Source organism: Pseudomonas sp. PS02290, from assembly GCF_029960075.1.
GTDB lineage: Bacteria > Pseudomonadota > Gammaproteobacteria > Pseudomonadales > Pseudomonadaceae > Aquipseudomonas.
Map to the genome: position 1 here is coordinate 1 of NZ_JASCOY010000022.1, position 57671 is coordinate 57671.

51 protein-coding genes (1 of these 51 running past the window's edge) are annotated in these 57671 nt (G+C 59.9%); 26 read left to right on the top strand and 25 right to left on the bottom strand.

The genetic code is table 11. The features are described from left to right. Window positions 1-207 precede the first annotated feature (207 nt). Entirely contained in the window at window positions 208-1701 is a 1494-nt protein-coding gene (locus QMX88_RS12415) for a CoA-acylating methylmalonate-semialdehyde dehydrogenase (protein WP_282369651.1), read from the bottom strand. 67 nt (window positions 1702-1768) lie between these two features. Next, window positions 1769-3115, bottom strand: a complete 1347-nt coding sequence (locus QMX88_RS12420; RefSeq protein WP_282369652.1) for an aspartate aminotransferase family protein — start codon at window positions 3113-3115, stop codon at window positions 1769-1771. 144 nt (window positions 3116-3259) lie between these two features. Here QMX88_RS12420 and QMX88_RS12425 point away from each other — a divergent pair, with 144 nt between their 5' ends. The 6 genes from QMX88_RS12425 (at window position 3260) to QMX88_RS12450 (ending at window position 9928) form a co-directional block, all read left to right on the top strand. Beyond that, window positions 3260-4180, top strand: coding sequence for a LysR family transcriptional regulator (locus tag QMX88_RS12425; protein WP_192173238.1), 921 nt, complete (start codon window positions 3260-3262; stop codon window positions 4178-4180). A gap of 174 nt (window positions 4181-4354) precedes the next feature. Continuing rightward, window positions 4355-5749 (top strand): uracil-xanthine permease family protein, encoded by a 1395-nt coding sequence (locus tag QMX88_RS12430; protein ID WP_282369657.1) that lies wholly within the window; start codon window positions 4355-4357, stop codon window positions 5747-5749. Window positions 5750-5833: 84 nt separating this feature from the next. Beyond that, window positions 5834-6493, top strand: a complete 660-nt coding sequence (locus tag QMX88_RS12435; RefSeq protein ID WP_192173240.1) for a TetR/AcrR family transcriptional regulator — start codon at window positions 5834-5836, stop codon at window positions 6491-6493. Window positions 6494-6526: 33 nt separating this feature from the next. After that, window positions 6527-7114: an IMPACT family protein gene (locus QMX88_RS12440; protein WP_282369660.1), complete on the top strand. Its 588-nt coding sequence runs from the start codon at window positions 6527-6529 to the stop codon at window positions 7112-7114. Window positions 7115-7715: 601 nt separating this feature from the next. Continuing rightward, entirely contained in the window at window positions 7716-8402 is a 687-nt protein-coding gene (locus QMX88_RS12445; protein WP_282369661.1) for an SDR family oxidoreductase, read from the top strand. 170 nt (window positions 8403-8572) lie between these two features. Further along, the gene (locus tag QMX88_RS12450) at window positions 8573-9928 is read left to right on the top strand and encodes an 8-oxoguanine deaminase (protein WP_282369662.1); all 1356 of its coding nucleotides are present in this window, start codon (window positions 8573-8575) and stop codon (window positions 9926-9928) included. A 68-nt stretch (window positions 9929-9996) separates the two neighbouring features. On the opposite strand, the gene QMX88_RS12455 is transcribed toward QMX88_RS12450, so the two are convergent. After that, on the bottom strand, window positions 9997-11088 hold the full coding sequence (locus tag QMX88_RS12455) for a calcium:proton antiporter (RefSeq protein ID WP_282369664.1): 1092 nt from the start codon (window positions 11086-11088) through the stop codon (window positions 9997-9999). A 328-nt stretch (window positions 11089-11416) separates the two neighbouring features. Between QMX88_RS12455 and QMX88_RS12460 the strand changes: the two genes are divergently transcribed. Next, a complete protein-coding gene (locus QMX88_RS12460; RefSeq protein WP_282369667.1) occupies window positions 11417-12370 on the top strand; it encodes an adenosine deaminase in 954 nt (317 codons plus the stop codon). Between the two features lie 71 nt (window positions 12371-12441). On the opposite strand, the gene QMX88_RS12465 is transcribed toward QMX88_RS12460, so the two are convergent. Both QMX88_RS12465 and QMX88_RS12470 read right to left on the bottom strand, forming a co-directional pair. Further along, on the bottom strand, window positions 12442-13134 hold the full coding sequence (locus QMX88_RS12465) for an ArsR/SmtB family transcription factor (protein WP_192173246.1): 693 nt from the start codon (window positions 13132-13134) through the stop codon (window positions 12442-12444). A gap of 724 nt (window positions 13135-13858) precedes the next feature. Then, window positions 13859-15067 (bottom strand): Bcr/CflA family multidrug efflux MFS transporter, encoded by a 1209-nt coding sequence (locus QMX88_RS12470; RefSeq protein ID WP_282369668.1) that lies wholly within the window; start codon window positions 15065-15067, stop codon window positions 13859-13861. A 227-nt stretch (window positions 15068-15294) separates the two neighbouring features. Here QMX88_RS12470 and QMX88_RS12475 point away from each other — a divergent pair, with 227 nt between their 5' ends. Together QMX88_RS12475 and QMX88_RS12480 are read left to right on the top strand one after the other, a co-directional pair. Continuing rightward, a complete protein-coding gene (locus tag QMX88_RS12475) occupies window positions 15295-15654 on the top strand; it encodes a hypothetical protein (RefSeq protein ID WP_282369669.1) in 360 nt (119 codons plus the stop codon). Window positions 15655-15739: 85 nt separating this feature from the next. Continuing rightward, window positions 15740-16234, top strand: a complete 495-nt coding sequence (locus tag QMX88_RS12480; RefSeq protein ID WP_282369671.1) for a GreA/GreB family elongation factor — start codon at window positions 15740-15742, stop codon at window positions 16232-16234. A 74-nt stretch (window positions 16235-16308) separates the two neighbouring features. Here the strand turns inward: QMX88_RS12480 and ettA are convergent, their stop codons facing one another. Further along, the gene (gene ettA, locus QMX88_RS12485; RefSeq protein WP_192173249.1) at window positions 16309-17973 is read right to left on the bottom strand and encodes an energy-dependent translational throttle protein EttA; all 1665 of its coding nucleotides are present in this window, start codon (window positions 17971-17973) and stop codon (window positions 16309-16311) included. Window positions 17974-18387: 414 nt separating this feature from the next. Between ettA and QMX88_RS12490 the strand changes: the two genes are divergently transcribed. Together QMX88_RS12490 and glyA are read left to right on the top strand one after the other, a co-directional pair. After that, window positions 18388-22209: a sensor domain-containing protein gene (locus QMX88_RS12490; protein WP_442969451.1), complete on the top strand. Its 3822-nt coding sequence runs from the start codon at window positions 18388-18390 to the stop codon at window positions 22207-22209. A gap of 248 nt (window positions 22210-22457) precedes the next feature. Then, window positions 22458-23711 carry a serine hydroxymethyltransferase gene (gene glyA, locus QMX88_RS12495; protein ID WP_192173251.1) on the top strand — a complete coding sequence of 418 codons (1254 nt, stop codon included), beginning with the start codon at window positions 22458-22460 and terminating at the stop codon, window positions 23709-23711. Between the two features lie 149 nt (window positions 23712-23860). Here glyA and QMX88_RS12500 read toward each other — a convergent pair whose 3' ends face one another. From QMX88_RS12500 to QMX88_RS12520, 5 genes are all read right to left on the bottom strand, one after another. Next, window positions 23861-24247, bottom strand: coding sequence for a hypothetical protein (locus QMX88_RS12500; RefSeq protein ID WP_192173252.1), 387 nt, complete (start codon window positions 24245-24247; stop codon window positions 23861-23863). Beyond that, window positions 24235-25185 carry a hypothetical protein gene (locus QMX88_RS12505; RefSeq protein WP_282369678.1) on the bottom strand — a complete coding sequence of 317 codons (951 nt, stop codon included), beginning with the start codon at window positions 25183-25185 and terminating at the stop codon, window positions 24235-24237. The genes QMX88_RS12500 and QMX88_RS12505 overlap by 13 nt, the downstream gene beginning before the upstream one ends. A 153-nt stretch (window positions 25186-25338) precedes the next feature. After that, the gene (gene yjiA / locus QMX88_RS12510) at window positions 25339-26310 is read right to left on the bottom strand and encodes a GTPase (RefSeq protein ID WP_282369681.1); all 972 of its coding nucleotides are present in this window, start codon (window positions 26308-26310) and stop codon (window positions 25339-25341) included. A gap of 131 nt (window positions 26311-26441) precedes the next feature. After that, entirely contained in the window at window positions 26442-26639 is a 198-nt protein-coding gene (locus QMX88_RS12515; RefSeq protein WP_065987541.1) for a YbdD/YjiX family protein, read from the bottom strand. A 26-nt stretch (window positions 26640-26665) separates the two neighbouring features. Next, window positions 26666-28735, bottom strand: coding sequence for a carbon starvation CstA family protein (locus QMX88_RS12520; protein WP_192173254.1), 2070 nt, complete (start codon window positions 28733-28735; stop codon window positions 26666-26668). Window positions 28736-28888: 153 nt separating this feature from the next. Between QMX88_RS12520 and QMX88_RS12525 the strand changes: the two genes are divergently transcribed. After that, on the top strand, window positions 28889-29257 hold the full coding sequence (locus tag QMX88_RS12525) for a PilZ domain-containing protein (RefSeq protein ID WP_282369687.1): 369 nt from the start codon (window positions 28889-28891) through the stop codon (window positions 29255-29257). Window positions 29258-29269: 12 nt separating this feature from the next. Here the strand turns inward: QMX88_RS12525 and radA are convergent, their stop codons facing one another. Next, entirely contained in the window at window positions 29270-30637 is a 1368-nt protein-coding gene (gene radA / locus QMX88_RS12530) for a DNA repair protein RadA (RefSeq protein WP_074888638.1), read from the bottom strand. A 199-nt stretch (window positions 30638-30836) separates the two neighbouring features. On the opposite strand from radA, the gene mscL reads away from it, so the two are divergent. Beyond that, window positions 30837-31286: a large-conductance mechanosensitive channel protein MscL gene (gene mscL, locus QMX88_RS12535; protein WP_192173257.1), complete on the top strand. Its 450-nt coding sequence runs from the start codon at window positions 30837-30839 to the stop codon at window positions 31284-31286. A gap of 139 nt (window positions 31287-31425) precedes the next feature. On the opposite strand, the gene QMX88_RS12540 is transcribed toward mscL, so the two are convergent. Further along, complete coding sequence (locus QMX88_RS12540) at window positions 31426-32202, bottom strand: ferredoxin--NADP reductase (RefSeq protein WP_192173258.1); 777 nt, start codon at window positions 32200-32202, stop codon at window positions 31426-31428. A gap of 319 nt (window positions 32203-32521) precedes the next feature. Between QMX88_RS12540 and QMX88_RS12545 the strand changes: the two genes are divergently transcribed. Further along, window positions 32522-32770 carry a helix-turn-helix transcriptional regulator gene (locus QMX88_RS12545; protein ID WP_192173259.1) on the top strand — a complete coding sequence of 83 codons (249 nt, stop codon included), beginning with the start codon at window positions 32522-32524 and terminating at the stop codon, window positions 32768-32770. A gap of 147 nt (window positions 32771-32917) precedes the next feature. Continuing rightward, complete coding sequence (locus QMX88_RS12550; RefSeq protein ID WP_282369696.1) at window positions 32918-34042, top strand: methyltransferase; 1125 nt, start codon at window positions 32918-32920, stop codon at window positions 34040-34042. Window positions 34043-34145: 103 nt separating this feature from the next. On the opposite strand, the gene QMX88_RS12555 is transcribed toward QMX88_RS12550, so the two are convergent. The 8 genes from QMX88_RS12555 to QMX88_RS12590 all read right to left on the bottom strand — a co-directional run bounded on the left by QMX88_RS12555 (window position 34146) and on the right by QMX88_RS12590 (window position 43072). Then, on the bottom strand, window positions 34146-34346 hold the full coding sequence (locus tag QMX88_RS12555; RefSeq protein WP_282369698.1) for a DUF2474 domain-containing protein: 201 nt from the start codon (window positions 34344-34346) through the stop codon (window positions 34146-34148). A gap of 57 nt (window positions 34347-34403) precedes the next feature. Then, window positions 34404-35411, bottom strand: a complete 1008-nt coding sequence (cydB, locus tag QMX88_RS12560) for a cytochrome d ubiquinol oxidase subunit II (RefSeq protein WP_282369700.1) — start codon at window positions 35409-35411, stop codon at window positions 34404-34406. Between the two features lie 3 nt (window positions 35412-35414). Next, on the bottom strand, window positions 35415-36854 hold the full coding sequence (locus QMX88_RS12565) for a cytochrome ubiquinol oxidase subunit I (protein ID WP_282369702.1): 1440 nt from the start codon (window positions 36852-36854) through the stop codon (window positions 35415-35417). A gap of 335 nt (window positions 36855-37189) precedes the next feature. Next, the gene (locus QMX88_RS12570; protein ID WP_282369704.1) at window positions 37190-38125 is read right to left on the bottom strand and encodes an alpha/beta hydrolase; all 936 of its coding nucleotides are present in this window, start codon (window positions 38123-38125) and stop codon (window positions 37190-37192) included. A gap of 39 nt (window positions 38126-38164) precedes the next feature. Then, complete coding sequence (choX, locus tag QMX88_RS12575) at window positions 38165-39106, bottom strand: choline ABC transporter substrate-binding protein (protein WP_282369706.1); 942 nt, start codon at window positions 39104-39106, stop codon at window positions 38165-38167. A gap of 242 nt (window positions 39107-39348) precedes the next feature. Then, window positions 39349-41565 (bottom strand): xanthine dehydrogenase family protein molybdopterin-binding subunit, encoded by a 2217-nt coding sequence (locus tag QMX88_RS12580; protein WP_282369708.1) that lies wholly within the window; start codon window positions 41563-41565, stop codon window positions 39349-39351. Further along, the gene (locus tag QMX88_RS12585) at window positions 41565-42551 is read right to left on the bottom strand and encodes an FAD binding domain-containing protein (protein WP_282369711.1); all 987 of its coding nucleotides are present in this window, start codon (window positions 42549-42551) and stop codon (window positions 41565-41567) included. Before QMX88_RS12585 ends, QMX88_RS12580 begins: the two co-directional genes overlap by 1 nt. Beyond that, entirely contained in the window at window positions 42548-43072 is a 525-nt protein-coding gene (locus QMX88_RS12590) for a (2Fe-2S)-binding protein (RefSeq protein ID WP_192173267.1), read from the bottom strand. The genes QMX88_RS12585 and QMX88_RS12590 overlap by 4 nt, the downstream gene beginning before the upstream one ends. A 307-nt stretch (window positions 43073-43379) precedes the next feature. Between QMX88_RS12590 and QMX88_RS12595 the strand changes: the two genes are divergently transcribed. The 9 genes from QMX88_RS12595 to QMX88_RS12635 all read left to right on the top strand — a co-directional run bounded on the left by QMX88_RS12595 (window position 43380) and on the right by QMX88_RS12635 (window position 52449). Next, the gene (locus QMX88_RS12595) at window positions 43380-44672 is read left to right on the top strand and encodes an NCS2 family permease (protein ID WP_282369716.1); all 1293 of its coding nucleotides are present in this window, start codon (window positions 43380-43382) and stop codon (window positions 44670-44672) included. Next, window positions 44669-45754, top strand: coding sequence for a tRNA (uridine(54)-C5)-methyltransferase TrmA (gene trmA, locus QMX88_RS12600; protein ID WP_282369718.1), 1086 nt, complete (start codon window positions 44669-44671; stop codon window positions 45752-45754). The genes QMX88_RS12595 and trmA overlap by 4 nt, the downstream gene beginning before the upstream one ends. A gap of 376 nt (window positions 45755-46130) precedes the next feature. Further along, window positions 46131-47423 (top strand): MFS transporter, encoded by a 1293-nt coding sequence (locus QMX88_RS12605; protein WP_282369720.1) that lies wholly within the window; start codon window positions 46131-46133, stop codon window positions 47421-47423. A 248-nt stretch (window positions 47424-47671) separates the two neighbouring features. Then, a complete protein-coding gene (locus tag QMX88_RS12610) occupies window positions 47672-48160 on the top strand; it encodes an Hcp family type VI secretion system effector (RefSeq protein ID WP_282369722.1) in 489 nt (162 codons plus the stop codon). A gap of 9 nt (window positions 48161-48169) precedes the next feature. Next, a complete protein-coding gene (locus QMX88_RS12615) occupies window positions 48170-49132 on the top strand; it encodes a hypothetical protein (protein ID WP_282369724.1) in 963 nt (320 codons plus the stop codon). Continuing rightward, window positions 49122-49481: a hypothetical protein gene (locus QMX88_RS12620; RefSeq protein WP_192173273.1), complete on the top strand. Its 360-nt coding sequence runs from the start codon at window positions 49122-49124 to the stop codon at window positions 49479-49481. The genes QMX88_RS12615 and QMX88_RS12620 overlap by 11 nt, the downstream gene beginning before the upstream one ends. Window positions 49482-49953: 472 nt before the next feature. Further along, a complete protein-coding gene (locus QMX88_RS12625; RefSeq protein WP_282369727.1) occupies window positions 49954-50301 on the top strand; it encodes a hypothetical protein in 348 nt (115 codons plus the stop codon). Between the two features lie 260 nt (window positions 50302-50561). Continuing rightward, entirely contained in the window at window positions 50562-51455 is an 894-nt protein-coding gene (gene ypfJ / locus QMX88_RS12630; RefSeq protein WP_282369729.1) for a KPN_02809 family neutral zinc metallopeptidase, read from the top strand. 4 nt (window positions 51456-51459) lie between these two features. After that, the gene (locus tag QMX88_RS12635; RefSeq protein ID WP_282369731.1) at window positions 51460-52449 is read left to right on the top strand and encodes an alpha/beta hydrolase; all 990 of its coding nucleotides are present in this window, start codon (window positions 51460-51462) and stop codon (window positions 52447-52449) included. Between the two features lie 257 nt (window positions 52450-52706). On the opposite strand, the gene QMX88_RS12640 is transcribed toward QMX88_RS12635, so the two are convergent. The 3 genes from QMX88_RS12640 to QMX88_RS12650 form a co-directional block, all read right to left on the bottom strand. Next, window positions 52707-53306: an HAD family hydrolase gene (locus QMX88_RS12640; RefSeq protein ID WP_282369733.1), complete on the bottom strand. Its 600-nt coding sequence runs from the start codon at window positions 53304-53306 to the stop codon at window positions 52707-52709. Further along, a complete protein-coding gene (gene tesB / locus QMX88_RS12645) occupies window positions 53303-54172 on the bottom strand; it encodes an acyl-CoA thioesterase II (RefSeq protein WP_282369735.1) in 870 nt (289 codons plus the stop codon). Before tesB ends, QMX88_RS12640 begins: the two co-directional genes overlap by 4 nt. Window positions 54173-54300: 128 nt before the next feature. Further along, entirely contained in the window at window positions 54301-54864 is a 564-nt protein-coding gene (locus QMX88_RS12650; protein WP_282369737.1) for a GNAT family N-acetyltransferase, read from the bottom strand. A 128-nt stretch (window positions 54865-54992) separates the two neighbouring features. On the opposite strand from QMX88_RS12650, the gene QMX88_RS12655 reads away from it, so the two are divergent. Together QMX88_RS12655 and QMX88_RS12660 are read left to right on the top strand one after the other, a co-directional pair. After that, entirely contained in the window at window positions 54993-55910 is a 918-nt protein-coding gene (locus tag QMX88_RS12655; RefSeq protein WP_282369739.1) for a histone deacetylase family protein, read from the top strand. A gap of 195 nt (window positions 55911-56105) precedes the next feature. Beyond that, the gene (locus QMX88_RS12660) at window positions 56106-57344 is read left to right on the top strand and encodes a TIGR03862 family flavoprotein (protein ID WP_282369741.1); all 1239 of its coding nucleotides are present in this window, start codon (window positions 56106-56108) and stop codon (window positions 57342-57344) included. A gap of 23 nt (window positions 57345-57367) precedes the next feature. Here QMX88_RS12660 and QMX88_RS12665 read toward each other — a convergent pair whose 3' ends face one another. Further along, window positions 57368-57671: the final stretch of an acyltransferase family protein gene (locus QMX88_RS12665; protein WP_192173282.1), read on the bottom strand. 872 nt of this gene lie beyond the right edge of the window; the window shows 304 of its 1176 coding nt (coding positions 873-1176); its start codon lies beyond the right edge, outside the window — the gene reads right to left on this strand; the stop codon is at window positions 57368-57370.

Genomic DNA, 57671 nt, shown 5'->3' on the forward strand with positions numbered 1-57671 from the left:
TTCAAGCATCTGAACCGAAGCATTCCTCGCTGCTTACTTCGTCCAACTCGTTGATTATCAAGGAGTTTTCCGTTTCGTCTGCGCCGGAAGTGGGGCGAATTATAGACAGATCCAGAGGGGCGTCAACCCCTAATTTAATGAAACTGCCATATCGGTCAAAAATAGCTGACGGGGTGGACAAGTTTGAGGACTTGCCCGCCCTGAGTTTTAAAGACTTGGGAACGCGAACTGCGAAGCTTCATGACTGGCACGTTGCGGCCATCGCTGTGTAATGGCTTTGCGACGGGTATAGAAGCGAACACCATCCGGGCCGTAAGCGTGCAGGTCGCCAAACAGCGACCGCTTCCAGCCGCCAAAGCTGTGATAAGCCACAGGTACAGGCAGCGGAACGTTTACCCCAACCATACCCACCTCGATCTCGTCGCAGAACAGCCGGGCTGCCTCGCCATCGCGGGTGAAGATGCAGGTGCCATTGCCGTATTCATGATCGTTGATCAACTGCATTGCGTGCTCGAGGCTATCCACACGAACGATGCACAGCACCGGACCGAATATCTCTTCTTTATAGATACGCATCTCGGCCGTGACGTGGTCGAACAGGCATCCACCCAGGAAGAACCCCTCTTCGTGCCCGGGAACCGTGAGCCCACGACCGTCCACCACCAGCTTCGCCCCCGCACCTACACCGTCTTCTATATAGCTGCTGACTTTGTCACGATGCTGCCCGGTGACCAGAGGTCCCATATCGAGACCGCTGGAAGTCCCGGCGCCGATCTTCAATCCGTTGATTTGCGGCACCAGCCTCGCCACCAGCGCATCGGCGACCTGGTCACCCACGCACACCGCAACCGAAATCGCCATGCAGCGCTCGCCGCACGAACCATAGGCCGCCCCCATCATTGCGCTTACGGCGTTATCCAGGTCCGCGTCGGGCATGAGCACTGCGTGATTCTTCGCGCCACCCAATGCCTGTACCCGCTTACCCCGTGCGGTGGCTTCCTTATAGATGTACTCAGCGATCGGGGTTGAGCCGACGAAACTCAACGCTTTGACTTCAGGGGCTTCGATCAGCGCATCAACCGCTACCTTGTCGCCGTGCACGACATTAAGTACACCCTTCGGCAATCCGGCTTCATGGAGCAACTCTGCTATCAACAGCGTTGAGCTTGGATCGCGCTCGGAAGGTTTGAGTATGAAACAGTTGCCACAGGCGATCGCCAACGGATACATCCACAGCGGAACCATGGCGGGGAAGTTGAACGGGGTGATGCCCGCCACTACGCCGAGCGGCTGAAAGTCAGACCACGCATCGATGTTCGGTCCGACGTTGCGACTGTACTCGCCCTTAAGAATTTCAGGCGCCGCACAGGCATATTCGACGTTTTCGATACCGCGCTTTAGTTCTCCCGCCGCGTCTTCAAGGGTTTTGCCGTGCTCTTCGCTGATCAGCCGGGCAATACGTCCTTCGTTCTGTTCCAGCAACTGCTTGAAGCGGAACATGACCTGCGCGCGTTTGGCAGGCGGTGTACTGCGCCATGCGGGGAAAGCGGTCTTGGCAGAGTCAATCGCTTGTTGAACAGTTTCGCGACTGGCGAGGGGTACAGTGCGGATGGCCTTGCCAGTCGAAGGGTTGAATACATCTGCACTGCGGCCGTTTTCGCTGACCCGCTCGCCATGTATCAGGTGTTGGATGGTGCTCATGCGTAACTCCGGACAATATCAGTCCGCAGGCGCCACCAAAGGAGCGCCTGCAAACCTGGAAAGGGGATCAGTCGATTTGATTGAGGGCCTGACCCACTGCATCAAACATGCGATCAAGGTCCTCGGCCTTGCTATTGAAGGTCGGTCCGAATTGCAGAGTGTCGCCGCCGAAGCGCACGTAGAAACCGGCCTTCCACAGCTTCATGGCCGTTTCAAAGGGACGCACGATGGCGTCGCCGTCGCGCGGCGCAATCTGAATGGCGCCGGCAAGACCGTAATTGCGAATATCGACGACATTCTTGCTGCCCTTCAACGCGTGCAAATAGCCTTCGAAATGGGGCGCGGTTTCGGCGACCTGCTGCACCAGGTTCTCGCGCTGAATGATTTCCAGCGCGGCAAGGCCGGCGGCGCAGGCAACGGGATGTGCTGAATAGGTGTAGCCATGGGGAAACTCCACAGCGTACTCGGGCGTCGGCTGATTCATGAACGTCTGGTAAATCTCGGTGCTGGCTATCACGGCCCCCATCGGGATCGCGCCGTTGGTGATTTGCTTGGCGATGCACATCAGGTCCGGCGTCACGCCGAAGCTGTCGGCGCCGAACATTGAGCCGGTACGGCCGAAGCCGGTGATGACCTCATCGAAGATCAGCAGAATATTGTGCTGATCACAGATTTCGCGAAGACGCTTGAGATACCCCTGCGGCGGAACAATCACGCCAGCAGAGCCTGCCATGGGCTCGACGATGACTGCTGCAATGTTCGAAGCGTCGTGCAATTCGATCAGCTTGAGCATCTCGTCGGCCAGCGCAATGCCGCCCTGCTCCGGCATGCCCCGTGAATAGGCGTTGCTGGCAAGCAAGGTATGAGGGAGATGATCGACGTCCATCAGTTGCCCGAACATCTTGCGGTTGCCGTTGACGCCACCCAGGCTGGTGCCCGCGATGTTCACGCCGTGATAACCACGGGCGCGGCCGATCATCTTGGTTTTGGTGGCCTGACCTTTCAAACGCCAGTAAGCCCGCACCATCTTGACCGCAGTGTCAGCGCACTCCGATCCAGAGTCGGTATAGAAGACGTGATTCAGCTTGCCGGGTGTCAGATCGGTGATCTTTTCAGCCAGCTGGAAGGACAGCGGGTGTCCGAACTGGAACCCGGGCGAGTAGTCCAGCGTACCCAACTGCCGGGAAACCGCTTCCTGGATCTCCTTGCGCGTATGCCCCGCGCCACAGGTCCAAAGCCCCGACAGACCGTCATATATCTTGCGGCCCTTGTCGTCCGTGAGATAGCTGCCTTCGGCGGCGACGATCAGCCGTGGATCGCGATGGAAGTTTCGGTTCGCCGTGTAAGGCATCCAGTGGGCGTCTAGTTTGAGCTGGCTCGCCAGAGACATGTCGGACGATTCGGGCATATTCATCGGAATTAACCTCACTGGGCGTGGGTGGCCTGATTTCCTGGCGAATGTACGAGCAGGAGCAGGGCCGGTTGCAGCTAAAGTGCCACGGGCATAAAGTCCGAAAAACCCTGCTTTTACGATCTTCAGTTGACTGGTTACTAAACTATGAGCACCCGCCGTAATGATCCTCTGGCGCAAGTTAGCGATTTTGATATCCGTCTGTTGCGCATTTTTCGCAGCGTCGTCGAGTCCGGGGGCTTTTCGGCAGCAGAAAGCGCGCTGGGTATTGGTCGCTCCGCCATCAGCCAGCAGATGAGCGATCTGGAGCAGCGCCTTGGACTGCGTCTTTGCCAACGGGGTCGTGCGGGGTTTTCGCTTACAGAGGAAGGCCGCGAGGTCTACCAGTCCTCGCTGCAGTTATTGAGCGCCCTCGAGAGTTTTCGTACGGAAGTAAATGGTCTTCACCGACACCTGCGCGGCGAGCTGAACATAGGGCTGACGGACAATCTGGTCACCCTCCCCCACATGCGGATCACCCACGCGCTTTCCCAACTGAAAGAACGCGGCCCGGACGTGCACATCAATATCCGCATGATTGCGCCCAACGAAGTCGAGCAGGGCGTGCTCGACGGCAGCTTGCATGTCGGCGTAGTACCTCAGGCCAGCGCCTTGTCGGGACTGGAATATCAGCCGCTGTATAGCGAACGTTCGCTGCTGTACTGCGCCGTCGGCCACCCGTTGTTTTACGTCGACGACGCGCAGCTGGATGACGATCGATTATCAGCGCAGGAGACCATCGCGCCGACGTTTCGTCTGCCCGGTGAAATCCAGGCCCACTATCAGGCGCTGAAATGCACCGCGAGCGCGTCGGACCGGGAGGGTATGGCGTTTCTGATTCTGACGGGGCGTTACATCGGCTATCTGCCCGACCATTACGCCAGCCTCTGGGTGCAACAGGGTCGGCTGCGCGCGCTGAAACCCAAGACGCGGTTTTACGACGTGAGCCTTGTAACCGTCACGCGCAAAGGGCGCCGCCCCCATTTGGTGCTGGAAAGTTTTCTGGAGAGTCTGGCTGCCACACGATGAGGCCGGCCGAGTACGTCGGCACCTCACTAACACGCAGTCAAACGGCCGCCATATTCGTCCAGCCCCTTGATAAACGGGCATGTACAGCGAATCGGTAAACAGGTATCTGATCAGTTGGACAGGTTTTTGCAGTAAGGCTGGATGTCGAAGCCCACACAAAAATCGAGAGCCAGCATGCAGCATGAAGCGCCAGACAATAACGACCTCATCTACGGCCTCAATGACCGGCCGCGCCCCGGGCCTGCCATCCTTGCGGCAATCCAGCATGTCCTCGCCGCATTCGTCGGCATTATCACGCCGCCACTGATTATCGGATCGGCGCTCGGGCTCGGCGCGTACATGCCTTATCTGATCAGTATGGCGTTGATGGTGTCGGGGGTGGGTACGTTCATTCAGGCGCGACGACCGTTCGGTATCGGCGCCGGCATGATTTGCCTGCAAGGCACCAGTTTCGCGTTTCTCGGGGCAGTGCTGTCGGCAGGCTTCATGGTCAAGCAGCGCGGTGGCAGCCCGGAGGACATCATGGCCATGGTGTTCGGTGTGTGTTTCTTCGGCGCCGTTGTGCAGATTGTGCTCAGCCGTTTCATCGGCCAGTTGCGTCGAGTGATCACGCCACTGGTAACCGGCATCGTCATCACGCTGATCGGCGTCAGCTTGATCAAGGTCGGGGTGACCGATCTAGGTGGCGGCTTTAACGCTCCGGACTTCGGCGAGCCGGTCAATCTGGCCCTCGGCGTATTCGTGTTGGCAGTGATCATTGTGCTCAACCGTTCGAGCGCGCCCTGGTTGCGCCTCTCGGCCATCATCATCGGGCTCGCGGTCGGCAGCATCGCAGCGTGGTTCAGTGGAAAACTCGTACCTCACTCCATCGCCGACGTTGCGCTGGTCAGCATCCCTGTGCCCTTCCGGTTCGGATTCAGTTTCGACTGGGCCGCTTTCCTACCAGTCGCGCTGATTTATCTGATCAGCAGCATCGAAACCGTCGGCGACCTTACCGCCAACTGCATGCTCTCCCGCGAACCCATCAAAGGCCCAAGCTATATTGCCCGGCTGAAGGGCGGTGTGTTGGGCGACGGCGTCAGTTGCATGATCGCGGCGACGTTCAGCGCATTCCCGAACACCACATTCGCGCAGAATAACGGTGTGATTCAGCTCACTGGCGTGGCCAGCCGTTATGTCGGTCTCTACATCGGAGCAATCCTGTTTCTGCTCGGACTGTTCCCGGTGATCGGTGCGATTCTTCAGCAGATTCCGAAACCTGTGCTTGGCGGTGCGACATTGGTGATGTTCGGCAGCGTGGCGGCGGCGGGGGTGCGGATTCTTGCCCAAGCGCCGCTGGACCGCCGCAGCATGTTGATCATCGCTACCTCTTTCGGAGTAGGGCTGGGTATCGCGGCGCAACCGACGCTGCTGCATCATTTGCCTCAATTGGTACAGAGCCTGTTTGACTCGGCAATCACCAGCGGCGGACTGACGGCCATCGTAATGTGCCTGCTACTCCCGGAAGGCAAGCAAACAAGCGAGACGAACGAAGCCAAAGAACAGACAACGGAATCATTTGAGCACTGATTTACGAGGGCAACGCTTGTCGGATCCTCGCGGGTGCGCTATCTGTTCACCGCGTCGCACCCAATGATCCGTCTGGAACCGCACATGACCCTCGAAGTCCCCGCTCACAGCCCCAGCGCCACCAAACCGGCCAGCCGTATTCGTCAGAAAAACGAAGAAGCGATCTTGAAGGCGGCCGAAGACGAGTTCGCTCGCCATGGCTTCAAAGGCACCAGCATGAACACGATCGCGCAAAATGCCGGGCTGCCTAAAGCCAACTTGCACTATTACTTCACCAACAAGCTGGGTCTGTACATCGCGGTGCTGAGCAACATTATCGAGTTGTGGGACAGCACGTTTAACAACCTGAGCGCAGAGGACGACCCGGCACAGGCGCTGACGCACTACATCCGCGCGAAGATGGAATTCTCGCGGCGCCAGCCACAAGCCTCGCGCATCTTTGCCATGGAGATCATCAGTGGCGGCGAATGCCTGAACCAGTATTTCAGTCAGGACTATCGCGAATGGTTTCAAGGGCGTGCCGCGGTCTTCCAGGCCTGGATCGATGCAGGAAAGATGGACCCGGTCGATCCGGTGCATCTTATCTTTCTGCTGTGGGGCAGCACTCAGCATTACGCTGATTTCGCCACGCAAATCTGCCAAGTGACCGGCCGTTCGCGGCTGACCAAGCAAGACATGGAAGTCGCTGGGGATAACCTGGTCCGGATCATTCTCAAAGGGTGCGGACTCACCCCCACGTTATAACTCCCTGAAAGCCAAACGCAGTCTGGAACTTCAATGCCTTCTACGCTCACCGGCCCCTGCGAGTTTCGAGAAGAGATTCGCAAGAGCCGCTTTATAACTCTCGCAGCGCCCATCGACACGCCTGCCGATGCTCAAGCGTTTATCGAGCAACACAGTGATCTCGACGCCACGCACAATTGCTGGGCCTGGAAGCTGGGCGCGCAGTACCGCAGCAACGACGACGGCGAACCAGGCGGCACCGCGGGACGACCGATACTCGCAGCCATTGATGCCCAGGATTTTGATCGGGTCGTCGTGCTCGTCATTCGCTGGTATGGCGGGATTCAACTGGGCACCGGCGGGCTGGCGAGGGCCTATGGCGGAGGCGCCAACAAATGCCTGCAGCAGGCCGATCGAGTGCCGCTAATCAATCGCGTGTCGCTGCAATTCGAATGCAGCTTCAGCGAGCTGGTGCTGATAAAGCTGCGAGTGGCCGAGCTAAACGGTCTTGTGGAGGAAGAGCGCTTCAACGCCAACGGTGTCACGCTCTCGATTGCCCTGGCTCCCGAGCAGATTGAAACCCTTCAGCGCCAGCTTTCCGACATCAGTCGCGGACGAATCGTGTTGCAGCCGCCGCAGTAATCAACCCACGGACATATCGACGCCTTCCTCGCTAAAGCCGGTCCTGCGAGCGAACGCGACAGCTGTAACCGGCTGTGGCGTTTGCCCACATCTACTGTGCATCCGCCTGTGGACAAGCTGAGCATACCCAGCCGCAGGCCTTGATCCATATGGCTTTGCGGAGGTTGATCACTTTTTAGCCAAAACACTGTGCTGTGGGTAAATCCAGCGATAAAACAGGACGTTAGCGCCATTTATGCCAACGTGGCACTCCTTTCGAGCGGCTTCCATTACCAATCCACAACTACCCACATTAGCTGTGGAGCATTCTGTGGATAACCCGTGCAAGCCTTCGCGGGCTGCTGAATCCACGGAGTGTTGGGTGAGCTGGATGTTTTTTATACAGACACACATCGTGGCAGGATTGAGCGTGCGCCATCCTGTTAGCCTGACATTCATATCGGAAACGTCCCCTCACATATGTCGTCAGCCTCTGCCATCCTCTGCCGCTAACTTATGCGCCTCGCGGCAACACAACGCTTCAGGAAACAAAATTCTCGACACGTGGCGATGTCCACCCATTGAGTGAAATTTTTCGTTTGTCTGTACAGGAGTCATTTCAATGTCCACCCCTAAAACAGCCCTGATCATCGGCGCTTCGCGCGGCCTTGGCCTTGGGCTGGTGAAACGTCTCGCGGAACTCGGCTGGGCAGTCACCGCCACTGTCCGCGATGCCCAGAAGGCCGACGAGCTGAAAGCACTGCCGAATGTCCAGTTGCAGACACTGGACATCGATGAGCAATCGTCCCTCGAAGTGCTCACCCACAACCTCAAGGGCCAGACGTATGACCTGCTGTTCGTCAACGCCGGCGTGATGGGCCCGATGCATCCCAACCCCACCGACGCCACCGCTGGCGAACTGGGTCAGCTGTTTCTCACCAACGCTGTCGCGCCGATCCGACTGGCCAAACGCTTCGTCGACCAGATCCGTTCCGAGACTGGCGTGATCGCGTTCATGAGCTCGGTGCTCGGCAGCGTCACCATGCCGGACGCGCCGGAGATGGCGTTGTACAAAGCCAGCAAAGCCGCGCTGAACTCAATGACCAATACTTTCGTGACGCAGCTGGGCGAGAACAACCCCACCGTGCTGTCGATGCATCCGGGTTGGGTCCGTACGGCGATGGGCGGTGAAGGCGCTGACATCGACGTCGAAACCAGCGTGCGCGGGATTGTCGAGCAGCTTGAGCGATTTGCAGGGAAAGGTGGTCACCACTTTGTGAACTACAAGGGTGAGACGATTCCCTGGTGATCGCGATGCAAGTCGCGGCAGTATGAGCTGTCGTGACTTGCCCACACCCGCCGCAACACTCTAGAATCCGCCCTCGCCTCGCAGCGCGTTCGATGCTGCGGCGACCCTGGATCAGCAGACAGGGCAACACTGAGCTGGCGACCTGAACCCACTTTCAGAGGAGCCGGCCAATGCCCGCGATCCGTACCTGGTTGAAAAATCCCCTTGCCGTTTTCACGGCCAATGATCTCGATGCTCGCGGCGGCCTGGTGGTCGAAGGCGGGGTTATCGTTGAGATGCTCCCGCTGGGACAACAGCCTACACAGCCTTGCGATCACGTATTCGATGCACGCGAGCATGTCCTGCTCCCCGGCCTGATCAACACGCACCACCACTTCTATCAAACCCTGACCCGCGCCTGGGGCCCGGTGGTCAATCAGCCGTTGTTCCCCTGGCTGAAAACCCTGTACCCGGTGTGGGCGCGGCTAACGCCGGAAAAACTCGCACTGGCCAGTAAGGTCGCCCTGACCGAGTTGCTGCTGTCGGGCTGCACCACCGCCGCCGACCACCATTATTTGTTCCCGCAGGGTCTGGAAGACGCCATCGATGTGCAGGTGGAAAGTGTTCGCGAGCTGGGCATGCGCGCAATGCTGACGCGGGGTTCGATGACCCTGGGCGAGGCAGACGGCGGCCTGCCACCCCAGCAAACCGTCCAGCAGGGCCATGTGATTCTCGATGACAGCGTGCGGCTGATCGAGACCTATCATGAGCGGGGTGACGGCGCCCAGATTCAGATCGCGCTGGCGCCGTGCTCGCCGTTTTCGGTGACGACCGAGATCATGGCCGAAAGCGCGGACCTTGCCGAAAAACACGACGTGCGTCTGCACACGCATCTGGCTGAGACTCTCGACGAAGAGGACTTCTGCCTGCAGCGCTTCGGCCTGCGCACGGTGGATTATCTGGACAGCGTCGGCTGGCTCGGCCCTCGTACCTGGCTGGCCCACGGCATTCATTTCAACAGCGAAGAGATCACGCGCCTCGGCCGGGCGGGCGCCGGAGTCTGTCATTGTCCGAGTTCGAACATGCGCCTCGCGTCAGGCATCTGCCCCACGCTGGACCTGCTTGCCGCTGGCGCGCCGATCGGTCTGGGGGTCGACGGTTCTGCGTCAAATGACGCCTCGAACATGATGCTTGAAGCCAAGCAGGCGTTGTACCTGCAGCGGTTGCGCTACGGGGCGGAAAAAATCACGCCGGAGCTGGCGTTAGGCTGGGCGACCAAGGGCTCGGCGCAATTGCTGGGCCGGCATGACATCGGCGAGTTGGCCGTGGGTAAACAGGCTGATCTGGCGCTGTTCAAGCTGGACGAGTTGCGCTTCTCCGGCAGTCACGATCCGATTTCAGCGTTGCTGCTGTGCGGCGCTGATCGCGCAGATCAGGTGATGATCGGCGGCAAATGGCGGGTGATTGACGGTCAGGTCGAAGGGCTCGATCTGAAGGGGCTGATTGCAGATCATCGCCAAGCGGCTGCGGAATTGATCAGGGGCTGATGGGCCATTACAGCAGTGGGGAAGTAAAACTGCCGACTCCCCCGCTGCCGGGTTAAAGCGAACCCAGGTTATAGCCCCATCAACGACAGCATGATGAAGGTGGCAAACAGCACGAAATGCGTCATGCCTTCGATGGCGTTGGTCTCGCCGTCGTTGAGGTTGATGGCGCAGACCAGCAGGGTGACGAAAATCATCACGGTCTGCACCGGCGTCATCGCCATCTGGAACGCCTGGCCGCTGTATAGCGCCATGCCTTCCATGACAGGTACGGTCAGGATCACCGTCGACAACGAGGCACCGAGGGCGATGTTGACCACCGACTGCATGCGGTTGGCCAGCGCGGCTCGCAGTGCGGTCAGGATCTCCGGCGCTGCCGAAATGGCCGCCACCAGAATCGCCGTCATGACAGGCGGCGCGCCGCTGCCTTCAAGACCCAGATCAACGGTTTTCGACATGACCTCGGCCAACGCGCCAATAACCACCACACCGAAGACCAGCGTCGCGATCGAGCGCGTCAGGTTGACTGGCTCGTGCGCTTCCTCGGCCTCACCCTTGCGGCGCTTCTTGTCCGGGTAGCTGTAGCTGAAGAAGTAGCTGTGCGGCCCGACCTGCATTCGCAGGAACAGTGCATAAAGCAGAATCATCGCGCCGATGGTGAAAGCCGAATACAGCTTCCACTTCCCTTCCGGAATGAATTCAGGCACCACCATCGACACCGCCATGGCAGTCAGAATCATCACGCTGTAAGACCGCGCGGAGTCATCGTTGTAGGACTGTTCACCGTGCTTGAGGCCGCCCATCAATGCGGCGAGACCCAGAATCCCGTTGATGTCGAGCATCACAGCCGAGTAGATGGTGTCCCGTACCAGCGTAGGTGAAGGTTCGTTGCTCATCATGATCGCCAGAATCACGACCTCGACCAGCACCGCTGACAGCGTCAGAATCATCGTGCCGTAGGGATCACCGACCTTCTCCGCCAACAGTTCGGCGTGGTGAGCCACCCGCAGCGAGGCGCAGATGATGAAGCCCACCAGGGCGATACCCGCTATCAGCGCGACGGTGTTTCCGTTGCTGAGCAATTGGTGCTCGTAGAAGTACGCGAAAAAGGTCGCAATGACCGCCAGTAGTAGAAACTTTTCCTGCTTGAGAATCGTGCCCATCGCTGCCTTTTAGCCCCTTGCGACCCTGGCCGCACATCCATGAAGTGAAATTTACTGAAGCGCTTGAGAGTATCGATGTAAACAAAGGTTTCAAGACAGGGTAGCAGCGGGTCGCGACACATCGTCGCGCCACCGCAACAAATTGCCATTTACCGGTCTGTGTTCCGGATATTCAGACACCGAAAACGCCTGCGACTGCTGGGCCTCGCTGCCAGGACCGGTGGCAATGCAAGCCAAAGCAGCGTGTGAACCGTCCGGTCAGGTTTTATTCAGCCCGCGCGTCTGACTCTGTAGAATGCCCGCCATTGCACCTTACGAGACAAAGCCCATGTACGACTGGTTGGACGCCCTGCCCAAGGCAGAACTGCACCTGCATCTGGAGGGCTCGCTAGAGCCGGAACTGTTGTTCGCTCTGGCTGAGCGCAACAAGATCGCCCTGCCCTGGGCGGACGTCGAAACCCTGCGCAAGGCCTACGCGTTCAATAATCTGCAGGAGTTTCTCGACCTGTATTACCGCGGCGCCGACGTGCTGCGTACCGAGCAGGACTTTTACGACCTGACCTGGGCTTACCTGGAGCGCTGCAAGGCGCAGAACGTCATTCACACCGAACCGTTCTTCGACCCTCAGACCCACACCGACCGCGGTATTCCTTTTGAAGTCGTGCTTAACGGCATCGCCGGCGCCTTGAAAGACGGCAAGGAAAAACTCGGCATCGGCAGTGGCCTGATCCTGAGCTTCCTGCGCCATTTGAGCGAAGACGAAGCGCAGAAGACCCTCGACATGGCCCTGCCCTACCGCGACACCTTCGTCGCCGTCGGCCTGGACAGCTCGGAAATGGGCCATCCGCCGAGCAAGTTCAAGCGCGTCTTCGACCGTGCTCGCGGTGAGGGCTTCCTGACCGTTGCCCACGCAGGTGAAGAAGGTCCGCCGGAGTACATCTGGGAAGCACTGGATTTGCTGAAGATCCAGCGTATCGATCACGGCGTGCGCGCCATCGAGGACGAGCGCCTGATGCAGCGCATCATCGATGAGCAAATCCCCCTGACGGTCTGCCCGCTTTCCAACACCAAGCTCTGCGTTTTCGAGCACATGGGTCAGCACAACATTCTCGACATGCTTGAGCGCGGCGTGAAAGTGACCGTCAACTCCGATGACCCGGCGTACTTCGGTGGCTACGTGACCGAGAACTTCCACGCGCTGCACACCCATCTGGGCATGACCCAGGATCAGGCCAGACGTCTGGCGCAAAACAGCCTCGATGCCCGTCTGATCAAGCCCTGATCAAACACGCCCCTTGACCAGCAACCGCGTGTGGATGCTCTGCTCCACACGCCCAGCTCCCTCTGGGAGCATCACGCCGCCGAGGCGATTTTGCTGATTTCTCGCTGACCATTGGATGAGACCTGCAACGTGGACGCCTCCTCGGTCGTCCTCAGCCAACCCAGCTGCATAAACAACTGCAAAAGCCCGGCCCCCAATGCGCCGCCGAGGTGTGGGCTGCTTTCATGACAGTCAACACAGGCGCACACGGCTTCGCGTCGTCTGTGGGCCAGCGCGGGAATGAAAATCCCCCGTTCGGCAAAGCGCGAGATGCCGACGCTGGTGACTTCCAGCCGGTGTTCGGATTGTTCGATCCAGCCCGCGCCCAGCATCCTCAAATACAGCTCCGCACCCATTTCGCCGCCAAGATGATCCGCGCAGACACTGGCGCGGCACAACGGAAGGGGCGGCAACGGTTGCGCCATGCTGCGGCTGATCAGATCCGCGCTGACCATGGACGCACTGACCAGCGCCTGGACCGCAGTCCGGACTTCCGGAGCGGCCAGCCTGAAATACCGTTTGCGGGCGCGGACTTCATGGCGCAGCAATCCGCCAGCGGCAAGGCGCGCCAGGTGTGCACCGGCAGAAGAAGTGGAAAGACCCACTAGCGAGGCTACCTCATTGGCCGCCCGCGATGTTCCGTCCATCAGCGCCCACACGATCGCGCTGCGTTTAGGGTCGGCGAGCAATGCAGCGATCTGGCTGATGCAAGGTACATATTCCATGTCTTCACTCCCTGTTGAACATTATCTAAGCGGCCCGGCACCGGTGCGCAGGTCGAAGCGTTGGCTTGGCCTGGTGTGGCTTGGCGCGTAATCACGGGCGTAATCAATTGAAAGCGCCGGGCCATTGCTGTGGTGAACCATCATCGGTGTTTACGGCGAAAGCAGACATTGATTTAAATCACGTCATACAAACTCTAATTACTGGAACTTGCAGGTCATACAGATAGTTTCGCCCGAGCAATACAGATAGATGACAAGAATTAAATCGGATCCATGACGGCGCTTAGTATAAGACCTGCGGCCGATCGGCGGATCAACTTGTCCATTGCTTAGCCCTTTGTTTGTGGGCCGTATTGGCAAATGTTCAGCACAATCCGGCAGACCCCATGCTACGCAGACTCAGCCGGATAGCCGTAGCCCCTTGAAGGACGGGCATTTGCGCGGACAGTAGCCGTTCGTGAATTCGGCGCCAGGGCGATTGCCTACACTGAAAACTCCTGAGGACTTCAAGAAAATAAGCTGCTCAAGGGACGTGCCAGAAGTGAAGTTCTCTCGATCCAGCACGAGACCAAGTTAAGAGTTTTTAACCGCTGTAAGAAGTTTCCAATTCCGAAGTAGTAAACGGCTGTATATAACACGCTCTTTTCAACAGGCTGAACATGCTTGTACAGGTACGCCTTAAACCCGGTGAATATCGGCAACGCGTTAACGTTGCCGACGTCGATTAGATCCGCACATCCGCGTGGGGAGTCAGCGCATCTCGCTTCTGCTGCGCCCGGCGTGTAACAACCGAAAGCGTCACAGCCAGAACGCCGCACAGCGTAATAACGGTCGCCATTGGCACGGCCGTTCCGTCATGCAGTACGCCCACCAGCGCTGCCGCGCCCGCAGCGACACTGAACTGCAAGCACCCCAACAAGGCCGACGCGCTGCCCGCACGTTTGCCCTGCCCACTCATCGCGCACGCCGAAGCGTTGGGAATGATGCAGCCGAGGCTGGCGATATAGATGAACAGCGGAATCAGCAGCGGCCACAGCTTTTCGGTGTGCAGGGAGGCGATGGTCAGCAGCACAAGGGCGGCAGCGAGATAGATCCAGACAGTCCGCGACAGCAACCATGCCGGACCATAGCGCCCGACGAGTCGAGCGTTCACCTGGGCGATGAGGATGAACCCGGCAGCGTTGATGCCGAACAACCAGCCGTAGTGTTCCGCCGGGACGCCGTAGAGCTTGATGAAAACGAAGGGAGAACCTGCGATGTAGGAAAACATCCCGGCCATCGCGATGCCGCCAGTGAGCGCGTGGCCCAGAAAGATCCGGTCGCCCAGCAGGTTCCAGTACGACCCGAGCGCGCCCGAGAGGGGCAGTCGCGGATGGCCGGCCGGCATGCTTTCCGGCAAGCCCCTGAAAACCGCCACTGCAGTGAGTGCGCTGAACACCGTCAAGGTCAGGAAGATGGCCTGCCAACCCACGACGTTGACCAACAGCCCGCCGAGCATCGGGGCCAGAATCGGCGCCAGGCCCATGACCAGCATCAATTGCGAGAACACCTTGGCCGAGTCAACCGGTGAGCATTTGTCGCTGACGATCGCCCGCGACAGCACCATACCGGCACATCCCCCCAACGCCTGTACAAAGCGGGCAGCAATCAGCCATTCAAGAGAAGGCGCCAGGGCGCACGCCAGCGATGCGAGGGTGAACAAGCCGACGCCAAACAACAGCGGGATCCGACGGCCGAAGCGATCGGCAATCGGGCCGTAGGCGAGTTGGCCGATGCTCAGGCCGAGGAAATAAGAAGCCAGGGTCAGCTGAACGTGTTTCTCGTCCGTGCCGAATGCCAAAGCGATGGCCGGGAAACCTGGCAGGTAAAAGTCGATGGCCAACGGGCCAAAGGCGCTGAGTGCGCCGAGGATCAGAATCGTTCTGAGGTTCATCAATCTTCCTAAACGGTTTTGCGCAGCGCGACAGTTTAACAACCTTGAATCAGCGCGGCCCGCTCATAGAAAAATTACCGGAAGTTTTTTCAATACGTCGTCGCGGGGTGAAAAAGGGGGAACTTATTGCGCGTGACCGAGCATCGGTTAATGGATTTCCTACAGCGTTTTTACCAATAACTCACAGAAGCGCTTCTAAACTTTTCTCAAGCAGTGAGGAAATCAAAATGAATGCGCGATGGGTTGTGCTGTGGTGCGTTGTCGTTGTCGCCGGATGTCAGTCTACCCACGACCAGCTATTGGCCGAAGGTTACCCACCGGCATTCGCTGACGGTTTTCAGGATGGGTGCGGAAGCGGGCGGCAGTCCATCGACGTGATCAAAGGGCAATTCAAAAAGGACGTGCCTCGCTATCTGCGTGACACCTTGTACGCACAAGGCTGGTCAGACGGATTTCGTCAGTGCCAGGCCCAACTTGCCAACAGCAATGTTCAGGATCAGGGCCGCGACAGCATCTGGAATGACCGCGACCGCGACTGGGACCATCAAAGGACCCAGGACGCCGCCAAAGCCTACCGCTCTCATTGAACGCCAGTTGCGTCTGCATAACGGGTGAAACTATCGGGCACCCACCATGGCCCAATGTGACTAAGCCATGAACAGGAGCCCCGCCATGAGTCGCGCCTTCGTCAACGAAGACCACGCCGCCGCCCAAATCGACCCGCCGGTTGAACGGCAGATCAGCGTCCAGACCAATTACGTCACCCAGCGCGGCCTCCATCAATTGCATGATCAGGTTGAGCAACTGCAAGCGCAATACAGCGAACAGAACGCCCAAGGTGATGAGGCAGACAAACAGCGCATGGCCGAAATCGAACGCGACCTGCGTTATTTCAACCAGCGCCTGCAGAGCGCCCAAGTGGTCAGCAGCGCGTCAGATGACAAGGTTCAGATTGGCAGCTGGGTAACTTTTGCCGACGAGGACAATGTCGAACAACGCGTGCAGTTGGTCGGCGAGGATCAGGCCGATGCGGGCAGTCAATTGATCAACTGGGCGTCGCCGCTGGGCAAGGCATTGCTGGGCGCCAAGGTCGGAGACGAAGTCACCTGGCAGCGGCCGGTCGGCGATGCAGTCATTGAGGTCATACGCATTGAGGCTGGCGACTGACTCACTCGACTGACAATCAGCCAGACACAAAAAACGGAGCCCGAAGGCTCCGTTTTTTATGCCATTAACCCGAATCAGGCCAGTTTCTTGTGACGCACGCGGTGCGGCTGAGCGGCTGCATCGCCGAGGCGTTTCTTGCGATCGGCTTCGTATTCGGTGTAGTTGCCTTCGAAGAACACGGCTTGGGAATCGTCTTCGTACGCGAGGATGTGAGTCGCCACGCGGTCAAGGAACCACCGATCGTGAGAGATCACAATGGCGGCGCCCGGGAAGTCCAACAGGGCTTCTTCGAGGGAACGCAGGGTTTCAACGTCGAGGTCGTTTGACGGTTCGTCGAGCAGCAGGACGTTGCCACCCTCCTTCAACGTCAGCGCCAGGTGCAGACGACCGCGCTCACCGCCAGACAGGTCCTTCACGAACTTCTGCTGATCGCCGCCCTTGAAGTTGAAACGGCCGACATAGGTGCGCGAAGGGATTTCGTAGTTGCCGATCTTGATCTGATCGGAACCGTCGGAAATCTGCGCGAACACGGTCTTGCTGCCGTCCAGATCGTCGCGGCTCTGATCGACGCACGCCAGTTGCACGGTCTCGCCGACTTCGATGGAGCCAGAGTCGGGTTGCTCCTTACCCATCAGCATGCGGAACAGTGTCGATTTACCGGCGCCGTTACCGCCGATCACACCCACGATGGCGCCTTTAGGCATGGAGAACGACAGGTTGTCGATCAGCACGCGATCGCCGTAGCCCTTGGTGACGTTTTTGAATTCGATGACCTTGTCGCCCAGACGCGGACCGGCCGGGATGTAGATCTCGTTGGTTTCGCTGCGCTTCTGGAATTCCTGAGACTGAAGCTCTTCGAAGCGTTGCAGACGGGCCTTGGATTTAGACTGCCGCGCCTTGGCACCTTTACGAACCCACTCGAGCTCTTCTTTCATGGCCTTTTCATGGGCCGACTGCTGCTTGGATTCGGCCGCCAGACGGTCGGACTTGGCTTCAAGCCAGCCGGAATAGTTGCCTTCGTACGGAATGCCGGCGCCGCGGTCGAGTTCCAGAATCCAGCCGGCGACGTTGTCGAGGAAGTACCGGTCGTGGGTGATCGCAACCACGGTGCCCGGGAAATCGTGCAGGAAATGCTCGAGCCAGGCGACGGAATCGGCGTCCAGGTGGTTGGTCGGTTCGTCGAGCAGCAGCATGTCGGGGGCGGACAGCAACAGGCGGCACAGAGCCACGCGGCGTTTCTCACCACCGGACAGGTGTTCGACCTTGGCATCCCAGGCTGGCAGACGCAGCGCATCGGCGGCGACTTCCAGCTGACGCTCAAGGTTGTGGCCATCGCTGGCCTGCAGGATCGACTCGAGCTTGGCCTGTTCGGCCGCCAGCTTGTCGAAATCAGCGTCCGGCTCGGCGTAAGCGGCATAGACTTCGTCCAGACGCGTTTGAGCGTCCTTAATAACGCTGACCGCTTCTTCGACCACTTCACGTACGGTCTTGGTCGGGTCGAGCTGCGGCTCCTGCGGCAAGTAGCCGATGTTCAGCTCAGGCATCGGGCGCGCTTCGCCGTCAAACTCGGTGTCAACGCCGGCCATGATTTTCAGCAGCGTGGATTTCCCCGAACCGTTGAGGCCGAGGACGCCGATCTTGGCGCCGGGGAAAAACGAGAGGGAGATGTTTTTCAGGATTTCCCGCTTCGGCGGAACAACTTTGCTCAGCCGATGCATGGTAAAGACGTATTGAGCCATGGAATGAAAACCTGGAGTGAGACTGTGAATAAAGGCGCGAGCTTGGTGCTGCGTCGGAAAAAATGCGTTTATCTTCGCGCCGCAACTTGCCGTAGCGCGATTCCGGGCCTTGAATTGATCAGAGCCAGACCGGCGCGGCAGGGACAAACTTCCGAGGGCCGGTATTAAAGCTGGAGCAATGCTTGCAGGCCTTTTGAATCATGCAAGCATGCCGTGCAGAAACCGGCGCGTCGCGCGTGGCGCAAAGCTACCCGAATGCACGCAACAGGGCAAACCGTCCGGCCCATTAGCGCTGGCACTTAGCCACAGCTCGGTGGCATGCTAGCCGCCTTTTGCGCACCGGGCTTATAGTGCGTCTCGCACATGTTGATTCAGTCCAGTAGTCAGGATCACAGTTTGCTCAAACCGACCCCCATCTCACCCCTGCGCCCATCCGATAGCGCAACGACCGTGCCTTTGCGAGGCGTGCTCAGAGGTGCGCTCGCGGTCCTGGTCCTGATGATGTTGATGCTGTTGTTATGGCAGATGATCGAACAGTTCCAGCAGTCTCAGGAACGTCAGCACAAGCGCAGCATCGACTACAGCGTGCAGCTCGCCGACCGGTTGAGCCTGAACATGGCCCTCAACGCGCAGGTCGCGCTGAATGTGCTGGACGGAGCACGCGACCCTTCGCAATCCGCAGACGAATCAGCGGCAGTGCTGGCGAGTCTGCGTCAGTCCATGCCAGCAGTGAAAAGCCTGGTCTGGCTCGACAGCGATGGGAATGTCACCGCCGACAGCGATGGCGAGACCCGTGACGTAGGCTTTTTGACCCAGATGCATTCGGTCATTCAGGGTCACCCACACTTTTATGCCAACGACCCGGGGGCAGCGACGTTCTATCTGTTCATCCGTCAGCCCGGCGCTGGCAATGAACGCTACTGGGCGCTGCGGCTTAGACCTGAACTACTGAAATCCCTGACCCGCCAGAGCGATCTGGATTACCAGCCCGTCTGGCTGTTGGAAGACATCAGCAATCGCCGCCCCCTCTACAAAAACCTGCTTGATGCCGATCAGTCCACCGAGCGTCAATTGCAGACAGTGCTGCTGCAACCCCTGGCCCACAGCGACTGGCAACTGCGCGGCTTGTTCGACCCGCAGAAAGCCCGCCAGACGCTGCTCTTCCCGCTGATCGGGAAATGCCTGCTCGCCCTGTTCTGTTCCATCATTCCGTTGTTTGCGCTGCGCAGCCTGCGCCGCCGGCAACTTCAGTTGCATCAAAGCCGTCGCCGCTACAAAGACATATTTGAAGGCACCGGCGTTGCGCTATGCGTACTGGACCTCTCCGGTCTGCCGGCTCATCTCAGGCACCTGCAAGTGAACAGCGGCGAAGAACTGAACGCGCGCCTGATCAGCCAGCCCGAGCAAATCAGCGGCCTGCTTCAGCAGTTGCGCATCACCGAGGTCAATCAGGTCGCCGCTCAACTGTTGCGCGCAGAATCGGCACAGCATGTCTGGCAGCAACTGATCGAAGGCTGCCCTCGCGCCCGAAACGGCATCGGTCTGCAGATACTCCAGGCCGTCCTCGACGGGCAACGTCAGCTGGAGCTCGAAATTCTGCTCCCTGGTGCGCAGGGCGGTGACCAACACGTGTGGCTGGTCATGCGCCTGCCCGAGCAGCTCGAAGACTTGAATGCCGTCATTCTCAGCATCAGCGATTTCACCAACCGCAAGCAGGCCGAGCTGTCGCTGCAGGAGCGGGAGCAGTTCTGGTCGGATGTCGTGCGTACCGTCCCGGATTATCTTTGCGTTCTGGATGCGGTGACGCGGCGGATCATTTACAGCAACCATAACCTGGGCCTCGCCCTGGGCTATGAGGCGGCCGAGCTGGATGAGATGGGCGAGCTTTTCTGGGAAACGCTGCTGCACCCGGACGATATCGGTGCGTATGAGCAGTTGCGCCTTGTACGCACCGAGCATGGCCGCAGCGACCTGATCCAGTGCCAGCTGCGGTTCCGCACCCGACGCGGCGACTGGCGTCGTTTCGAGATCCGTGAACAGGCGCTGGCGGCGGACAGTGACGGTCAGATCCGACGCATTGTCGGCGTCGCCAAGGACATCACCGATCAAGTGGACGCCAGCCAGTCCCTGCGCGAAAGCGAGCAGCGTTACCGGATGCTGGCAGAGAGCATCAGCGACGTCATTTTCTCGACCGATCGCCTTTTGCTAGCCAACTACATCAGCCCCTCGGTCAATACGGTGCTGGGTTACAGCGCCGAGTGGATTCTGCAGAATGGCTGGAAGGCGATCATCGCCAACCCGCAGCAGCTCACCGGCTTTTATGCGCTGCTGCAGCGGATCAGTAAAGCGCTGAAAAAGCCCGACGCGCTGGCGGACCTGCGCAGCGAGATCCCTACGCAATTGTTCCTGTTCGATTGCCTGCGCGCGGATGGCCGCAAGATTCCTGTGGAGCTGCGTCTGGTTCTGGTGTGGGATGAATCCGGAACTTTTGAAGGCGTTCTGGGCGTAGCACGTGATGTCAGTCAGCAGCGGCGCGCCGAAAAAGACCTGCGCATGGCGGCCACGGTATTCGAACACTCGACGTCGGCCATTCTGATCACTGACCCTGCGGGTTATATCGTGCAGGCCAACGACGCCTTTACGCGGGTCAGTGGCTACGCCGTGTCGCAGGTGCTGGATCAACTGCCGATGATGCTGACCGTCGAAAATCAGCAGGCAGCGCACCTGGGTTACATCCTCAAACAGCTGAGCCAGCGCGGCAGTTGGGAGGGTGAATTGTGGCTCAAGCGTCGCGACGGCGAGCATTACCCGGCATGGGTCGGGATTACCGCCGTGCTCGACGATGAAGGCGACCTGGCCAGCTACGTGTGCTTCTTCAGCGACATCAGCGAACGCAAGGCGAGCGAGCAGCGCATCCATCGGCTGGCTTATTACGACGCACTGACGCATCTACCCAACCGCACGCTGTTTCAGGACCGTTTGCACAGCGCGTTGCAACATGCCGAGCGTCAACACACGTGGGTGGTGTTGATGTTCCTCGACCTCGATCGCTTCAAGCCGATCAACGACTCGTTGGGCCACGCCGCCGGCGACCGCATGCTCAAGGAAATGGCCTTGCGCCTGCTTGGATGCGTCGACGAAGACGACACTGTTGCGCGCATGGGCGGCGACGAATTCACCCTGCTGCTGCAACCTCGCCCCACCCAACAGGCCGCGCTGAACCGGGCGATTCATGTGGCCGAACAGATTCTTGCCAGCCTGGTGAAACCCTTCGTGCTGGAGGGCCGCGAGTTCTTCGTCACGGCCAGTATCGGCATCGCGCTGAGCCCGCAGGATGGTAACGAACTCAGCCAGTTGATGAAGAACGCCGACACGGCGATGTACCACGCCAAGGAACGCGGCAAGAACAACTTCCAGTTTTATCAGGCCGACATGAACGCCACCGCCCTTGAGCGTCTGGAGCTGGAAAGTGACCTGCGCCATGCCCTGGAGCAGGGCGAGTTCACGCTGTATTACCAACCGCAGTTCAGTGGCGACGGCAAACGTCTGACCGGCGCCGAGGCCTTGCTGCGATGGCGTCACCCGCGTCGCGGCCTGGTGCCGCCGGTGGAATTCATCCCGGTGCTCGAGGAGCTCGGGCTGGTGGTCGAGGTCGGCGAGTGGGTGCTCAAGGAGGCGTGCCGCCAGTTGCGCGAGTGGCATCTGGCGCGTGTCCGCGTGCCGAAGGTGTCGGTCAACATTTCTGCACGGCAGTTTTCGGACGGCCAGTTGGGCACGCGCATCGCCGGTATTCTGCAGGAAATCGGCCTGCCGCCCGCCTGCCTCGAGCTGGAATTGACCGAGAGCATCCTGATGCGTGAGGTGAGCGAAGCCATGCAGATTCTGGCCGGGCTCAAGCGGCTGGGCCTGAGCATCGCAGTCGATGACTTCGGCACCGGCTACTCGTCGCTGAATTACCTGAAGCAGTTCCCCATCGACGTGTTGAAGATTGATCGCACGTTCGTCGATGGCCTGCCGTCCGGCGAACAGGACGCGCAAATCGCCCGGGCAATCATCGCCATGGCCCATAGCCTCAATCTGTCGGTGATTGCCGAGGGCGTGGAAACCCACGAGCAGCTGGAGTTTCTGCGTGAACACGACTGCGATGAAGTGCAGGGCTACCTGTTCGGCCGCCCCATGCCGGCGACGCGGTTCGAAGCGCAGTTCAGCAACGATGCGCTGTTTATGCTCGACTGACGCGAGTTGCAAGCTTCAAGCGGCAAGCTACAAGCAGAAGCCGCAGCACATCTAGCTTGAGGCTTACGGCTTGAGGCTTGAGGCTTGAGGCTTGAGGCTTGAGGCTTGAGGCTTGAGGCTTGAGGCTTGCGGCCAGACTTTAGCCTTGCACAGCGCTCATCACGCACATGACCCGCTTTCATATGCCAGATAAAACCTGATGGGTTAGAATGCTCCCCTTTTCTACTGCCCGATCCCCGAGGACCGCCATGTTCAGCCGCAATTTGACCATCGCCAAGTACGACGCCGACCTGTACGCCGCCATGGAACAGGAAGCCAAGCGTCAGGAAGATCACATCGAGCTGATCGCCTCGGAGAACTACACCAGCCCGGCAGTCATGGAAGCCCAGGGCTCGGTTCTCACCAACAAATACGCTGAAGGCTACCCAGGCAAGCGTTACTACGGTGGCTGCGAATACGTCGACATCGTCGAGCAACTGGCCATTGATCGCGCCAAGCAACTGTTCGGCGCCGATTACGCCAACGTCCAGCCCCACGCAGGCTCCCAAGCCAACAGCGCGGTATATCTGGCCCTGCTCAATGCTGGCGACACCATCCTCGGCATGAGCCTGGCCCACGGCGGTCACCTGACCCACGGCGCCAGCGTTTCTTCGTCGGGCAAGCTGTATAACGCCGTTCAGTACGGCATCGACGGCAACGGCCTGATCGATTACGACGAAGTCGAGCGTCTGGCCGTCGAGCACAAACCGAAAATGATCGTTGCCGGTTTCTCGGCCTACTCGCAGATCCTCGACTTCCCGCGTTTCCGCGCAATCGCTGACAAAGTCGGCGCCTACCTGTTCGTCGACATGGCGCACGTGGCCGGTCTGGTCGCTGCAGGCGTTTACCCGAACCCGGTCCCCTTCGCTGACGTTGTTACCACCACCACCCACAAAACCCTGCGCGGCCCGCGCGGTGGCCTGATCCTGGCGCGCGCCAACGCCGACATCGAGAAGAAGCTGAACTCCGCTGTCTTCCCGGGTGGCCAGGGCGGTCCTCTGGAGCACGTCATCGCCGCCAAGGCGATTTGCTTCAAGGAAGCACTGCAGCCTGAGTTCAAGACCTACCAGGAACAAGTGGTGAAAAATGCCAAGGCCATGGCCGGCGTGTTCATCGAGCGCGGTTTCGACGTGGTCTCCGGCGGTACTGAAAACCACCTGTTCCTGCTGTCGCTGATCAAGCAGGACATCTCCGGCAAAGACGCCGATGCCGCACTGGGCAAAGCGTTTATCACCGTGAACAAGAACTCGGTGCCAAACGATCCACGCTCCCCGTTCGTCACCTCCGGCCTGCGCTTTGGCACTCCGGCCGTGACCACTCGCGGCTTCAAGGAAGCAGAGTGCAAGGAATTGGCCGGCTGGATCTGCGACATCCTGGCAGACCTGAACAACGAAGCGGTGATCAACGCCGTACGTGAGAAGGTCCAGGCCATCTGCGCCAAGCTGCCGGTTTACGGCGCTTGATAGCGGTTGCTTGAAGTGAAAAGCCCGGCTTGTTAGCCGGGCTTTTTGTTGTGGCTGTCTCCTCGTATCTGCTTCTTGTCTACGTCGAAGAGGCGCAAGTCATCAGGAGTTAGGGCTGAGATTTCGATGGTCTTTCAATCAAGAACTGGCTACACGCTTCCCTGCTTTAGACGCAGGTAGAGCACGGTCATTGCAGAAAGAAGAACTATCGCGGAATAAAAGAAAAATTTGATCCAGAACCGAAAGTGGCCAGGAAGCTTCTGAAGCTTGTACGGTGGAATGACTTCCTGCTTTTTAAATGCACCCGGCATGATCAAGATCATCGTAATGAACGACTCGCGCATTCTTCGGCCCAGCCAAGTATCACCGTAATAGTCTGCATGTAAGCCGATCATCTCGATGTCGGAAAGATAATCTTCAATGCGCTCCATGTATTTCAAGAAAAAGATATGAGACGAGACCAAGTGGATGAAGATCAAAACGAATTCTATCAGCGTCAACCAAATAGCCGCGTCGTATGAAATCAGGGTGTCCATTCGTAGAGCTTCTCCCCAAGAAGTTCGCCACCTGCTTCGCCCATTGTGCCGCTTGCATAGGCTAAAGCCCCGCCGGCAATAATTCCGCAACCTAAAGCAGCTAGCCCCAAGGTAGGCGCACCAAACACAGCCAGACACACCACCGGCCCGGCTACTGCCCCCACTTCCCCCCCGGCAAGTCCGAGTAGCACGCCCCCCACTAACTTTGAGCCTTCAACATAATGAGCCCGTCGACATACTTCCTCCCGCCCGGTCGAGCAAGCTTCCTTAATCTCAAGCGCGGTTGATGCGATATTCAACCCAATCCCAACCGCCGTCCCATGCTTCAGCAACTTCGCCACCTTGGCGATCTTCGCAATTCGCGCGGCGTAGCCCTGTATCTCCCCGGTGCGCAGATAACTTTTGGTCGATAGCCCCAGCATCTTTTTCAGTGGGCCTTTTTTAGTCAACCCGGTCCCCCAGCGGGCGATACCTTCCAGCTGAACATCCAGCCTGGCAAACAGCACGCGCCGCTGGTTGATGAACTCCTGCCGGGCGATGGCCGTGCCGCGTGCCAGCGACAGCTTGTACAGCCGCTCGATTTCTTCGAGGGTTTTCTGCACGCCGTTAAGGTGTTTACTCCGACTGCCTGTGGCGGCGCCGACGCCCAGCGATCCGTAACTGAGCATGTTCTGCATCAGGTCGTAGTTCTTGATCAGTTCGCTGCCCGAGCCTTTAACCTGTCGATGGACGTTCCACGCCAGGTTCATCAGCTCGGTTTCTTCTGCCGTGAGGCTGCCCATCGAACCGTCGCTGACAATCACCAGCTGGCCCGGCATAACCACCACATTGCGAATGTGCGCATTCAGCACATCAAACTTTGCGCTGCCGCCGACCCGAGCTTTGAGCGTGAAGTAGGTTTGTGTGCGGTCATTGATGAACACGTAGGGCTTGGACATGAGGCTGCCCGTCCTTGCTTGACTTCAGATCCAGCAAGGATAGGGACGGGATGTAGGGTTTAGAAGCGTAGGGAGGGGGGTTGAAAGTACGATTCGGAACGGTCCTACGCAGGCGGGATAGCTCCTCTTACGGACCATTCCCGCACGCGATATCTAATCTGCAGCAACGCCTGCAAACCCCGCCCGGATCTTCTCTTCCGGCAGTTCATCGGCAATGAACACGATCACGCTTTCGCGCTTTTCGCCATCCGCCCACTCCACATCGAAATCAAATCCGTACAGCTTCAGCACCCCCTGAAACACCAGCTTGCGGTCTTCGCCAGCGATGTTCAGCACGCCTTTGTAGCGCAGCAGTTGTTTGCCGTGCTCTTCCAGCAGCTCGTTCATGAAGGTGCTGAGCCTGTCGATATCCAGCGGCTGGTCACTGCGCAGAACCAGGCTGCTGATCCGGTCGATGGAGCGGCCTGCCGGAGCCGCCGGGCGTAGGGTCATCCCGCCGATGTCAGCGTTCAGGTTGAAGCCGCGCACATCCAGCAACTCGGCCAGATCAATCTTGCCGTGCTCGACCACACGGATCGGCGCGCGTCGGTTGATGCGGGTCAGTCGCTCGCTTAGCGCGGTGAAGGTCGCCTCATCCACCAAATCGGTCTTGCTCACCAGCAGACGATCCGCAAAGCCAATCTGCGCCTGGGCGATGGTCTGCTCCAGGTGCGTGTCGGCGTGGGCCGCGTCAACCAGCGTGATGATGCCGTCGAGGATGTAGCGCTCGCACAGCTCCTCGTCGATGAAGAAGGTCTGCGCCACCGGTGCGGGGTCTGCCAGGCCGGTGCATTCGATGACCAGCCGATCGAAGGCGATCTCGCCACTGTCGAGGCGTTCCAGCAGCAGATACAGCGCTTTGGTGAGGTCGGTGTGAATGGTGCAGCAGACGCAGCCGTTGGACAGGGTCATCACCTGCACGGGCTCATCGCCCAGCAGCTGGGTGTCGACGCCGGCGTCACTGAATTCGTTCTCGATCACGGCGATCTTCAGGCCGTGCTCTTCTTTGAGCAAATGGCGCAGCAGAGTGGTTTTGCCGGCGCCGAGAAAGCCGCTGAGGATCGTGACGGGGATAGGTGTGAACAAAAAAAGACCTCGATTCACTGAAAAAAAACAGGAGTGAAGTTGCTGGCGATTCGAAATGTCAGTCAGTACAGCGGCGACTGAATCAGCGCATCGCGGGCAAGCTCACTCCTACATGACCCAGGGTCACATCATTAGCAACACTTGGGCCCGCCCTTCCCGCCGTAACGTGCGTCCTGGCGTTCCCGAAAGAACGCTTCGTAGGACATCACCGGCTTGTCCGGGTGAGTCTTCTGCATATGCTCAACGTAGTTGTCGTAATCCGGCATGCCCACCATGAGGCGAGCGGCCTGACCGAGATACTTACCCAGGCGACTCAGATCGTTGAACATAGGCAGCTCCTCGCGTTACAGCGCACTCAGTGGGTTTCCGGGAAAGCCTGGAACGGCGATTCCTTGTCGGTACGCTCTTTCTTGACCCACGCCGCCCGACCGACCTTCAACGCATAGAACAGAATGCTCAGGACCACGAACAGGAACAATGTGGTCAGGGTGGCGTTGGTGTACGCGTTGAATATCACGTGCTGCATCTGATCCATGGTCTTGGCCGGAGCCAGCACCTGACCGGCGTCTGCCGCCGCGCTGTATTTCTTCGCCAGCGCCAGGAAGCCTACCGCAGGGCTCGGGTCGAACAGCTTGATGAAGCCTGCGGTCACGGTGCAGATCAGCAGCCATGAAGCCGGCAGGATGGTGACCCAGACGTACTGCTGACGCTTCATTTTGATCAGCACGACCGTCGCCAGCATCAGCGCGATACCCGCGAGCATCTGGTTGGAGATACCGAACAGTGGCCACAACGTGTTGATCCCGCCCAGCGGATCGATCACGCCCTGATACAGCAGATACCCCCACAGCGCGACGCAACCACCGGTACCGATGGCGTTGGCGGTCCAGGACTCGGTGCGTTTCAGCGCAGGCACGAAACTGCCCAGCAGGTCCTGCAGCATGAAGCGGCCGGCACGGGTACCGGCATCGACTGCCGTCAGGATGAACAGCGCTTCAAACAGAATCGCGAAGTGGTACCAGAACGCCATAGTGTTCTGACCCGGAAAGGCCTGGTGCAGGATCTGCGCGATACCCACCGCCAGAGTCGGTGCACCACCGGCACGGGCCAGCACGGTGTTTTCGCCGATGTCCTTCGCCACAGCGGTCAATTGATCCGGTGTGATGAGGAAACCCCAACTGCTGACCATCTGCGCGACCGAAGCGACATCGGAGCCGACGATGGCCGCCGGGCTGTTCATCGCGAAGTACACGCCTGGCTCGATGACCGAGGCCGCGACCATGGCCATGATCGCCACGAACGATTCCATGAGCATGCCGCCGTAACCGATGTAACGGGCGTTGACTTCGTTATCCAGCAGCTTCGGCGTGGTGCCCGAAGAAATCAGGGCGTGGAAACCGGAGACGGCGCCACAGGCAATGGTGATGAACAGGAACGGGAACAGGGTGCCTTTCCAGACCGGACCGGTGCCGTCGGTGAACTGCGTCAGCGCAGGCATTTTCAGCTCAGGCGCAAGAATCAGGATGCCGATCGCCAGCGCGATGATGGTGCCGATTTTGAGGAACGTGGACAGGTAGTCGCGAGGCGCCAACACCAGCCAGACCGGCAGCATGGCTGCGACAAAACCGTAACCGACCAGCATCCAGGTGATCTGCACGCCAGTGAAGGTGAACATCGGCGCCCACTCAGGGCTCGCTGCCACAAGGCCACCGACCCAGATCGACAGCAGCAACAGCACGACGCCCACCACCGAGATCTCGCCGATGCGGCCCGGGCGGATGAAGCGCATGTAGATGCCCATGAACATCGCGATCGGAATCGTCGCCATGACCGTGAACATGCCCCATGGGCTCTCGGCCAGTGCCTTGACGACGATCAGCGCCAGCACCGCGAGGATGATGATCATGATCAGGAAACAGCCGAACAACGCGATGGTGCCAGGGATGCGGCCCATTTCTTCGCGCACCATGTCGCCCAGGGAGCGACCGTTACGGCGCGTGGACAGGAACAGGATCATGAAGTCCTGAACCGCACCCGCCAGCACGACGCCGGCGATCAGCCAGAGCGTGCCGGGCAGATAGCCCATCTGCGCGGCGAGCACCGGACCGACCAGCGGACCGGCCCCGGCAATGGCAGCAAAGTGGTGACCGAAGAGAATGTGTTTATTGGTGGGAACGTAGTCGAGCCCGTCGTTCTTGAGCACCGCGGGGGTGGCCCGAGTCGGGTCGAGTTGCATGACCTTGGTTGCGATGAACAGGCTGTAATAGCGATAAGCGACCAGATAAATGGCCACTGCGGCGACCACAATCCAGAGTGCATTGATCGCCTCCCCGCGACGCAATGCAACCACTCCCAGAGCCCAGGCCCCAAGGATCGCAACAATCAGCCAGGGCACGTGGCGCAGCAGACCATTATTGTTTTTCATTTTTTTTGTTTCCAACTGAGTGGACTTATTGTTGTTCAGCAAGCGGAGTTTAGCGCCGCCGGAGCGAAAGGCTACCCCCACGATGGTCTAGCGCGATATTTGTCCTATAGTCAACGCAGCGGGCGCTTCAGGCGCTGAAGGAGTAGTAGCGTAATGACCGAGAACCACAAAGATCGTCGTCGCTTCAAACGTGTTGCATTCGACGCGAAAACGAAACTCACACAAGGCGGCAAAACCTGGACGGTTCAGCTGATCGACCTGTCGCTCAAGGGGCTGCTGATCGAAAAGCCGTCACCCTGGGAGGGTGATCCCGATGAACGCTTCATGGTCGACATTGAGTTGCAGGACGGTATTGATGTCGTGATGGAAGTGCAGCTGACCCACGATGATCACAATCACCTGGGGTTTGTCTGCAAGCACATCGAGCTCGATTCAGTGACGCACCTGCGTCGACTGATCGAACTCAATATTGCCGATCACGATGAACTGGAGCGTGAGCTGGGCGCACTCATACATCTATAGAACGCGCTGTCCTTACTCGAACAACGCGTCCAGTGCTTGATCCAGGCGAGTCACGCCAATCACCGTCAGGCCCGGCGGCGACTCTTTCGGGGCGTTGCCCTTGGGCACGATGGCGCGTTTGAAGCCGTGCTTGGCCGCTTCCTTGAGACGCTCCTGCCCACTGGGCACGGGCCGAACTTCGCCGGACAAGCCCACTTCGCCAAACACCAGCAAGTCGCCCGGCAGCGCACGGTTGCGCAGGCTGGACATGACGGCGGCCATCAAGGCCAGGTCGGAAGCGGTTTCCAGCACTTTCACCCCGCCCACGACGTTGAGAAACACATCCTGGTCATGGGTGGGGATGCCGCCGTGGCGGTGCAGTACCGCCAGCAGCATGGCCAGCCGGTTTTGATCCAGCCCCAAGGTCACGCGACGCGGGTTGGAAAGGTGGCTGTCATCGACCAGCGCCTGCACTTCGACCAACATCGGGCGGGTGCCTTCCCACGTGGCCATGACCACACTGCCCGCGACTTCTTCCTGCGCTCGTGTGAGAAAGATCGCCGAGGGGTTCGAGACTTCTTTCAGGCCTTTGTCGGTCATGCCGAAGACCCCCAATTCGTTGACGGCGCCGAAGCGATTTTTGACCGCACGCAGCAAACGCAGGCGGCCATCGGACTCGCCTTCGAAATACAGCACGGTGTCGACCATGTGCTCCAGCACCCGAGGCCCGGCAAGCGCGCCTTCCTTGGTGACGTGGCCGACCAGAAAGATCGCGGTGCCGCTCTGCTTGGCGTAGCGCACCAGCAATGCGGCACTCTCGCGAACCTGGGATACGCCGCCGGGCGCTGATTGCAGCTGTTCGGTGAAGATGGTCTGAATCGAATCGATCACCATGACCTTCGGCTGCTCGATGCGCGCCGTGGCAATGATGGTTTCGATGCAGGTCTCGGTCATGACCCGCAGTTTGTCCTGGGGCAAGCCAAGCCGACGGGCGCGCATCGCGACCTGCTGCTGCGACTCTTCGCCAGTGACGTACAGCGCCGGCATGCGCTCGGCGATGGCGCAGAGGGTCTGCAACAGAATGGTCGATTTGCCGATGCCGGGGTCGCCGCCAATCAACACCACAGAGCCATCCACCAGGCCGCCGCCAAGAACGCGGTCCAGCTCAGTGGAGTTGGTGGAAAAACGCGGGATTTCTTCAACACTGACTTCCGCCAGGGTTTTAATCTGCGCCTGCTGGCCGGTCCAGCCGGAACGACCGCTGGGCGCAGCCGCCGTACTGTTGTCGATCACGGTTTCAACGAGGGTATTCCAGGCACCGCATTCGCTGCACTGGCCGGCCCATTTGGGAAACGTCGAACCGCACTCGGTGCAGCCGTACATGCGTTTGGCCTTGGCCATGACACCCCCGATGTAAAAAGAGGGCAATCATACCCGATGCCTCAAACCGCCGGTTGCAGCGCCATCGGGCACGCACGCTTTTGGAGGATTAAATAAAACTTACCGGGACGGACCCGGTCGATTGCATGGATTAAGCGAGATGCAGGTAGCTGACTTACACTGCATTTACCACTCTCATCTGTAACAAAGGAATACACCCATGAGCGTACTAAGCGAGTTCAAAGCCTTTGCCGTAAAAGGAAACGTCGTCGACATGGCCGTCGGTATCATCATCGGCGCGGCATTCGGCAAGATCGTTTCGTCGTTCGTCGGCGATGTAATCATGCCGCCCCTCGGGTTGCTGATCGGCGGCGTGGACTTCAGTGATCTGGCCATCATGCTGCGGCCTGCTGAAGGGACTGCACCTGCGGTGGTGCTGGCCTACGGCAAGTTCATTCAGACCGTGATCGACTTCATCATCGTCGCATTCGCCATCTTCATGGGCGTCAAGGCGATCAACCGCCTGAAACGCGAAGAGGCCAAAGCACCGACCTTGCCGCCAACCCCGTCCAAGGAAGAGCTGCTGCTGGGCGAAATACGCGACCTGCTGAAAGAGCAAAACAGCAAGCCGGCTGCGCCACTGCCAGTGACGCCTGACCGGTTCGTTTGAGGCCGGTCATAACATGTGGGAGTGAGCTTGCTCACGAAGGGGCCGGGGCATTCAGCCACTTTCTCTAGTGAATGAAAGTGAGCCTTCGCGAGCAAGCTCGCTCCCACAAAGGTTTTTCAGCAGCTACCGCAGCACACACCTACCAGTAATTCTCCACCGCAATCTGTCCCGGCTTGCGCGTCAACGCCAGGCGCATGTCACGGGTTTTCAGTACCGCGCGGGTGTCCTCGATCATCTGCGGATTGCCGCAGATCATCACCCGTGAGTGCTCGGGTGTCAGCGCGACGCCGGCCGCCTTCTCCAACTCACCGTTTTCGATCAGCGTGGTAATCCGTCCGTTGAGCGCACCGGGATGCGGCTCCCGCGTCACCGTTGCGATGAATCTGAACTTGTGCGCGTACTCGGCCAGGTATTCGCGCTGGGTCAGCTCGGCGATGAGCTGCTGGTAGGCCAGTTCACGGGACTCGCGGACGCTGTACACCAGAATGATGCGCTCGAATTTTTCCCAGACCTCGAAGTCCTGCAGGATCGACAGGAACGGCGCAACGCCGGTCCCTGTGGATAACATCCAGAGGTCGCGACCATCGGTGAAGCGATCAAGGGTCAGGTAACCCACCGCCTGTTTTTCCACCATCAGCGTGTCGCCCTGACGAAGCCGGCTCAGCTCGCTGGTGAATTCGCCGTTGGGCACCACGATGGAGAAGAACTCGAGGAATTCATCGAAGGGCGAAGACACCACCGAGTACGCCCGCCACACCGTGGTGCCGTCGGCTTTGGTCACGCCCAAACGTGCGAACTGTCCTGCCGTGAAGCGGAAACCGGGATCGCGGGTGGTGCGAAAGGTAAAGAGACTGGGAGTCAGCGGCGTAACGTCCAGCAGCGTTTGCCGGGTGAATTTCTCTGCACTGGCAGTCATGGGGCGCTCCTGGCTCCTGTCTCACAAAAAGGGTGATCAGTGTCCCGCAAACCCGCCGTGATAAACACCACCGGTTTGTAGTGATATCCGCAACGACTGATGCGATTTTTAGAGCATTTCGCTATCGGCGTTATCGCCAGGTGATTCATGCAGACGCACACAATCGCCCTAACCTCATGATTCCCTTAGCTTTTACAAATCATGTCTGCAGCTAATCGGGGCGGTACTTCGACGCGACCACGAACCGCGCTCCATCCCGGGCCGTAATTGTTTCCTAGACTTCGATCAGGACGATCAAGACTGAGCATGGAGGCACACGATGGGTATTAGGAAGCTGGGGGAAGACTGCACGGCGAACGCGCAGACGCTCGCCTACAAGGGCCTGACGATCAGGGAGGTAGAGGTATTGAAGTGGTCCGCGACTGGCAAGACGGCGGCAGAAGTCGCGTTGATCCTGGATGTCACAGCGCGCACCGTTAACTTCCACGTTGGCAAAGCCATCCAGAAGATCGGCGCCTGCAACAAGATGTCGGCAGTGGTCCAGGCAACGAAAGATGGGGTGATCTAGGCGCAAGGTGAGGCAGGGGAGAAAAGCCCGGTGCGCGCGGGCAAAAACACGTAAAATCGCCGGCTTTGCGAACCTGGACACGCCGGCGCAGGTGTAACTGCCGCCGATACGCCGGTCGCGCCATCAACGACTGGAACTGCTCCGCCCATGCCGCTGCTTACCACCCCGTTTGCCCAGCTCGACCTGATCCGCCAGCCGGAGCAGTCGGATGAGCCCTTGCAGGCCTTCGATGCTGCCGACGAGTACCTGCTCAACCATGTCGCTGAACAGGGCGTGACGCTGCAAACGCGGGTGCTGGTGCTCAACGACAGTTTCGGCGCGCTCGCAGCGAGCCTTGCGCCCCATGCCACGGTGGTCAGCGGCACGGATTCGTACCTCAGCGCTCAGGCCCTGGAAAAGAACCTGGTGCGCAATGGCCTGACCTACGACGCGGTGCCTGTGATCCCGGCGAGCGCGCCGTTGACCGGTCCCTTCGACTGGGTGCTGATTCGCGTACCCAAGACCCTCGCCTTGCTGGAAGAGCAGCTGATTCGTTTGCAGGGCCAACTGGCCCCGAACGCCAGAGTCGTCGCTGCCGGCATGATCAAGCACCTGCCACGCTCCGCGGGGGAGCTGATGGAAGAGTACATCGGCCCGGTGCAGGCATCGCTCGCGGTAAAAAAGGCGCGGCTGCTGTTTTGCACGCCTGAAGCCAAAACCGTGCAACCCTCGCCCTACCCCACCCGTTACACGCTGGACGAGCCGAAGATCGAGTTGATCAACCACGCCAACGTGTTCTGCCGCGACAGTCTGGACATCGGCACCCGCGCCTTCCTGCCGTACTTGCCCAAGGGCCTGGGCTCAGCGCGGGTCGCCGATCTGGGTTGCGGCAATGGCGTGCTCGCCATCGCCAGCGCGCTGGAAAACCCCGACGCTCATTACACGCTGGTGGACGAGTCATTCATGGCGGTGCAGTCGGCGCAGGAGAACTGGGCGTTGGCCTTCGGCAAGCGCCCGGCGGTGATTCACGCAGGTGACGGGCTGGCGGCGCAGGAACCCGATTCGCTGGACGTCATCCTGTGCAATCCGCCCTTCCATCAGCAGCAAGTGGTCGGCGATTTCCTCGCCTGGCGGATGTTCCAGCAGGCGCGCTCGGCACTGGTCACCGGCGGCGCGCTGTACATCGTCGGCAACCGGCACCTGGGCTATCACAGCAAACTGGCTCGGTTGTTCAGGGGCGTGGAGCAAGTGGCGGCGACGCCGAAATTCGTGATTCTCAAAGCGCGTAAGTAGAATCCTCTTCGCGAGCAAACTCGCTCCCAAAGTGTTGCAGCAACGCCAACATGACCGCACAAAAAAACCCGCCGAAGCGGGTTTTTTATTGAGCGAGCATCACTCAGTGGGACTTCATGCCTGCCGCTGTCATGAACATGCGCAGCAGCATGGCGACCACGAAGAGGGCCAGCACGCTGCCGGTCCAGATGACCACTAGCCAGCCGATGCGCTGCCACAGTGGCTTGCCCTGCGCTGGATCAACCTCGCGGCTGTGCTCATCCTGATTCCGGGCTTCGTGCTGAACAGATTCTTTAACCGACATCGCTAAACCCTCTTCTCCCGCAGTGGGGCCCCGAGGAGAAACCGGGGCCATTGCCTGCTAGTGATAGCCGTGTTCGTGGGTGACTTTGCCGCGGAATACGTAGTAGCTCCAGAACGTGTAACCCAGGATCAGCGGAATGATGAACAGTGTACCGACCAGCATGAACCCCTGACTCTGTGGCGGCGATGCCGCTGCCCAGATCGACACAGTCGGCGGAATGATGTTCGGCCACAGGCTGATACCCAGCCCGCTGTAGCCGAGGAAGATCAACACCAGCGTCAGGAGGAACGGTGCGTAGTTGGCATTACGCGCCACCGCTTTGAACAGGCCGTACATCGTCAGCATGACCAGCGCCGGCACCGGCATGAACCACAACAGGTTTGGCAGGCTGAACCAGCGATCGGCGATGGCTTGGTGGGCCAGCGGCGTCCACAGGCTGACGATGGCCATGACCACCAGCGTGGCCAGGGCCAAAGGGCGTGCCAGATCGTGCATCGCTTTCTGCAACGGCCCCTCGGTTTTCATGATCAGCCAGGTGCAGCCGAGCAAGGCATAGGCCACGATCAGCGCCAGACCACAGAAGATCGAGAACGGCGTCAGCCAGTCCAGCCCGCCTCCGGCATAGGCACGGTCGACCACGGGAATGCCGTCGATGTACGCGCCCAGTGCCACGCCCTGGAAGAACGTCGCCACCAGCGAACCGCCGATGAACGCCTTGTCCCACAGGTGCCGCTTGACGTCGGTGGCCTTGAAGCGGAACTCGAATGCAACGCCGCGGAAGATCAGCCCGAACAGCATGAAGATCAGCGGCAGATACAGCGCCTCAAGCACGACCGAGTAGGCCAGCGGGAAGGCGCCGAACAAGCCGGCCCCGCCCAGCACCAGCCAGGTCTCGTTGCCGTCCCAGACCGGCGCGACGGTGTTCATCATCACGTCGCGGTCGGTCTTGTCCTTCATAAACGGGAACAGTATCCCGATGCCCAGATCGAAGCCGTCCATGATGACGTACATCATGACGCCGAAGATGATGATCACGGCCCAGATCAGTGGAAGATCGATACCCATGGCTCAGTTCCCCTCAGTCAGGCTGTCTTTGCGGTGGTCCGTGCTGCTTTCATCAGCAGCAGAGAGAGGACGCGCTGGGGTGCGTTTCTGCCCAGGTCCGCCATGTGCCGGAGTATCCCCTTCGTGGGTTTTGGGCCCTTTGCGTACCAGACGCATCATGTAGCCGAAGCCTGTGCCGAACAGCAGGAAATACACCACGACGAACAACACCAGCGTGATGCTCAGCTGCTCAACGCTGTGGCGGGACGCCGCATTGGCAGTACGCATCAGCCCATAGACCACCCACGGCTGACGCCCGATTTCGGTGGTGAACCAGCCCGCCAGCATGGCGAGCAGACCGGCCGGCCCCATGCACATGACCAGACGCAAGAACCAGCGATTGGTGTACAGCCCGCCGCGCCAGCGCAGCCAGGCGCTCCACAGACCGACCGCGATCATCAGCATGCCCAGCGCCACCATGACGCGGAACGACCAGAACACGATCAGCGAATTCGGACGGTCCTCCGGCGGGAAGGACTTCAGCGCCGGAATCTGCTTGTCCAGGCTGTGGGTCAGGATCAGGCTGCCCAGGTACGGAATCTCGACGGCGTACTTGGTGCGCTCCTCCTTCATGTCCGGGATGCCGAAGAGGATCAGCGGGGTCGGCTCGCCGCCGACGTTTTCCCAGTGACCTTCGATGGCGGCGATCTTGGCCGGCTGGTGCTCCAGGGTGTTCAAGCCGTGAGCGTCGCCCACCATTGCCTGAATCGGCGCAACGATCAACGCCATCCACATGGCCATGGACAGCATTCTGCGAATCGCCGGGTTGTCGCGGCCACGCAGCAGATGCCAGGCCGCCGAGGCGCCGACGAAGAACGCCGTTGCGACAAAGGCAGCGATTGCCATGTGCGTCAGTCGATACGGGAACGACGGGTTGAAGATCACCGCGAACCAGTCCACCGGAATCACCCGGCCATCGACGATCTCGAAGCCCTGGGGGGTTTGCATCCAGCTGTTGGAAGCCAGAATCCAGAAGGTCGAAATCAGTGTGCCGACGGCCACCATCGAAGTGGCGAAGAAGTGCAGGCCGCGACCGACGCGGTTCCAGCCGAACAGCATGACGCCGAGAAAACCCGCTTCGAGGAAGAATGCGGTGAGCACTTCATAGGTCAGCAGCGGCCCGGTGACCGCGCCGGCGAAATCGGAGAAGCGGCTCCAGTTGGTACCGAACTCATACGCCATGACCAGACCCGAAACCACACCCATGCCGAAGTTGACGGCAAAGATCTTCGACCAGAAGTGATAAAGGTCGCGGTAGGTGTTGTCATGGGTTTTCAGCCACAAGCCTTCAAGCACCGCAAGGAAGCTCGCCAGACCAATGGTGATGGCAGGGAAAAGAATGTGAAATGAAACGGTGAACGCAAACTGGATTCGGGCGAGATCGAGCGCCTCTAAGCCGAACATAGGTCTTCCTCTATCAGGTGGAACTGGCTTCAGACTCAGGGCCTTCAGCGACTGCCCCCGGTGTATTGAGTACGAGGTGTGGCGTTTGTTCTCTTGGATTCGTGCTCAGGTCGGCGACCGGGGGATGCGTCAGGCGGCCAGTTCGATCAATACAGTTCAGAGCATTGATCCAGGTCAGCTGACAGTGAAAGAGTAGTCCCATTTCGGCACTTGCTCTGCGTGGTCTTTTGTCGCGTGGCGAGTTGACTCACCCGCCAGGGCGGTGCAGTTGGCGGGAAGCAGAACAGGGTGCGTGGAGTTGCAGCGCAGCACTGAAAAAGCCCGAGTAGAAGGTCCTACAACGGATCGCGAATAAAGCCCATCAGCGCAGAAATCAGTCGCTGATAAAGCGCGTCGACTTCCGGCACTTGGCCTTTGGCCCTGAGGCTACCGTGAAGCAGCCCGAGACCGGGATCGAACTCGGTGCGCACGCCCGCTTCACGCAGCGCGCGCTCGTAGGCAACACCGTCGTCACGCAACGGGTCGAACTGCGCGACGGCAATAAACGCAGGCGCCAGGTCATGGAAATCAGCTGCGTGGAGCGGACGGGCGTAGGCCGATTGTTCGTCCGGCGCCATGTACATCTGCCGGTAGAACCCCAGCTCATCGGTGGAAAGAAGCGGTGCGTCGGCGCATTCACGGCGCGAGGGCAGATCGGTGTCGCCCCCGAGCTCGGGGTAAATCAGCGCCTGCCCCACTGGCTGACGCTCACCGGAATCGCGCAGCGCCAGACACACCGCAGCGGCGAGATTGCCACCGGCGCTGTCCCCGGCAATGGCGATGCGACGCGGGTCGATGTCCAGCCGCTGCGCCTGAATCTGCAAGGCGTGCCAGACCGCCAGACAGTCGCCGAATCCTGCGGGAAACGGGTGTTCGGGCGCCAGCCGGTAATCCACGGCGACGACCACGGCGTTGAGGTCGGCCGCCAGGGCTGCGGTCAGAAAGTCATGGGAATCCAGATCGCCGACCACCCAGCCGCCGCCGTGGATATACATCACGCACGGCGCCGGGTGTTCGAGGGACAGCCGCCGAGGTCGGTAACTGCGCACCGCCACGCCGCCGAGGGCAAAATCCCTGACATCGAGATTTGCCGGACGGGCGGGTGTGAACGCTTCGCTCATCCGCGCATACGCACGGCGCTGCTCGTTGATGTCCTCCGACGCGCTGCTGAAGCTCAGCGTTTTGGTCACGAACGCCGACATCTCGGGTGACAACGGGTAAGACGTGGGCATTGGCTGCTCCAGCCCGAGCCCTTGGCCAGGCCTGTTGATTTACTTGTTCACCGCCACTTGCACGGCGGCCGCAGCATCCTTGCCATCGAAGGTGGTCACGCCATCCAGCCAGCGTTTCATGTCTTCAGGATGATCCTTGAGCCACTGGCGGGCAACGTCGTTCGGCGCCTTGCGGTCCATGATCGGCACCATCATCTGGCTTTCCTGAGCGGCGGTGAACTTCAGGTCGCTCATCAGCTTGCTGACGTTCGGGCAACGAGCCGCGTAATCGGGCGCCGTGACCACTGAAACGGTCGCCGCACCTTCGCCCGGGCCGAACACGTCTTCGCTGCCGGTGAGGTAGGCGATCTTCATATTGATGTTCATCGGGTGCGGGGTCCAGCCGACGAATACCACCCATTCGTTACGCTTGATCGCGCGCTGCACCGCCGCGAGCATGCCCGCTTCGCCGGACTCGACCAACTGGAAGCCGCCGAGGCCGAACTGGTTCTTCTCGATCATGCCCTTGATGTTGGCGTTGGCACCGGTGCCGGGCTCGATGCCGTAGATCTTGCCGCCGAGCTTGTCCTTGAATCTGGCGATATCGCCGAAGGTTTTCAGCCCGCCTGACGCCACGTAATCCGGCACCGCCAGCGTGGCCTGGGCATCGCTCATGCTGGGCACGTCGAGCACCTTGACCTGATTGGCCGCCACAAAGGGCGCGATGTTCTTGTCCATCGCCGGTTTCCAGTAACCCATGAAGACGTCGAGTCGATCGTCACGCAGACCACCGAAGACGATTTGCTGGGCGGCGCTGGTCTGTTTCACGTCGTACCCCATGTTCTGCAGCAGCACTTCGGCGACAGCGCTGGTGGCGACGACGTCCGTCCAGTTGACCACACCCATGCGCACGTTCTGGCATTTGGCGGGTTCCGCCGCCAGCAGGACGGTGCTGCTCAGCATCAACACAGCGCAACTGAAATGACGAATAAATGACTTCATGGGTGCTCCTCGGCTCGGCTCGTTATTTTATTCAGCTCTTTTCGGCAGTTTTTCAAGGCTTGAAGACCCGCGGCAATTCGATGGCTGCCGCGTCGATGCAAGGTACGCAGCAGGCCTGAGCATCAAGCGCACCAGCGCGACCTGTGCTTGCACTGGGGCGACATTGAATGAAGGGGGTTCAGCAGCAGATGACCGTTCCCACGCAGCGCGTGGAACGGTCAGGCTACAAGGTCCGGCGTGGGTTAAAGCACTTTATCCAGCGTAATCGGGAATTCCCGAACACGCTTGCCCGTGGCGTGGAAGATGGCATTGGCGATGGCAGAAGCCACGCCGACGATGCCGATCTCGCCTACACCCTTGGAGCCCAGATCATTGACTATGTCGTCGTTCTCTTCCACGAACAACACGTCGATCTCACCGATGTCGGCGTTCACCGGGATGTGGTACTCGGCCAGGCTATGGTTCATGAAGCGCCCGAGGGTATGGTCGGTCTGGCTCTCTTCCTGCAACGCCTGACCAATGCCCCAGACCACGCCGCCGAGGATCTGGCTGCGCGCGGTTTTCGGGTTGACCACGCGGCCCGCCGCGACTGCGTCCACCACACGATTAACGCGAATGGTGCCCAGGTCTTCGTCCACCAACACTTCGACGAACACCGCCGAGTGAGTCGCCGTCGAATAGCCTTCGCGCTTGTCGTCAGGCTTGGCGTCGATTTGCACTTCCAGCGTCTCGTGGGACGACTCGCGGACGATGTCGGCATAGGCAAAACGCTGATCGTCGATGAGCAGATAACCGTCGCCGTAACCGACGTCGGCCATGTCCACCACCGCGTATTGCGGATGCGCCATTCGCACGGCGTCGAGCAACTTGGCGCGCAAAGCACGGCAGGCCTGCTGCACGGCAGTACCCACGGACGACACGGTGAACGAGCCACCCTGCAACGGCGACGTCGGCAGCGAAGAATCACCCAGCACGAAGGTAACGTCGTCCGGATTCACACCGGCGGCTTCGGCGGCGATCTGAGTCATGACCGTGTACGTGCCGGTGCCGATGTCAGTGGTGGCACTGCTGACGGTGATCTTGCCGCTGCTGTCGATACTGGCTTTGGCGCTGGCCGGCATTTGCATGGCTTCCCACACACCGCCGGCCATGCCCCAACCTACCAGCTGACGGCCCTGACGCATGCTGCGCGGCTCGGGGTTACGCTTGTTCCAGCCGAAGCGCTCGGCGCCCTGCTCGTAACAGGCCAGCAGTTCCTTGCTTGAATACGGCTTGCCTTCGTTGCCGTTGCTGTCGGCAAAGTTGACGATCCGCAGCTGCACCGGGTCGATGCCGGCCGCAATGGCCAGCTCGTCCATGGCGCATTCCAGCGCGACCATGCCGGAAGCGGCGCCCGGTGCGCGCATGTCCAGCGGCGTGTAAACGTCCAGCGGCGCCAGCTTGTAGCTCAACTGCACGTTGTCGCACTGATAGAGCATGCCGCTCCATTCAACGACGTGCTCGGCGAAGTCTTCGAAACGCGAGGTCTGGCCGATCGCGTCGTGAGCAATCGCTGTCAGCTTGCCGTCTTTGGAAGCACCCAGGCGCATGTGCTGCAGGGTCTGGGGGCGGTAGCCGAAGGTGAACATCTGCTGGCGGGTCAGCGTCAGGCGTACCGAACGCTGGAGTTTCAGCGCTGCCATCACGGCCAGTGGCAGTTGGTATTGCGGGCGCAGGCCGGAACCGAACGCGCCACCGACGAAGGCGGCGAGGACGCGAATCTTTTCTTTCTCCAGGCCGAACACGCTGTGCAGGTAGTCCTGGCAGTTCTGCGTGCCCTGGGTTTTATCGTGAATCTCCAGGCTGCCGTCGGCCTTGTAAAACACCGTCGACGCGTGGGGTTCCATCGGATTGTGGTGTTCGTTAGGCGTGCTGTAGTGGGTGTCGACCGTCACCGCCGCCTGGGCGAATGCGCGCGAAAAATCCCCGCGCGGCTTTGGCGTTTCGGCAGGTGCCGTGTGGGCGTCACTCTGGCCGACGCCGAGGTCGGTCTGGTGCGACTCGGTTTCGTATTCGATACGCACAAGGGAGCCGGCATGCCGCGCCAGCTCAAGGGTGTCTGCCACCACCAACGCCAGCGGCTGGCCGCTGTAGAGCACGCGATCGTTATAGAACGGGCGGAACGGCGAACCTTCGGCCGCATCGGCGTCCTGATAAGGCTCGTCATAGCTGGCGATGTGCGGGCGATTGGTGTGATCAATGACCGCCACCACGCCGGGCACCGCCAGCGCTTGGGTCGCATCGATGCGCACGACGCGGCCCGAGGCGATGGTGCTGGACACGACGCTAGCATGCAGCAAGCCATGCTCCGGGTACTCACCGGCGTAGCGGGCCTGGCCGGTGACTTTCAGGCGTCCGTCGACGCGGTCCATCGGTTGGCCCAGCGCGGAGCTTCCCGGGATTGGTGTGTTGGCGTTCATTAAACAGTCCCTCCCAAGGTGGCGTCGCTCAAGGCGCGAACGATCGCGCGGCGGGCCAGCTTGATCTTGAAAGCGTTGTGCGCCAGCGGCTGAGCGTCGCGCAGCATCGCGTCGGCAGCAGCAACGAAGTTTTCCCGCGAGACCGGCTGACCCTTGAGCGACTGCTCAACGGCCGTGTCGCGCCAAGGCTTGTGTGCCACGCCACCCAAGGCGATGCGCACATCACGAATGACGTCGCCATCGAGTTCGACGGCAGCGGCCACCGAGATCAGGGCAAAGGCGTAAGACGCGCGGTCACGGATCTTCAAATAGTGGCTGTGCTGCTGGAAACGCGGCGCAGGCAGTTCGACAGCCGTAATCAGTTCATCGTCGGCCAGCTGGTTGTCGCGCTGGGGCGCATCCCCCGGCAAGCGGTGGAAGTCGGCAAACTCGATGACCCGCGCACCGGCACGCCCTTGAACGTGCACGCGGGCTTCGAGCGCAGCCAAGGCCACGCACATGTCCGACGGGTGCGTCGCGACGCAGGCATCACTGGCACCAAGGATCGCGTGGATGCGGTTCAGACCTTCTTTAGCCGGGCAACCCGTGCCAGGCTCGCGCTTGTTGCACGGCACGGTTGAGTCGTAGAAGTAGTAGCAGCGGGTACGCTGCAACAGGTTGCCGCCGGTGCTCGCCATGTTACGCAATTGCGGCGAGGCGCCCGCCAGAATGGCTTGAGACAACAATGGGTAGTCACGTTCGATCCGCGGGTGCCACGCCAGATCAGCGTTGCTCACCAGCGCGCCGATCATCAGGCCGCCGCTGTCGGTTGCGCGAACGTCTTTGAGCGGCAGCCCAGTGATGTCGATCAAGTGCTCGGGACGGGCGATGTTTTCTTTCATCAAATCCAGCAGGTTCGTACCGCCAGCGATGAAACGGCTGGCAGGGCCTGCAAGATTGACCGCCTGTGCGATGTCGGACGGTTTGCTGTAGCTGAAGGGATTCATTGGCCGCGCCCTCCCTGATCCGGTGCGGCATTCATTGATGGCAAGACTTCAACCACTGCCGCACGGATGTTGCTGTAGGCGCCGCAACGGCACAGGTTGCCGCTCATCAGTTCTTTCACTTCGTCATCGGTGCTGGCGCGGCCTTCGTTGGCCAGGCCCACTGCCGAGCAGATCTGCCCGGGCGTGCAGTAGCCGCACTGAAAGGCGTCGTGCTTGATGAACGCTTGTTGCATCGGGTGCAGGGTGTCGCCGTTGGCCAGCCCTTCGATCGTGGTCAGCTCGGCGCCATCACACATGATCGCCAGGGTCAGGCACGCATTGATGCGTTTGCCGTCACGCAGCACGGTGCATGCACCGCATTGGCCGTGGTCACAGCCCTTTTTGGTGCCTACCAGATCGAGCTGCTCGCGCAGCATGTCCAGCAGCGTGGTCCAGGGCTGTACGTCCACTTGTCGGGTCTGGCCGTTCAACGTCAGGGCGATGGAATGCCCTGCGAACGCCTGTTCATTGGTTGCACTCATGGGAAGCCTCACGGTAGGTACTCGATCAGCGCAGTGATCTGCGTCTTAAGGGGTACGACTTGTGTGGTTTCGGAAACGTTCAGGGTTTATGACGGGCGTTTTGACGCAGCGTAGCGCCGGCCTGGCGCAAGGCCGATCCGGACATTTGCAATCCGGCGACAAGCGCCAGGCCCCATCGCCCGGAGCTGCTGGTATGATGCGCGGCTTTTTGCAACTGGCAGAATTTGTGCAAGCCGTTTCGGTGAGCAGTGCTTTGCTGTTTCAGTCGACTACATAAATGACGCGGAGCGTCACCGGGGAGCCTTAAATGCTGGAGCGGTTGTTTCAACTCAGGGCACATAACACCAATGTGCGCACCGAAATTCTGGCCGGGGTCACGACCTTTCTGGCCATGGCCTACATCCTGTTCGTGAACCCGAGCATCCTTGGCGAGACCGGCATGGACAAGGGCGCGATCTTCGTCGCCACCTGTCTGGCCGCGGCCATTGGTTCGACCGTGATGGGCCTGATCGCCAACTACCCGATCGCCCTCGCGCCGGGCATGGGCCTGAACGCCTTCTTCACCTACACCGTCGTGCTGCACATGGGCCACACCTGGCAAGTGGCGCTGGGCGCGGTGTTCATTTCGGCAGTGATGTTTTTCCTGCTGTCGATCTTCCGCATCCGCGAATGGATCATCAACAGCATCCCGCTACCGTTGCGCTCGGCCATCGCCGCGGGTATCGGTCTGTTCCTGGCGCTGATTGCGCTGCACAACGCTGAAATCGTCGTGAGCAACCCGGCCACCATGGTCGGCCTGGGCGATCTGGCCAAACCGGCACCGATCCTTGCCGCCCTGGGCTTCGCGCTGATCGTGGCGCTGGAAGCTTTGAAAGTGCGGGGCGCCGTGCTGATAGGCATTCTGGCCGTGACCATCATCTCGATCGTAATGGGCTTCTCGCCGTTTGGCGGCGTGGTGTCGATGCCGCCTTCACTGGCGCCGACCTTCCTGCAGCTGGACATTCCCGGCGCACTGAACATCGGTCTGGTCAGCGTGATTTTCTCCTTCCTGTTCGTCGACCTGTTCGACAACTCCGGCACTCTGATCGGCGTCGCCAAGCGCGCGGGCCTGATGGGCAAGGACGGCCACATGCCGAAAATGGGCCGTGCGCTGATCGCCGACAGCACCGCCGCGATGGCGGGCTCTCTGCTGGGCACGTCGACCACCACCAGTTACATCGAATCCGCGGCGGGCGTCAGCGCCGGTGGCCGTACCGGTCTGACGGCCATCGTGGTGGCGGTGCTGTTTCTTTTGGCGCTGTTTTTCGCACCGCTGGCCGGCAGCGTTCCGGCATTCGCCACCGCCCCGGCCCTGCTGTTCGTGGCCGTGTTGATGACCTCCGGCCTTGCCGAAATCAACTGGGATGACATCACTGAAGCGGCACCGGTGGTGATCACCGCGCTGGCCATGCCGTTCACCTATTCGATCGCCAACGGCATCGCCTTTGGCTTCATTTCCTGGACCGTGATCAAGCTGTTGTCGGGCCGGGGCCGCGAGCTGAATTCGGCACTGGTCGTGCTGTCGATTCTGTTCGTGATCAAGCTGGGCTTTTATCCATGAGTTCTACGTTCGACCCTGCAAACTACACTGCTCAGCTCGATGAAAAGGCCGCGCGTCTGCGCGAGCTGCTGGCGCCTTTCGAGGCGCCGGAACCTCAGGTTTTCGACTCGCCGCGCGAGCACTACCGCCTGCGCGCCGAGTTCCGCCTGTGGCGCGACGATGGCAAGCGTCACTACGCCATGTTCGCGCCGGGCGACAAGCACACGCCGATTCTGATCAACGATTTCCCCATCGCCAGCCAGCAGATCAACACGCTGATGCCGGTGCTGCGGGAGCGTTGGGAAGCCAGCAAGACGCTCAATCACAAGCTGTTTCAGGTGGACTTTCTGACCACGCTGGCCGGCGACGGCATGATCACGCTGTGCTATCACCGCCCGCTGGATGAAGCCTGGCAAGTCGAGGCCGAGCAATTGGCGGCTGATCTGAAGGTCAGCGTGATCGGCCGTTCGAAGGGGCAGCGTCTGGTGATCGGTCGCGATTACGTGACCGAACAGCTGGAAGTCGCCGGCCGGCCCTTCAGTTATCGCCAGCCGGAGGGCGCGTTCACCCAGCCCAACGGCACGGTGAACCAGAAAATGCTGAGCTGGGCGTATGACGCGCTGGGCGACCGCGATGATGATTTGCTGGAGCTGTATTGCGGCAACGGCAACTTCACGCTGCCGTTGGCGACCCGCGTGCGCAAGGTGCTGGCGACCGAGATCAGCAAGACCTCGGTCAACGCGGCGCTGAGTAACCTGGCTGACAACGCGGTGGATAATGTGTCGCTGGTGCGCCTTTCGGCGGAAGAGCTGACCGAAGCGCTGAATGAGGTGCGCCCGTTCCGTCGTCTGGCCGGCGTCGATCTGAAGAGCTACGACTTCGGCAGCGTGTTCGTCGACCCACCTCGCGCCGGCATGGACCCGGACACCTGCGAGCTGACGCGACGTTTCGAACGCATTCTGTACATCTCGTGCAACCCGGAAACCCTGGCCGCAAACATCGCCCAACTGCACGACACCCACCGGGTCGAGCGCTGCGCGCTGTTTGATCAGTTCCCGTATACCCATCACATGGAGTCGGGGGTTTTGCTGGTTCGCCGGTAAACCTTAGGTACTTTAAGATATGCCCGGTCGTCCAGATCCCGCGATGTCGGGCATTTAATAAAGTCCCTGTGGGAGTGAGCTTGCTCACGAAGACGGCGTGCGGTCCGCTGAAGATTTGGCGGATGTACCGACCTATTCGCGAGCAAGCTCGCTCCCACAGTTCATTTGGCAGTGGTTAAGAATGGGCCGGATGAACAAAGTGATCTTCCCAATGGGGCTTGGACCCAGCGCACTCCTACTCGATCCGCCGCCGCTTTCTCATGCGCACGCAGCATATCCCTCACCACCCATCATTAAATTCCTGACAGCTAGCGGCGAACTGCGTCAGACCGGTGTATAACTCTCGGCCGTCTCTCGCTTCGATGGATGCCTAGCCTTGAGCTCCGAATCGCCCGCCCCGTCCTCTGAATCCTCCGCTAAAAGCGCCCTGCGGCTGCCCGGCTTTTTCGCCTTCCTGACCGCGCGTCTCGCTGCCGTTTTCGCCATGCAAATTCAGGCGGTCGTCGTCGCCTGGCAGGTCTACGACATGACCCGCAGCCCCATTTCGCTGGCGTATGTGGGCCTGGCGCAGTTCATTCCCATGCTGCTGTTGTTGATGCCGGCCGGCGATCTGATCGACCGCTATGATCGCAAGATGATCCTGACCATCAGTTGGTCGGTGCAAGCGGTGTGCAGCCTGATGCTGATGCTGTTCTCGGTCACGCACCATCAGGATACGCGGCTCATTTACGCCACTCTGGCGCTGTTCGGTTGCGCGCGGGCGTTCACCGGGCCGGCGTTGCAGAGCCTGCTGCCGCAAGTCGTCCCCCGTGAAAAACTCGCCTCGGCCATCGCCACCAACAGCATGATCATGCGCATTGCCACCATCGCCGGGCCTCTGGTCGGCGGCGGTTTATATGCAGCGGGCGGCGGCGGATTGACCTACTCGGTGTGCATGGCCAGCTTCATCGCTGGCGTGCTGTTGCTGATCCGCGTGCCGGTGCTCTATGCCGGGAAGAAGCAGATCCTCGAGTCCACGGCCTGGAAGCGCTTTACCGCCGGCATCGCGTTCATTCGATCGCGGCCGATCATCCTCGGCACCATTTCCCTCGACCTGTTCGCCGTGCTGCTCGGTGGCGTCGTGGCGCTGCTGCCGATTTATGCCCACGAAGTGCTGCACCTGGGGCCACAAGGGCTGGGCGCGTTGCGCAGCGCGATGAGTCTGGGGGAGGTCAGCACCGGCCTGTACCTGAGCTTCCGGCCTTTTGATCGACACGTCGGTCTGGTCATGTTCATCGCCGTCGCGGTGTTCGGTATCGCCAATCTGGTGTTCGCCCTGTCGACGCTGTTCTGGCTGTCGCTGCTGGCGTTGATGATCGCCGGTGCGGCGGACATGGTCAGCGTCTACATTCGCTCCACACTGGTGCAATTCTCAACGCCGGACGACATGCGCGGGCGGGTAAACGCCGTGAATATGTTGTTCATTGGCTCGTCCAACGAACTGGGCGAATTCCGCGCCGGCAGCAGCGCAGCGCTTTGGGGGGCCGTGCCCGCCGCGATCATCGGCGGCCTCTGCACTCTGGGTGTTGTGGGCGCCTGGATGGTGGGTTTCAAGGCCTTGCGTCAGGTCAACCACTTCGCCGACGCCTCGCCGATCGAAACCACCGAGAAGCAGACAGCGCGGGTTTGATGTAAGCCCTCTCGGGTATTTGCTGTCGGCGCGTACCCTCTGCGCGCCACGCGAATCCGGCCACTTCCCCATCACTTTTGAACGACTACTGCGGCGAACATCACCCGTTACAGAATCTTCCGTAAGACGGGCTATGGCTCCAGCGTAGGACCGATCCGAATCGTACTTTTGCCCCCCCTCTTGGCGCTTCAAAGCCAGGAATACGCTCCCTATCCTTGCTGGACCTGAACTCAGCAAGGACATGCAGCATGGCATTTGACGGATTCATCAAGCTGGACGGGATAGACGGCGAGTCGCTGGATGAGCGCAACAAGGGTTGGATCGAAATCGTGGCCTACGACTTCGGCGTCAGCCAAAGCACTTCGGCCACCGCCAGCTCGAACGGCGGCGCAGGCTCGGGTCGGGCCAGCCTCAGCGACTTCAGCTTCAGCAAGCGCCTGGACAAATCCAGCGCTTCGTTGTTTGAAGCGAGTTGCGCGGGTACGCACATAAAGGACCTGACTTTGTGTCTGTACCGGGCCGGTGGAGACAAGTTGAAGTACTACGAAGTGCGCCTCGAAGAAGTGATCATTTCTGACTTCAGCCAAAGCGGTGAAAGCGGCGAGCCCCTGGAACACGTGCAAATCAACTTCGGCCGCGTTCGCATTCTGTACACCCAGCAGAAACGCAGCGACGGGGCGGCAGCCGGCAACGTCACCGGCGGCTGGGACCGCATCGCCAACAAGCGCTTTAGTTGAGGACAGCACGTGTCCAAGCCATATGTGTTTATCAATGACCGCATACAGACCTATTTCACACTCAAGGCACGGGTGAGCGGGCGTGCGAAGTTCGATGTGCTTAACGCGCACATTCGAAACGTTGTGGTGATGCCGGGCCAACTGGTGATTGTCAGCGACGGTTCGACCGGCATTCTGACGGCGGAAGAGACAGAGCTAATGAACCTCGCTCGGAACGTCCATCGGCAAGTGAAAGGCGCGGGCAGCCAGCTCATCGAGAACTATGACCTGCTCCAGAACATGCTCAGTTATGGATCGCTGGGTATTGGCGCTGCCACCGGGAGTTGGGGCAAGCACCTGGAGGGGGTGAAGAAAACTCTGGAAGAGATCGAGCGGCTTTACAAACTGTCGCTGGCGCGCGGAACACCCATTGCCCGGCAGGAATTCATCAACCAGCGGCGAGCGCTGTTTGCCACGCTTGATAAGCAACTGGAAGGAATTGCCCGCTGGGGTACCGGGCTACGGAAAAAGGGCCCGCTGAAGAAGATGCTGGGGTTGTCGACCAAGAGTTATCTGCACACAGGTGAAATCCAGGGATATGCGGAGCGGGTGGGAAAAATCGCCAAGGTGGCGAAGTTGTTGAAGCATGGGACAGCAATTGGGATCGGGCTGAACTTAGCATCTACCGCGCTTGAGATTAAGGAAGCCTGCTCGACCGGAAGGGAGGATATTTGCACGCGAGCGAAATTCGTCGAAGGCGTGAAACTGGTGGGCAATGTCAGCGGCGGCTCCTTAGGCGGAACGCTAGGTGGCACAGCGGCGGCTACTGCATGCTTCGCGGTATTGGGTCCAACAAGCGGCCCGGTGGCACTTGCCTGTTTGATCGTGGGCGCAGTTGCTGGAGGGTATGGAGGTGGGTTGGCAGGTGAGAAAAGCGGAGAGTTCATAGGAACCAAACTTTATGAATGGAGCCCGCACACTAATGATGATTGAGAAAGTCTGGTGGGTGATGGCGGTGTTTGGAAGCATATTCGTCAATATCATCATAATGATTTACTTCCAGCTAAATAAGTTAACCGCCATGGAGGAACTGCTATCAGACGTAAAACTCGTGCAGTGGAACAAAAGCGTGTGGGGCGGGGGCCTCATTGGCAGGCAGATGAGGCTGAATGGATTAGCGATGATTATCATCATGCATAAGCTTATGTGCAGGCGGGGTGAGATACCTCCCGATGCAGATAAGCGGTTGTCTTCGGCGCTCAGGCTTCAACTTCAGGCGCTCTATTTTTTCTCGTATGCAAACGGCGCCGCTTTAGCTTGGGTTTATTTCTCCCTAGACTGAACAAGCTTGACAGTGCTCTGCGAGACCTTTTGACCCTCATTAGGGAAGAAATTTGGAGCTGCTTCACCAATGCACTACTTAATCGGCCTACTTTCACTGGCAATGTCCTTTTGGATGTTTGCGACCATCTTGACGATGACAATTTTTTGCTGCAGAAAGATAGTAATAATTGAAAGCTATCTGAATGACTGCAGATGCATATCTGATGCTCGAAGGATGTGGGGCGACGGCATTATCGGAAGACAGATGCGTATGAACATGGTGACTGTCGTCCTTACTTTTCCGAATTTGATGTACCTCCGTGGAGATATTTCAAAAGATGCAAACTTAAGAGTGCCACCAGATTTAAGGGTCTGGATACTCTGGCTCTACATCAATCTAAATACAGTATTTGCATGCATGATCGGGCTTTATGCCTTTATCACAGCACAGTGAGAGAAGTGAAAGAAATGACCGACGAATATCTCTATGCATGGGCGCAGTAATGGTAGATATCCCTACCGGACTACTGGCACTCATTTTGACAGTGATCACGGCCTTGCATCTCGCCGGCTACTACATCTTCTTCTACATCAACTTGGAAAAAATCGAAAACTACCTATGCGATATTGAAATGTTTTCATTGAACAGAGATTTCTACGGAGACAGCCTTTTCGGACGAAGAATGAGGGAAACCTTTGTAATGCTGGTCGCAGTCGCACCTGAAATCTTCTGGAGGCAGGAGCGCATTCCCAGGCAAAAAACTTTTCAAACTGCCTCCCCGACTGCTGTGGGGAGTGCGGATAATTTATGGCTCGATGATTCTCATCGGCGTGAGTAGCGGACTGCTCTACTATTTTCGCGCGCCTCATTAACGCACTCAAAGGGCGCTGCCCTGACATGGGTCTACTTCTCCGCAGGTTGAAAAACACAAATAAGGTTCCAAGCTGCCACGCCCCACCAAGCAGCTCTGCAGGTGAGCAATACGTCTGAAGAACCGATTCGCGAACTATTCCCCCTCCCCTCCTCTCTTAGTCCAGCAGACCAGACGACGCACGCACGCCGTCTACACTTCCCACACGACCAAAAGAGGATTCCCCCATGCTATGGAAAAAAGGACGTCGCAGTGACAACGTCGTGGACGCACGCGGCGATTCCGGGGGTGGCGGTGGCGGCGGGATGCGCATTGGCGGCAAGGGTCTGGGGCTTGGCGGGATCGTGATCATTGTCGCGATCGGTCTGCTGACCGGGCAGGACCCGATGCGAATTCTGGGCGAGATTACCGGCCAGATGGGTTCGGAGCAGACCGCAGCGGTCAATCCGCAAACGCGCCAGGCGCCACCGGCCAATGACGAGCAGGCCGACTTCGTGCGCGCGATCTTGGGCGATACCGAGGACACGTGGCAGCAGGTGTTCCAGCAAATGGGGAGCCAGTACAAGGCGCCGACCCTGATTCTGTTCAGTGGCCGGGTGCAATCGGCGTGCGGCTCGGCGTCTTCGGCGAGCGGCCCGTTCTATTGCCCGGCTGACCAGCGCGTGTACCTGGACATGGAGTTTTTCCGTGAAATGAGTCAGCGCTTCAAGGCGGCGGGAGATTTCGCTCAGGCGTACGTGATTGCTCACGAAGTTGGCCATCATGTGCAGACCTTACTGGGGGTTTCGGCTAAAGTTGACGCCGCCCGCCAACGCGGCATGAAAATGGAAGGTGACAACGGTTTGCTGGTGCGTCAGGAGCTGCAAGCTGACTGCCTGGCAGGCGTTTGGGCCAACAACGCACAAAAGCGTTTGAACTGGCTGGAGCCGGGTGATATTGAAGAGGCGCTGAACGCCGCCAATGCCATTGGCGACGACCGCTTGCAGCAACAGGGTCAGGGCCGGGTCGTGCCGGACTCGTTTACCCACGGCACCTCTGCCCAGCGGGTCCGCTGGTTCAAGACAGGTTTTGCCCAGGGACAAATCAACCAATGCGATACGTTCGCCGCCAAGAGCCTCTGATCACATGATGAAACCGCTTTCGATCCTGTTGTTGGGCACCCTGATGAGCCTCAATGCTCATGCGGCGGATCAGGCGGTTAAAGCCATCAGCCCCGACCGGCTGCAGATCAACGGAACGACCCAGGCCACCCTCGGCCTGAGTCAGAACTGGGTTCGTCCCAGCCCGCAGGTCCAGCGGGTGGTCATTGTTTTCCACGGTCGGCTGCGCAACGCGCAAACCTACCTGCGCAGTGTCGAGCGCGCAGCCAACCAGTCCAGGCAGCGATCGAAAACCCTGCTGATCGCGCCGCAGTTTCTCGACGAAAAGGACATCGCAGAACACCGCCTGCCTGAGTCGGTACTTCGCTGGCACACCAATGACTGGATGGCGGGCGAGAAGTCACTGGGCCCCAAGCCGGTCAGCTCCTTTGTGGTCATCGATCACATCCTCAAGCGTCTGAGCGACAGTAAGCTGTTCCCCAACCTGAAGGAAATCGTGATCGCGGGCCATTCCGGCGGTGCGCAGGTTGTGCAGCGCTACGCGATGATTGGTGGCAAGGAAGATGCCTTGCTGAAGAAGGAAGGCATCAAGCTGCGCTATGTGATCGCCAACCCATCCTCTTATGCCTATTTCGACGCGACGCGCCCTGTGCCGGTTGATGCGGCGAGCTGCCCGACTTTCGACACCTGGAAGTATGGCCTGAACAAGCTGCCCGCTTACGCCGGCAAGGAAACACCGGCCGAGCTTGAGGCCGCATACGTGAAGCGGGACATTACTTATCTGTTGGGCGAGCTGGACACCGATCCGGAGCACCCCGCGCTGGACAAGGATTGTGGCGCGGAAGCTCAGGGGCCTCAGCGTCTGGCCCGTGGTCACAACTACTTCGATTACCTGACCAAGCGCCATCCGGAAGGCTTGAATCAGCGTCTGGTGGAAGTGAAAAACGTCGGGCACAACGGCGACGCGATCTTCACTTCGCCTGAAGGGCAGACGGCGTTGTTCAAGGCCAATTGATATCCGCGCGTTTGGTAGGACTGGTTTCGGCCGGGAAGAGGCCAGCATGTGCAGCGTCAATGTTGCGGTGTAGCGCCGGACGCCTTCCCGGCTGAAGCCGGTCCTACAAATGAACACAGCCGCCGGTCCTACTGTCTAGACGCGGCACTACGTAGGACCGGCTTTAGCCGGGAACAGGCCGGTCTGTACACCATCAATTTTGTGGTGAATTGCCGGACGCGTTCCCGGCTGAAGCCGGTCCTGCCAGAAGGGTGGAATCAGCTCTTTGCGCCAATCATCGCCCGTAACGCCACACAATCCTCCGCATGCCAGTCGGTCAATTCCGGCCACGGGTTTTCCGGGAGATTGACCAGCACCGTCCGGGCCCCGGCCGCTCGACCACAGGCCAGGTCGAACTGATAGTCACCCACCATCACCATTTCCGACGGCTGCACGTTCCAGGCGCTCGCGAGCTTCAGCAGGCCACCCGGATCGGGTTTGGGCGCGGCCTCGTCACGGCCGAGCACGTCGTCCACGGCAAAGCAGTCGGCAATACCGATTGCCTCCAGCGTTACGTGAGCAAGCTCCCGGGCGTTACGGGTCAGGATGCCGAGGCGATAACCCCGCCCTGCCAGCTCCCTCACCAACTCAACAGCACCTGTCGCGGGTTTGGATTCAATCGCCAAAGCGCGCTCGTGCTCCAGCAGCCAGGCATGTTTAGCCGCCGCAACATCCGCCGGCAATGCCGCAAGGTGCCCGAGAATGTCGTCCTCCTGCGGGATATCCAGCGCACGCTTGATCGCCGGAAAATCATGGGCAGCAACGGTCAGCGTACCGTCCATGTCGAATACCCAGTGGCGTACTTGATTGAGGCTCATGACCAATCCTTACGGTGGCGAATCAAACCTTCCTGACTGACCGACGCCACGAGCTTGCCCTCGCGATTGAATACGCTGCCTCGGGAGAACCCGCGCGAATTACCGGCCCATGGGCTGTCCATGGCGTAAAGCAGCCAGTCGTCAGCGCGCAGTTCACCGTGGAACCACAGCGAGTGATCCAGGCTGGCGATCTGCATGTCTTTCTGCCAGACCGTCTTGCCATGGGGCAACAGCGAGGTGGTCAGCAGGTTGAAGTCCGACGCGTAAGCGAGCATGTAGCGGTGCAGGGCGGGGATGTCGGGCAGCGTGCCGTCGGCGCGAAACCAGATGTATTTCACCGGGTCAGCAGGCTTCGGGTTGTAGGGATCAGACTCGGTGACTGGCCGGAATTCGATGGGCTTGGGGCACAGCAGTTTGTCCTTCATGTGCTCGGGAATCAGGTGCTCGCGCTGACGCATCAATTCAAGCTCCGACGGCAGGTTTTCCGGGCCGACCACGTGCGGCATCTGGGTCTGGTGCTCGAAGCCTTCTTCGTCGTACTGGAACGAGGCGCTGCAGGTGAAAATCGGATGGCCTTTCTGAATGGCCGTCACCCGGCGCGTGCTGAAACTGCCGCCGTCGCGGACCCGGTCCACCTGATACACCACGGGCAAGTGCGCGTCGCCGGGGCGCAGGAAATAGCCATGCAGCGAATGCACATGGCGCGCGTCTTCAACCGTCTTGCTCGCCGCCGACAGCGACTGACCCAGTACCTGACCGCCAAACAGCTGGCGAAAGCCAAGGTCCTGGCTGCGTCCGCGGAAGAGGTTTTCTTCGATCGGCTCCAGACTCAACAGCGACACCAGATCATCCAGCACGTGACTCATTCAGGGTTCCTCACACGGTCGTCTCGCCAACCGTCATCGCATCAATCAGGCCATGGGCGCCGTAGGCCGGCGCATATGGAAGTGGGACGAAATGATACAGAGGTTTGTAGCCCGATTCCCGCAGCTGTTTAAAGCGTCGCCAACCAGCCCGCCCGGTTGATGCGATACAACACGTGGGGCCTGAGTGGATGGCCGTTGGGCAATTTCGGATGATCGAAGTTGTCAGCCGGATCGGTGCGCATGCCGATGGCCTGCATGACCTTCTGCGAGGGCAGATTATTGACCGCCGCAAATGCCACGATTTCGTCCATGTCCAGGTGCTCGAATCCGCAGCCAAGGACCGTCCAGGCGGCTTCGCTGGCATAACCCAGGCCCCAATGCTCGCGGGCCAGGCGCCAGCCGATCTCTACCGCTGGCGTAAATCCTGCTTCGAAGCCCACCACGGCCAGGCCGGTGAAGCCGATGAATTCACCGGTGTCCTTACGTTCAAGGGCCCAGAAGCCGAAACCATACTCGGCAAAATGCCCGCGCACTCGGCCGATCAGCTTGGCGCTTTCCATGCGGCTCAAGGGCTGCGGAAAGTAGCGCATCACTTGTGGATCGGCGCACATCTTCGCGAAGGCTGGCAAATCATCATCTCGCCATTGACGCATCAACAAGCGTGCGCTGTTGAGCTCAAGAATCGGCTCCATCGATCGTCTCCCTGTTGCCTCGCCTCTCAAAATGCCCGCCGGCTGGCGATCTCCCCGCCCAGGCAAATCGCTGTGCGGTGATCGTCAGAACTGGCAAGATTCCCCTTCGAACCAGACGCGTGCTCACCATGCCCCTGCCCCTCATTTACCACGAAGACTACAGCCCGGACTTTCCGCCCGACCATCGCTTCCCGATGGACAAGTTCCGGCTTCTGCGCGACCACCTTATCGACACCGGCCTGACCACAGATGCTCAATTGTTTCGTCCGCAGGTCTGCCCAACGGACATCCTCGCGCTGGCCCATGACCCCGGTTACATCAGCCGTTATATGGAAGGCGCGCTGGCGCGGGAAGATCAACGTCGCCTTGGCCTGCCCTGGACCGAGGATCTGGCCCGACGTACGGTACGCGCGGTAGGTGGCTCTTTGCTGACAGCGGAACTCGCCCTGCAACACGGACTGGCCTGTCACCTTGCCGGCGGCACTCACCATGCCCATTACGATTACCCGGCGGGGTTTTGCATCTTCAACGACCTGGCGATCATCAGTCAGTACCTGCTGCAAAGCGGACGCGTCGACCGGGTGCTGATTTTTGACTGCGACGTGCACCAGGGTGACGGCACTGCGCGGATTCTCGAACACACCGCTGACGCGATCACGGTCTCGCTGCACTGCGAAAAGAACTTCCCTGCGCGCAAGGCCCAGAGTGACTGGGACATTCCGCTGCCGATGGGCATGGGTGACGACGACTACCTGAAGGTGGTCGACGACACGCTCAATTACCTGCTGCCGCTGTATCAGCCCGATCTGGTGCTGTACGACGCCGGCGTGGATGTGCACAAGGACGACGCGTTGGGCTATTTGCAGCTGACCGATGCGGGGGTTGCCCGCCGCGACGAGGCGGTAATGCGTCATTGCCTGGGCCGGGACATTCCGGTGATGGGCGTGATTGGCGGTGGCTACAGCAAGGACCGGCAAGCACTTGCTCGACGGCACGGGATTCTGCACCACAGTGCGCAGCGGGTGTGGATAGAGCGCGGGCTTTGAGTGATGACATCACTTACCCACATCCCCTGTGGAGCCGCCTGTGGATAACCTGAGTGCAAGGGCGTGATCCCCTGATACCACTAGGGCTCGCGCGTACTGTACGTTTTTTGATCGATAAGTTTTCCACAGGCTGGCCGCGTTTCACGAAGCTCGCGTAGAATGCGCGCCCCCTACCCAACCGGTGTTCGCTTAGCCATGACGTCAACCGCCACCTCAAGCACCCAGACAGTCGCCATTATCGGCGGCGGCCCTGCCGGCCTGATGGCCGCTGAGGTGCTGAGCCACGCCGGTTTCAAGGTGGACCTCTACGACGCCATGCCCTCGGTCGGGCGCAAGTTTCTGCTGGCGGGCGTCGGCGGCATGAACATCACCCACTCCGAGCCGTCGCCTGCGTTCGTTGCCCGCTACGCCGAACGCGCCCCGGTAATCGCGCCCTCGCTGCGCAGCTTCGGCGCCCAGGCGCTGTGCGAGTGGATTCACGGCCTGGGCATCCAGACGTTCGTTGGCAGTTCCGGGCGCGTGTTCCCCACCGACATGAAGGCCGCGCCGCTGCTGCGCGCGTGGCTCAAGCGCCTGCGCGAGTCCGGCGTCGTTATCCACACCCGTCATCGGTGGCTGGGCTGGAATGCCGACAATACGTTGCGAGTCGACGGTCCCGAAGGTGAAGTCACCCTGAACCCTGCCGCCACGCTGCTGGCGTTGGGCGGAGCAAGCTGGTCGCGGCTGGGCTCGGACGGTGCGTGGGTACCGCTGCTTGAACAACGCGGAGTCGACGTCGCGCCGCTGCAAGCCGCCAATTGCGGGTTCGAAGTCTCGGCCTGGAGCGAACTGCTGCGCAGCAAATTCGCCGGCGCGCCGCTGAAGAACATCGCCATGGGCCTGGAGGGGCAAACCCTGCGGCTGGGGGAATGCGTGGTCACGCAGGGCGGTGTCGAGGGCAGCCTCGTTTACGCTTTGTCCGCGCAGATCCGTGAGGCGATCAATCAGTCGGGGTCGGCCACTGTCGAGATTGATCTGCTGCCCGGCAAAAGCGTTGCCGAGGTGCAAAAGGCCCTGAGCAAACCCCGCGGTTCCCGCTCGATGTCCAAGCATCTGCACAGCCAGCTGGGCCTCGACGGGGTGAAAGCGGCGCTGTTACGTGAGCTGACCCCCGCTGCGACATTCGCTGATCCAGCCCTGCTTGCGCGTGCGATCAAGGCCTTGCCGCTGACACTGATCACGCCGCGCCCGCTGGATGAGGCCATCAGCACGGCAGGCGGAGTGAAATTCGAAGCACTGAACGAGCACCTGATGATCCCGTCGCTGCCCGGCGTCTTCTGCGCCGGCGAGATGCTCGACTGGGAAGCGCCCACCGGCGGCTATCTGCTGACCGCCTGCTTCGCCAGCGGCCGCGCGGCAGGGCTGGGAATGGTTGACTGGTTGCGCCGCAGTTAAGGCTCAGCGCAACCAAAGGGGATTCACGCCGCGCGATCAACCTGCGGCTTCAGGCCACCGCCGATACCCTGCTTGACCGGCGCTTTGCCGTTCGAGGCTCCGGTGACCCACTTGCCCAACTCGACGCCCTTCAGCTCGATGTACTTATGAGCCAGAGCAGCCAGGCCGATCGCTGCGAGGGTGACGGCAACCACCAGCGCGTTGTTGCCCAGCTCGGAACCTGTGTCCATGAAACGCTGGCCGTTGATCATCGGCGACAGATCGCGGCCGGTGAGCTTCTGCGCCACGATGAACATCGTCGACAGGCAAAACAGCAGCGCAGCGTGG

Excerpts from the sequence above, each read along its gene's own strand:
- QMX88_RS12570 (WP_282369704.1), bottom strand. The coding sequence starts at position 38,125 with ATGCCCACGTCTTACCCGTTGTCACCCGAGATGTCGGCGTTCGTGACC.
- glyA (WP_192173251.1), top strand. The coding sequence starts at position 22,458 with ATGTTCAGCCGCAATTTGACCATCGCCAAGTACGACGCCGACCTGTAC.
- QMX88_RS12465 (WP_192173246.1), bottom strand. The coding sequence starts at position 13,134 with ATGGAATATGTACCTTGCATCAGCCAGATCGCTGCATTGCTCGCCGAC.
- QMX88_RS12640 (WP_282369733.1), bottom strand. The coding sequence starts at position 53,306 with ATGAGCCTCAATCAAGTACGCCACTGGGTATTCGACATGGACGGTACG.
- QMX88_RS12585 (WP_282369711.1), bottom strand. The coding sequence starts at position 42,551 with ATGAATCCCTTCAGCTACAGCAAACCGTCCGACATCGCACAGGCGGTC.
- QMX88_RS12565 (WP_282369702.1), bottom strand. The coding sequence starts at position 36,854 with ATGTTCGGCTTAGAGGCGCTCGATCTCGCCCGAATCCAGTTTGCGTTC.
- QMX88_RS12435 (WP_192173240.1), top strand. The coding sequence starts at position 5,834 with ATGACCCTCGAAGTCCCCGCTCACAGCCCCAGCGCCACCAAACCGGCC.
- QMX88_RS12450 (WP_282369662.1), top strand. The coding sequence starts at position 8,573 with ATGCCCGCGATCCGTACCTGGTTGAAAAATCCCCTTGCCGTTTTCACG.
- ypfJ (WP_282369729.1), top strand. The coding sequence starts at position 50,562 with ATGCTATGGAAAAAAGGACGTCGCAGTGACAACGTCGTGGACGCACGC.
- QMX88_RS12545 (WP_192173259.1), top strand. The coding sequence starts at position 32,522 with ATGGGTATTAGGAAGCTGGGGGAAGACTGCACGGCGAACGCGCAGACG.
- QMX88_RS12470 (WP_282369668.1), bottom strand. The coding sequence starts at position 15,067 with ATGAACCTCAGAACGATTCTGATCCTCGGCGCACTCAGCGCCTTTGGC.
- QMX88_RS12425 (WP_192173238.1), top strand. The coding sequence starts at position 3,260 with ATGAGCACCCGCCGTAATGATCCTCTGGCGCAAGTTAGCGATTTTGAT.
- QMX88_RS12555 (WP_282369698.1), bottom strand. The coding sequence starts at position 34,346 with ATGTCGGTTAAAGAATCTGTTCAGCACGAAGCCCGGAATCAGGATGAG.
- QMX88_RS12500 (WP_192173252.1), bottom strand. The coding sequence starts at position 24,247 with ATGGACACCCTGATTTCATACGACGCGGCTATTTGGTTGACGCTGATA.
- QMX88_RS12440 (WP_282369660.1), top strand. The coding sequence starts at position 6,527 with ATGCCTTCTACGCTCACCGGCCCCTGCGAGTTTCGAGAAGAGATTCGC.
- QMX88_RS12610 (WP_282369722.1), top strand. The coding sequence starts at position 47,672 with ATGGCATTTGACGGATTCATCAAGCTGGACGGGATAGACGGCGAGTCG.
- QMX88_RS12480 (WP_282369671.1), top strand. The coding sequence starts at position 15,740 with ATGAGTCGCGCCTTCGTCAACGAAGACCACGCCGCCGCCCAAATCGAC.
- QMX88_RS12650 (WP_282369737.1), bottom strand. The coding sequence starts at position 54,864 with ATGGAGCCGATTCTTGAGCTCAACAGCGCACGCTTGTTGATGCGTCAA.
- QMX88_RS12525 (WP_282369687.1), top strand. The coding sequence starts at position 28,889 with ATGACCGAGAACCACAAAGATCGTCGTCGCTTCAAACGTGTTGCATTC.
- QMX88_RS12505 (WP_282369678.1), bottom strand. The coding sequence starts at position 25,185 with ATGTCCAAGCCCTACGTGTTCATCAATGACCGCACACAAACCTACTTC.
- QMX88_RS12635 (WP_282369731.1), top strand. The coding sequence starts at position 51,460 with ATGATGAAACCGCTTTCGATCCTGTTGTTGGGCACCCTGATGAGCCTC.
- radA (WP_074888638.1), bottom strand. The coding sequence starts at position 30,637 with ATGGCCAAGGCCAAACGCATGTACGGCTGCACCGAGTGCGGTTCGACG.
- QMX88_RS12625 (WP_282369727.1), top strand. The coding sequence starts at position 49,954 with ATGGGCGCAGTAATGGTAGATATCCCTACCGGACTACTGGCACTCATT.
- QMX88_RS12580 (WP_282369708.1), bottom strand. The coding sequence starts at position 41,565 with ATGAACGCCAACACACCAATCCCGGGAAGCTCCGCGCTGGGCCAACCG.
- tesB (WP_282369735.1), bottom strand. The coding sequence starts at position 54,172 with ATGAGTCACGTGCTGGATGATCTGGTGTCGCTGTTGAGTCTGGAGCCG.
- QMX88_RS12595 (WP_282369716.1), top strand. The coding sequence starts at position 43,380 with ATGCTGGAGCGGTTGTTTCAACTCAGGGCACATAACACCAATGTGCGC.
- QMX88_RS12445 (WP_282369661.1), top strand. The coding sequence starts at position 7,716 with ATGTCCACCCCTAAAACAGCCCTGATCATCGGCGCTTCGCGCGGCCTT.
- QMX88_RS12520 (WP_192173254.1), bottom strand. The coding sequence starts at position 28,735 with ATGAAAAACAATAATGGTCTGCTGCGCCACGTGCCCTGGCTGATTGTT.
- QMX88_RS12430 (WP_282369657.1), top strand. The coding sequence starts at position 4,355 with ATGCAGCATGAAGCGCCAGACAATAACGACCTCATCTACGGCCTCAAT.
- QMX88_RS12515 (WP_065987541.1), bottom strand. The coding sequence starts at position 26,639 with ATGTTCAACGATCTGAGTCGCCTGGGTAAGTATCTCGGTCAGGCCGCT.
- trmA (WP_282369718.1), top strand. The coding sequence starts at position 44,669 with ATGAGTTCTACGTTCGACCCTGCAAACTACACTGCTCAGCTCGATGAA.
- QMX88_RS12415 (WP_282369651.1), bottom strand. The coding sequence starts at position 1,701 with ATGAGCACCATCCAACACCTGATACATGGCGAGCGGGTCAGCGAAAAC.
- QMX88_RS12540 (WP_192173258.1), bottom strand. The coding sequence starts at position 32,202 with ATGACTGCCAGTGCAGAGAAATTCACCCGGCAAACGCTGCTGGACGTT.
- choX (WP_282369706.1), bottom strand. The coding sequence starts at position 39,106 with ATGAAGTCATTTATTCGTCATTTCAGTTGCGCTGTGTTGATGCTGAGC.
- QMX88_RS12655 (WP_282369739.1), top strand. The coding sequence starts at position 54,993 with ATGCCCCTGCCCCTCATTTACCACGAAGACTACAGCCCGGACTTTCCG.
- QMX88_RS12455 (WP_282369664.1), bottom strand. The coding sequence starts at position 11,088 with ATGGGCACGATTCTCAAGCAGGAAAAGTTTCTACTACTGGCGGTCATT.
- QMX88_RS12660 (WP_282369741.1), top strand. The coding sequence starts at position 56,106 with ATGACGTCAACCGCCACCTCAAGCACCCAGACAGTCGCCATTATCGGC.
- QMX88_RS12460 (WP_282369667.1), top strand. The coding sequence starts at position 11,417 with ATGTACGACTGGTTGGACGCCCTGCCCAAGGCAGAACTGCACCTGCAT.
- QMX88_RS12420 (WP_282369652.1), bottom strand. The coding sequence starts at position 3,115 with ATGAATATGCCCGAATCGTCCGACATGTCTCTGGCGAGCCAGCTCAAA.
- ettA (WP_192173249.1), bottom strand. The coding sequence starts at position 17,973 with ATGGCTCAATACGTCTTTACCATGCATCGGCTGAGCAAAGTTGTTCCG.
- QMX88_RS12590 (WP_192173267.1), bottom strand. The coding sequence starts at position 43,072 with ATGAGTGCAACCAATGAACAGGCGTTCGCAGGGCATTCCATCGCCCTG.
- mscL (WP_192173257.1), top strand. The coding sequence starts at position 30,837 with ATGAGCGTACTAAGCGAGTTCAAAGCCTTTGCCGTAAAAGGAAACGTC.
- QMX88_RS12550 (WP_282369696.1), top strand. The coding sequence starts at position 32,918 with ATGCCGCTGCTTACCACCCCGTTTGCCCAGCTCGACCTGATCCGCCAG.
- QMX88_RS12620 (WP_192173273.1), top strand. The coding sequence starts at position 49,122 with ATGATGATTGAGAAAGTCTGGTGGGTGATGGCGGTGTTTGGAAGCATA.
- QMX88_RS12475 (WP_282369669.1), top strand. The coding sequence starts at position 15,295 with ATGAATGCGCGATGGGTTGTGCTGTGGTGCGTTGTCGTTGTCGCCGGA.
- cydB (WP_282369700.1), bottom strand. The coding sequence starts at position 35,411 with ATGGGTATCGATCTTCCACTGATCTGGGCCGTGATCATCATCTTCGGC.